Genomic DNA, 57,671 nt, shown 5'->3' with positions numbered 1-57,671 from the left:
TTGGTTAGAGGGGTCGCACCGTCCGCCGATATTTTATTTGGCCGCGTTTGTCTTGCTGCACGGGGCTGTGTCGATGCCACAGAAGCCATGGCGCAACTAGCCCTCCGCGGTGCAAAGGTCGTCAATCTCTCGTTGGGCTACCTCAGTGAAAACAATGATGGCTTCGATGTTGGATCTTTGATGGCCGATCGATTGACTGAAGTTATGGGTACCCTTTACGTCCGATCAGCCGGCAACGAAGGTCCTGGTGTGAATACCATTGGCAACTCAGCAACATCCCGACGGGTACTAGCTGTGGGTGCAACTAGCTCCAATAAGATGGCAAACAGTCTCTACCGAGTTGAAGGTGCTATCGATCCAAAATTTGAAGATCCAAGCAACCCCCTTTGGGATTCCTTCGTTACTGATTTTAGCTCTCGTGGCCCCACTGCGGCTGGTGGATTTAAGCCGGATGTTGTTGGCCCAGGTATTCTGCTCAGTGCACAACCATTGAATCATCAACCTGGTTCGTTTGCCGGTGCCGATGTCCTCCAGGGAACATCCATGTCGTCACCTGCGGTAGCCGGTGCCATTGCCATGTTACTTGATGCGGCCCTTCTGTATAATGAGAAGAATCCCGATCGACCGCTTCCTCACGATCCCATCACCCTTAAAAAAGTACTTATGGCATCAGCACTGCCATTCAACGTCACAAGCTTTCACCCCGGTGGAGTTGAAGCTTCCACCAGCGGAAAGTATACTTGGGTAGACCAAGGACGAGGTATGGTCGATCTTCCCTCAGCTTGGGCAGCGCTTAAGCTTGAACGAGATCAACAGCCTATGGCGGCAGTAAGTTTGGATGGAAAACCTGTAAATCTCGACTACGAAGTACGAATCCTTAGAGAAAATCCCAACGGTCAAGACTTCTCCGGCGAAGTTGATGATGGCGATACTAAAGGCAAACGCTATGGACGCGGAATCTGGTTTAAGTATGACGAACCACTTCGTCGGGTAGATGTTCAGGTTACCCGCCGGTTACCACAAACCCTAAGCGATCACGACAAGTATGGTGAATTGCTCGCTGAGCTTCGTCAATCTGCTGACCGTTTCAAGTTGACAACGGAAATACATGGATCTCACGTCAACTGGTTACGGGTGGGAACTAACGGAACGATCACCTGCTTAGATTCAGAAGTTTCAGACCAATTGCTCCTCGTAGGCGAAGGTGCTATCGAGCTCCCTAATGGTGATTCTATCGCGCCGACTCATAGCGAACTGTATGTTTGCATCGATTCCAGCAAACTCGCCACACTATCCCCAGGTGATCATGGTGCCATCATCTCTGCCTACCGAGTTGATCGCAACGATCAGGTTGAAGCTAACCCATCATTTGAGATTCCTGTTTATCTCACAGTGCCTCATAAGACTCTTTCTGGCTCAACCGCTTATGCGATCAATGATGACGTTCGTGGTCTTGATGTCGATAAACACTATATTGAGATTCCAGAAGGTACTTCATCTGTAACAATCACTCTGGAAGTTCCAGAAATTACCACAGATTCTGTGACAGCTGATCAGTGTGCCATCGTTCTAGCTACCGTCTATGAGGGAACTCCAGTAGCAACAACTCCAAGGGCTGACTGGGATCGCTCAGCACCTTTTGCTCTCAACTGCTCGTTGGATGGAACTCTTAGAAAAATCAATCAGGCGAATGGCAAAACTTCATTCACTCGCCTCAACCCTAAACCTGGTATTTGGAATGTGATCATCGCTGGCTACCAATCAATCGTTAATAGCAAATACAAGCTAACTGTTGATTTTGCTCAAGGCAAGCTTGACAGTGACGTGATTGAACTCACAAGCACGGCTTTGTCCAAGGATTTATCTTTACGTCTAAGTGGGTCTGACCCAATGATTGATACGGATAAGTCTTCTTTCTATCTGAAGAACTTTACCAAACGTCTTGAGCAAGCCGCTGAGGCAAAGGAAGTCACTGTGCCTCTTCTTGGTGAAGAGTTTGTCACCTTCGATGCCTCGATTCAAATGCTAGAAATCAGCACGGCCCTTTCCGATGATGCTGATCCTAAAACTGACTTAGATATTCTACTTTTAGAGTGTATAAGCCAAGATTCTGCGACCTGCCGGGCTGTTGCATCGAGTGCTGGTGCAGATTCTAACGAACAGTTTGTTGCTGATGTAGAGGTAGGTAAATATTATCAACTTAAAGTCGACGGCTATACCGTTCCTAAAGTTGGCGATCTTTACACCATCGACATGAAATTATACGGCAAACCTGAGCCACAGGCTCTTAATGTAGGCGACTTTGTAGACTCGACCTACAACTTAGGCATCACAGTCGATCCAAGCTCTCCTTATCTCGCAAGCCCCTATTTCCTAGATCTAGGACTTGATGTTGAAGGGCAGATCGATCTTGTCAATAGTAAGGGGCAAATGCTTATGTCCATTTACCCTGTAAAAGTCCTAGCGACACCTAGTAGTAACTAGATCTTAATCATTCTTGCTCAAGGGAGGCTTATTGATAGCCTCCCTTTTTGTGTGCCCGGCAGCGCACACACTTAGGAAGTGAAAGTTTTCTGTGGGCCGTAACGACCGGAATCATACACCTAAGCCAGGGTGTTCATCTTGAGGTAAGATCGGAAGGCGCTGATGGTGAATCATTGATGGATGATCTGAAGTCTGAGCGAGCCACGGATTGATGCTCTTGGATGAGTCTCCGGAATGGGAAGTGTCCACGGTGAGGGAAATAGCCAGCGCTTAAGGCTAAGCTGGCACTCATTCTAAACTACAATGATGATAGAAGGGATATTTGGAAGTCCTTCAAGGAACTTAACTTGACATCACAAAAATCTAGCCGAGTGCTATTCAAGTTGTGTGATTTTGGAACAGAGCTTGTCGCCAAAGAGGCTCGGAATCAATGAGGAGACTGTCGGGCTTTCTATACTGCTTAACAAAGTAGGATTTACCTTGCGCAGTTTCTATTGAAAGAAAATTGTCACCAAATTCTGATTCTGTTGAAATCCTCTGAGACTTGCTCTACTAAGAGTCTATTCATGCAGTAATATTGCAGAGGGAGTATCACCCAAGGCACTTCTTTGCAGACTTTGCTATCGACCACAGAAAAGCTGCTCCTCTGATTCAAGTTCGGTTCAAAACTTTCTGAAAGGAAAAAGCATCGATGAAACCGAACCAAACTTAGGTTTATGGTTTTTACAACGATTGCCTGCCTTAAATACCTTCGGTATCTGTTTGAACCAAGATTGATTTCCTAAAGAGGGAACCTTAAATTTTAATTGACTAAAGCCTTCCAGGCAAAGTCCGAAGTCAAGCGCGAGAATGATCTCAGACATCTGGAGGTGTTATGTCAAATCCTGGTAAAGAACTGTCAAGTATCGATTTTTCATCGATGATAGGTGGGCCCTTAACTGCCGTTGTTAGCGCACAAACTCAAGCTGCGAAGGCAACGGTTGATTTTATCAAAGAAATAGGGTTCTCGACAGACGAAAATGGTAAGCAATCCTTAAACAACGTAAAGTTTTCCTACACTAAGGCGTCCCAAGATGAGAACATGCGGGACAACGTTGAGCTAATCGTTCCTTTATTGACGATCGTTCCTATTCCTTACATTAGGGTGGAAGATACAACCATCGAGTTTAAGGCAAAGATCAATAGTGTTGCCACTCAGGAAAACTCCTCAAGCTTTGGCATCGATGGCTCACTCGCTGTGAAACATGGTTGGGGCGTTGGTAGTGTCAAGTTAAAGGTAAACACAAGTTATCAAAAGGCTAGTAAATCAGGTAGTAAAGAAACCAAAACGTATTCATTAGATGTTCGCGTTCATGCTGTGCAGGATGAGATTCCAGCGGGAATGGAGAAGGTTTTGAATATTCTTGAAGAATCTATCTTTGATAATACTTCTGGTCAGACTGAAGAATCCAAGGTGGTCGATGAGGCTGCATAATTAGAAACTTGAGGCAAAAAGACCGCAAGGTTTTTTTTGCCTCTCTCCAATCGATCCAGAGCAATTTATAATAGGGACAATGACCATCTTAGAATGTGATAAAGGATATATCTCATGCCTCAAGCTCCAGAAAGCGACGATGAATTCAACGAGTCCCTTGGCGATTATCTCGGTCATTTACTGTCTTCGGTAACGAAGGCAAGAATGCAAGCTGATCTTGAAACCATTCGGATTGCGGAACAGTATCAGAGCCACCCCCTGCTAAAGCATTTTCCAGTGCCGAGGGTTAGACTACCAAAGGTAGAGCTGAATGTTCCTGTCATCATGGTGGGCACACTCACTCCTGATGGTCTTGAAAGCCGCGATGATGACGATACTGATGATAATCTTAGCCCTCAGCAGCAACTCGCGACCCAAGTATTAGATGTCTTCAGTGAGCTATTGGAGGAATTGGGAGGCCATGGCCTTAGTCCTGCGATCAAGGCCAAGATTCAACCTGAGCTCCAAGCTATTGTCGAAAAGGTATATGGTGATCCAGGGTCTGCTAAAGCAACTTTGAGAAGGACCCGCGCAGATAAAGATATCTCGGACAGACTCACAAAGATACCAAGAATAAAAAACTCTCTTTCAACATTTACAGATAAAACCACAACGGTCGCAAAGTATCTTGTTAATCATTTCTACCGAATTCGGTTTGTACGGACTCAGATCAATCAGCAGAAGCTTGATAGCAAAGTGCAGGCCTCCCTAAGACAGTCTTTTTTAAGCGAGGTCAATCAGCTTCTACTCAATCAAAAGCATAAGGCAGCCTCTAAAATCGTGATTCAGGCTCAGACATCAAAGGTGAGAGAGTCTAGCCACGAGCATCTTGCTATGTTTAAACTAACGGTCACTGAGGATTCGGTTGAATGGACGGTGAACGAACCTGAATCAGAACAAGATCCGGACGAGATTCTAGTCCCTGAATAAGGCTGTGTTATGAAGCTTAAAACTCTTGAAGACCTCAAAGGTATGATGATCCAACTCCCGATTCTCGTCGACTCCTTCGATCATCAATCTTCATTTTTTAGTCGTGACCTAAAGGAGTGGTTGAGTCAAATTGAGAAGATTTTTGCCAGCCATCGTCGGGCTGAGGTGGGTAAGATTGCTGGACTCCGATCGGACCTTATCAGTGCTGAAATGGGAGTCTGGCGCAAGGATTGCTACCATGTAGATCCTAGCCTCGCGGAAAAAACTCGAGGGGCTCGAAAAAAAATTGTGCGGGCCATCGGCGGTCAAATCTTGAATCAAGCCCAGGCGGTGGTTTGTAAAGTACTTGATCCACTTGAAGGGCAGGTGGATGAAGCCAAAGATATCACCAAGCAACTAATGCTTGTAGCAATTCAAAATGGAGTTCTTAGCAACGAAGAACTAAAAATAGAGAATAGCAAAGGAATTTGGCAAAAGCTCAATAACCAACAAGAATTGAGGCCGGGAACTCAAAAGATATTGAGTTTGGTAAGCATCCCAGAAGCGCTATTTTTGGTTTCGGATGTTATCGAGGCCTGGCAGCGTGAGTCTGGGCAAGAGCCTCACACCCCCAAACAGCCGACGAACCTAACCGTTATACCAGGTCGCAAAACAACCCCGCAGAAGAGGTCTTGACAGCTTCTGCGCGAACCGTTCCGTATGGCACTCCTCTCAAACCCCGGGATACCTACCTAACGTTAAAAGGCTAACCACTACCTAGAGGTATATGGAGGACAGCTTGTAACTCACCGAAACGGATGAAAAGGGAGGTAAGTCTTGGATCATAGGCTGGTCGTCGATCTTCTAACCATGATCGCCGATGGTGAAATCAAGAAAGCAAAGAAATATTGCAGGCTTAAGTCTCTACCTAACGAGATCTCGAAGGCCATAGACTATATTTCCTCATCGACTCACCCAAAGTCAGAGCTACAAGCTAAGATTGCTCGCCATGTTCTGGGTCAGATGTCTACCTCTTCTGCGGGTCAGGCCTTTGTTAACATCCTATGTGAAACTCTCGATGTCCCCATCGCCTGTGTTTTTGTAGCAGATCACGCATACGGTAACGAAAGTGCGCATCTTATCCCTGTGGCTTGCGTTGGTGTAGCATCCAGCCAAGAGCTAAAGCCCATAGCCTTAGGCCAGGCGGGGCTAGGGCAAGCTTGCCAGACTCAGACGACGATCTGCATAAAAACTCCAGGTCAGGTGTTTGCTATCGATACAGGTTTCTCAAAAATTTACCCGGAGTTTCTGCTTGCGGTCCCTATGATTGTTGATGGTCGCCTGGTGGGAGGCTTGCAGCTCGTATCACTGAAGCCATTCTCTAAAGCTGAGATCGATATGATTGAAAACTCAGCGATTATCCTCTCTCACGGTATCAGAAATATCTCCAGTCGTCTCAGGGAAGAACGATTGATTGAGCAACTTCATGTGTCTCATACTCAGCTGGAGCGCCAGAAACAAGCACTGGATGCTGCGGCGATCGTTGCAGAGACTGATGTTGGTGGACGCATCACTTATGTAAACGATAGGTTTCTAGAAATCTCTGGTTACAGTCGAGATGAGCTGTTGGGGGAAGACCATCGGATCATCAATTCCGGCTACCATCCCCGCACTTTCTTTAGAAAACTGTGGCAAACCTTAGCCCAGGGTAAGATTTGGAAGGGTGAGATTTGCAATCGTAGTAAGAGCGGAGACGAATATTGGGTCGATACCACAATCTTTCCATTTCGGGATGAGCACGACAAGGTGCAACGCTTTGTAGCTATTCGATTTGATATTACAGCTCGGAAGGTTGCAGAAAATGAGGTGATTAAAGCTTCAAGAGAAACTCAAGAGCTTGTAAAGGCAAAAGCAGAACTACTGGCTAATGTAAGTCATGAAATTAGAACACCACTCCATGGCATCTTGGGTTATACCCAACTTCTACTGGAAGCAAATACCCTAGACGAACTGCAATCCAAGCGAATTCGAATCGTTCACAATTGTAGTGAGCAACTCAGAAGCCTTATTGACGATTTCCTTGACCTATCAAAAATCCAAGAAGGGCAGATGGATGTCAACGTTTGTAGCTTCGACCTTAAAAACTGCTTGGACGAGACAATCGCAATTCATCAGATAACGGCTGATCATAAAGGCCTGAAAATTATCAATCATATTGGTGAAGGTACGATTCAAATCTCAAGTGATCCCATCCGAGTGCGACAAATTGTTAGCAATCTCATAGGAAATGCGATTAAGTACACTGAGCAAGGTGCTATCGATGTATTGCTCAAGCATGTGAGTGAGGAAGGTAATAGATATTTTGACATCGCTATCAAAGATTCAGGCCGAGGCATCCCTGAGGAAGAACAAGAAATCATTTTCCAGCGTTTTAAGCAGGGACGGCAGCAAAGCAATCACACAGCTTCAGGGAGTGGACTTGGTCTTTTCATCTCTAAGTCCCTCGCTGAAAAATTAGGTGGGAACATAACTCTCCATAGTATTGAGGGTCAAGGCTCGACCTTCACAGTCAGGCTTCATGATAATGTCAGTTCTAACACAAGTCAGACTCAGCCATTAGCCATGCCTGATCGAGCCCTGTTAGATCAGTTTAGCGTGCTGGTCGTGGATGATATTGAAGTGAATCGTGATCTCGCGAACTCGCTAGTCAGCCGTTTAGGGCCTACAGTTCACGTAGCATCAAGTGGTATGGAAGCCCTGCAATTAATCAAGTCCCACAGTTACCATCTAATTCTCCTGGATCTCAGAATGCCAGAGATGGACGGTTTCGAGACTGCTGAAGGGATGCAAGAGTACTATAAATCCTCTCCTTCGCGTCCCTATATCGTAGCTCTTTCAGCTAATACTTCAGAAAGTGATCGCACCCATGCGGCACAAAGCGGTATGGACAACTTTATTGCAAAGCCCCTCACCAAGAGAGATCTTGCCATCGTTTTTACTGATCTTCTGGAAAGAGTTGGTAAGAAGCTAGCTTCTTGAAAACCTTGTTTCATGGGAAGCAGAACACAATAAGTACAATACTCTAGTGCTTAGTCACATTGAATCCTCAGCGTTGTTGTCTTCGTCTCTCAATCGTCGCTGTACGGGAGTACTATCTCCTCAATCATTCCTCGACGCCTAGCTGAGAATCCAATGTGACTAAGCACTAGTGAGCGCGGATGTCCGGGCTCGTGATGAAAATTCGAATGGTTTCGCTAGTCATATTTGCTACACGATCCTTGGCGAAGACCTTGAATTCGTAGAGTCCCGGCTCAGTCAAAGGGATCATAGCTTCTTTTAGGACGATAGCGGCTTTGTTGTTTAGACTGTAGGTTATGCTATCAATACCTGAATGATCGTCGGATGCACCCAGAAATAGAGACGTATTTGTAGGGTATACATCTAGACTCTTGCCTTGGTGTTCTCGATCTCCAATCGGAGAAGACGAAAAACGATGGAAGATCTTGGGCTTTTTATCATCCAGAAATAGATCGATTTTACGATTGGGGCTCATATTATTTACAAAGTCAAGTCCCTTAAATTCCACAGTAAATGAGCCATCATCATCAAACCTAAGGGGTGACTTGTATTCTACGTAGTCTTCGTTATTAATGGTATATTCTATTTTCTTTAGGCCGGATTCCTTATCTTCTCCGTTGAGTACTAATTTTGACTGGGGAGCAACATAGTAAAGGCTCCCATTTTGATAAACAGGACCTTGTATCAAGAAAGAAACAGTGGGACGCCCGCGATCCACAAATAGTGATTTAAACGTTTTACTAGCCTGGTTGCCTACCTTGTCTTCGCCTAGGACATCAATAGAGAAAAAGCCGTTCTTTGGCGGTGGAGAAAAGGGATTTTGGTAAGGCTGGCGAGCACTGCCATCCAGAGCATACTCTACCCGGTCTACACCAGAGACGTTGTCAGATGACTTAAGAGCGATTTTGGTTCTTTGGGAAATATAGTCAGTACGACCTTTCTGGGTATGATCTTGGTTGAATACTAAATCGTGTAAAGGAGCAAGAGTGTCCACAAAGAAGTTTGTTGTCACCTTGTCTTCCCGGTTTTGAACCTGGTCAATGGAATAGTAACTTAAGGTATAAGCACCCATTTTAAGGGTTTTCAAGTTTAACGGGGTTCGAAAAACCCCCTGTTGCACAGGTTTTTTCTTTTGGTCAGTAATCTGAAAATCGATGCGACTCACAAGAGACTCTTCATCAGTAGAGCCGATATTGATCTTCGAAAGCTGCGACAGTACCATCTGTTTATCGCTTTTCACTGCATTGACGAACTTATGAACTGATTTCGGTGGTGTGGTGTCGACCTCGAAGATTTTTACCCCTAAATCGGATGTGTTGCCGACCCTATCTCTTGCGAAATACTGAAGGCGATACTTGCCTTGCTTTTCAACTGCGATCGGTTTTTCGTATTCCTGAACAGCCTCCTGATTGAGTCGGTAGTATATCTTATGGAGGCCAGATTCACGATCCGAGGCTGAAAGAGATATTGATAAACCTTTGCCGAAGATTTTCCGGTTTTCGTGAGTCATAGAGTTCGCTTTACTGAAAGATATATCTATCGAAGGCGCTTTTTTATCCACATAAAAGGGAAAAGTAAAGATCCGTTTGCCATCTCGGAGTGTGAACTTATGGGGACCATGTTCACTCAAAAAAATCGGTTCTTTATTCTTGGGGTCTTTCTGATGGCCAAGAGTGTGAGCTTGCTTTTCCTGAGTGCCTGCTTGGATGAGAAAATTTAAAGGCATTGAAGCATGTATAAAAAACTGCCCAGAAGAATCTACGTAGGTACCAGGCGTGTCTCGTAAAAATTGTTCTTTCTTATCACTACCTTCTGCAACAATCGGAGTCAGGAGGCAAAGATTCGCAATCAAAAGCTTCATAAAGTTTCCAGCTGTTGTTTCGCCTTTGTTCGTGATCGACCCCGGTCTCAGCAACTTTAGAAAGATATCCTTGTTTATTCGTAACGTTGTCATAGAAGGAATTTTCTGCTGATTTCACCTAACATCGTTTTTAAGTAGGATATAAGTCAATTCATGAATTTCTGTAGCTGTTTCATTGCTCAATTCTAAATTGTTCACAGCTAAGATCATCTTACTATTGGTATTAGTTCATTCTCCTTCGGTTGGCCGAGGAACAGCCGAATAGAGGTGTGAGGTAACGATGTCTAAATTAGAGGAGTAAGTGCTATGACAAAACTTGGTAGATTGTTTGAGACAATTCAAACAACCGGTCACGATATAATCGACAGCAAGCAAGAACCAAGGTTATTTGAGTATAATCAGGATCTTCATTCTTGGGTACGAGTCGAATCAGAAGTCGACGGACTCGGGGAGCCGCGAGATGAGTTCATGGTTATCGATAAGGATCAGGATGGGTATTGGTTCGCCTGGTAAGCCTTTACAATTAATATAATTGTTTCCGTGCAATAGAAAAGGCATCTCCTTGGGGTGCCTTTCTTACTATTCGGGAACGTATAAACTATCCTACTAACTTTCCGATAGGCAAGGAGAACTGAGTGCCGTCTCTTGGAGTGAGTCATGAGTTTAGCGGAAGACTATCTACAATTTCAAAAAGAACTCATCGATACCTTTTTGGCTGAATCCTCCGAGCATCTTGAGGCCGTTGAGCAGCAATTGAATCAATGGAAAATCAATCAATCGGATGATGCAATTAGTGACATATTCAGGCGAGTCCATTCTATGAAGGGTGGTTCAGCCACGTGTGGCTTTATGAGCTTCTCAGAGTCCATTCACCTGTTTGAAGATGTGTTAAAAGGTATTGCAGAAGGGAATATTGCCTACACCGAGAACCTAGTCGACGATGTTTTCCAGTGTTTTGACCATCTAACCGATGCTGTGCAGGAGCTTCTTGACAATGGTGAAAGCCAGAGTGATCTTAACATTCCACCAATAATATCAAAGTATGCCCCCGTCAAGTCAGGTGAAGCTCCCAAGCAAGAGGAGTCACCACCACTAGCAGTGGAACAAGACGAGTCAGAAGGGGGGCTGCGGGATCAACTTGAAACATTCGATCGCCCGCCTTGCGTTCTTCTTTGTGAAGATGACGATGGGTTCAGTTCCATGATCGAACGAATTCTGAAGAAAGAAGGCTTGAAAACGGTTCTTGCGCCCTCTGGGGAGGCTGGTTTAGACATGTTTAAGCAGGGAGGTATAGACTTTGTCATCACCGACTATCATCTTGGTGGTATCACCGGTATCGACTTGCTAGAGAACATTCGTAATTTAAACCCGACAGTCCCTGTTATGGTTATTTCGGGACAAGCGGGCATCAACGACCTAGCGCGGGAAATGCTTCGCCACGATGCCTGTTACTTCATTAGTAAGCCTGTCAGTGTAAACGTTCTCCGTTTAGGGGTGAGGCAGGCGATTAAATTTTACTACACCCAAAAAACCTTAGAAGATGTGTGCGCAGAAAATTTCCGCACCTTTATTGGCTGCCGAAAGCTCGCCTTCGGCAATCTAGAACAAGAAAAGAAGCGTCAGGTGGAAACCGATGTGGAAGCCTCTATGAATCGCTTCGTGCGATTGATAGAGCGGGTTAGAAAAGTGCTATCATGGTCACGCTGAACGCGGATGCAGCTTAATCGCTGCAACTGGATTCATCGAACGCTTGCCAATGAAAATCCCACACACTTGCATCTACAGGGTGTTGACGCTGATACGAATCAATATAAGCAATCCTCTCCTGATGACTTGGATGGGTTGAGATAAATTTCAAAACTTTATCATACCAAGCTTCCTCGCCTCCCATCTCATCTTCCAAACTTCTAAAAAACTGAGCCATGGGACGATGATCAAAACCAGATTCATCCAACAAGCTAAGTGCGACATGATCCGCCTCGGCTTCTGCTTCGCGAGAGAACTTATTCTGAACAAGATTGCTAATCATCGTAGGGTCGATTACTAGCCCTCCAGTGTAGTCCCCAATAAGGATACTGAGAGTTCCTGAAAGCGCTGTACCCCGAATATATTCTCCAAGTACATGCCTCTTTTTAAGGTGGCCAATTTCATGAGCCATGACCCCTGCAACTTGCTCCTTCGGGCTATCCAATAAACCCTTTGTAACTACTATCCTGCCACCAGGAAGAGCAAAAGCATTGACCATGTCCCAGTTTACAATGGAGACTTTTATCTGCTGCTGCCAAGTTCGGTCACTTCCAGCTAGTAAAAGCCGATTTTTAAGGGTCTCAAGGCTTTTTAAGGCTTCAGGGTCTTCGCAATAGCTATCTTCTATAGCTCGCATCACAAAATCATCAAAGATCTGCTGTTCGATTTCAAATGGAACCTGGGTCGCTGTCCAATAAGACAGGGGCGTCAAGGCCTGATAAAAAAGTAGCAAGGCGATCAAACTCGCTGAACTAAGGCCCAAGAACATGAGCCACGCTCTTTTGCCCTTTGCCTTATAGGTTCCTAAATAACCCAGCTCTTGAAGCTGTTTGACTAGTATTGAATGCCGTACGATTAAGAACTGACCATCTTGATTTAAGAGATCGATTCGCACGGTATCCTCACCGAGATCTTCGATTGCTAAGTCCGACTTATAGTAGCGGTGGCCTGATTCTTGATGCAGCATGTGCAGGCTTTCAGGCTCAAAACGAAGGCTCACCTGATGAGCCTTCGCCGTTTTGCCATCGAAAAATTCCCCTTGCAGTCTCGTTCTAAATAGATCTTGCAAGCTTAAAATACTCCCATATCAACATCAAAAACATCCGAGCCTGCATCACCAGAGGCATCGCCTCCAGATGATTTGACCATCATGGTCTCGTCGTAATTAATATTTCCGACTAAAGAGATATGTTTCAGGAAGTAGGCATTGATAAAAGTTTTGATCCATGGTGCAGCAACTCCAAGGGTTAGAATAGTACCTAGTAGAGAAAGCAGCATGACACCAAGGAGGCCCAAGCCCGTTATTGAAGTTTCTAATCGTGCATCATCAATGCGAACATGTCGTAATCGATATCTTAGCTTTCTAACTATCGCCCATGGCGTGTAGAGATACGCGGTGAATATCATACCTAGGATATTAGTGATGGAGATTATCCATTCGTCTTTGGCCTTACCATCTTGATGGAAAGGTTTGTCCCCATAACGTGTCGCTCGGATTAAGCCCTGTGCGAGTTGGAATTGCAACACAGGGATGTAGAGCCCCAGGCTCAAGACGCTAAAGAGGAAGTTCTTATAAAACAATCGGATAATACTTTTCTGTTGTGAAGCATCCACCCGGAAGGACACTCCCCGCAGCTTGGTACGACTCATAACATAGCGATGAGAGCCAAACGCTAGGTAAGGCAAGGCCCAAAGAAATAATAGAAAGAAACCAAAACCGATGATGCCATTGAGCATGGTGTGAGACCGTGTCGCGACGTTCAGGATCACGAACGAGACGTAAACCCCAAGAACCTTCAGGTAACCAATAAAGATTTCCTTTCCCGTACCGGTGAATTGAAATCTGTGACCATCAAGGGATGTATGAGACCATAGGTATTTACGAAGCGCTGTTTTGCCCCAAGGATAATACAAGCCGATGGTGATTAGGGTTAGAAATACGTTCTTTAAAATCAGAAGACCAAGTTCTGATCCTGTGCCATGATACTTAAAATTCGACTGTTGCATGGATGGTGGTGTTGTGTCTTCTCTAACAACTGCATTAGCATGAGTCTCGTGCATTACTGAAGCCCTCTGTTTGATGATTCAACTGCTTATTACGACCGGTATAAGACCAAAATATTGCGAAATAATTTTTCCTATCGGATCTTGGGCTGGTTTCGGAAGCTGAACTGAATTCCTGGCTTATCATGACTTGATAGGGGAGGGTATTTTTTAGGTAAGACTGGGAAGGGGAAGCCCCCCTAAAAAGTCCCAAGCTGGGGGCGATCCATCTTCCGCTGCAATGCGCTTTCATTCTTACCTACTATCCGCCACATCTCGTGGGATGCTTGATCCAACATAATTGCCGTGGGTAATGATTGAACATTAAAGTAGGCTTGTAATTCATTCTTGTCGTCAGCGATCACGGGATATCGGATCCCGAGCTTAGCCACAGTTGATTGCAGCTCTTCAGGAGTCATGTCGTCGAGGTTGATACTCAACAAATTCAGCTTAGGCCTGCTTTCCACATATTCATTCAGAGTCGGGATCTCATCCAGACACGGTTTGCACCAAGATGCCCAAAAAACAAGGAGTGTTTGCTGTCCCTTTCCTAATTCACGGCGCTTGCCATCAAGGTCGGTGAAGCTCAGGTTTTCATATTGGAGCCGTGAGGGTGGTGATTCTGGGGGAGCAATGACATCAGGGTTGTACTTGAAGAAACCTGGAACGAAACGGCGCATCATAACCATTTTTCGTCCCAGAGATGTCCAAGCTAAGTACAGCTCATCTTTAAAGCTAACAAGTTGGGGGATGCCTGATTTGTGGCTTAAGTTGATTGCTGCCAGCTCGAATAGCGGCCCTTCTTGCCCTGCTACTGATATGGGCTTAGACCAAATCCGCCCTTTGCCCATCTCATTGGGACCGACCCACGTGAGGAGGCCGAACTCATCGTTCAAGGGTGCTAGGCCCAGACGCCCTCTTTGGGAATCAAGGGTTTCAATAGGTCCGTAGGTTTCAAACGGTCCTCCATCCTTTTTCCAAGCAAGCAAGATCGAGGGAGACCCATTCACTTCTGTATACCAAGCTAGGCCCAGGTGTTTACCAACCCGGCTTAACGCGGGGCCATTCATCGGGCAAGATTCGGTAATCCATTTCGGTTGCTCTATTGGAAACCTTTCTAACTCATAGTTACTTCCTAAAGCGGCCACTGTTATGGTTCGATTTTCATCTTTGCCACGATCCCGATAGGCAATGATGAGATTACCGTCATTTTCGGTGTAAATCCCAAGAGGGCAGCAATCACAGACCCGTCGGTCCAAGACAATTTTCTTTTGATCCTTTAAGTTGCTGGCTACAAGTTGAGTCTGATTCTCGCCACCCTCCAGCCAGAGTACTATCAGTTCACCCTTGTGGGAGGCTAGCTTAGCAAAGCCCAATTCACCGTGGGTGCTGTGGTTCGTTTTCCAGCCTAGCTCGTGCCACTCTTGGCCGTCCCTCGAAGTTACGAACTGAAACCGACGCTGCTTGGCCTTACCGCTTAGAAAAACTCCATAGTAGCTACCAGCAAAATAAGTGAAATGAGGCTGATCAAGCCAGTTGATTTGTAGCCCAGAGCTGCTTGGTATAGCTACCGGTTGTTGCCAGATGCCATCATCCAGGCGACTGAACTTCAAAGTACTATTTTCTATCCACCAAATGAAAAGTTTATCTTGGCTGTGATGAACCTGAATATGTTTAGATTCTAGCTGTGCCGGTAGGTTTACCAGGCTTGGTAGTTCACTAGTTTTCGGAATGTTCAGATATTTGGGTAGCTCTAAAGCCAAATAGATGAGGGGAATGGATAAGATCGCTACAAACACGCTTTTCATGATTCATAGATCCAATATGTAAATATGGTATGTCGCTGCCATCTTCAATCTATCACAGAATTTTCTTGTGGTTAAGGCTGGCCATTCGATGCGCCCGCGACTGAATTCGATTGAAGTTCTGCCGCGGGCCATTAAGCACACATTGTGAGGAAAAATCAATATATCTGATTCCTAAGCGGGGGCAAAGCCCCTTAGCCTTTAGCATTATTGAACTGCCACAGAGCAACCATAAGTGGAGGTTTTCGGAACCGCTCTAAACTGGAGACTGAGGATTTTCAATCACTTCAGAACTTTCCACGGGCATATTTTCTATCTTTGGTAGTAGGTCCTTCTTCATCACCTTGAGCTTTTTCCAGCTGGTTTTGATCTTAGAGTAGGCTTCCCTCGGCTCCAGTTTACCTCCCGATTCAAGGGCACATAAGATCTCAACTTCTTTAGCAAAAAGCTGAAGCTTCTTCTCGAAGAGATTCATTTTGTCGCGGTTTGACAGTAAATCGTACATCTTGCCTCCCTAGGTGGTTGTGGAGGAATCTCCATTTGTTTCCGGTCACGAAAACACACTTCAAAAATGACAGGTGTGTGACCGTCTTCCTTGGCGCTAGGCCAACGAGACCAGCATATCACAGAATTTTAAGAAATGGCTATATCTTAAAAATAATGCATCAGTTCAATCAGGTCCATGACTTATTCAGCTGGATCTAGGGAAGCGGTAGCTAGAGCAAAGCGTTAAGAACAGTTTTAATTCCTTGAGTTCGCAGCTAGGACTCTTTTTAATCCCTTGAAAATACCTTAGAATAAAGGGGATGGCCCTGGCAGATGGTGGATCTCATGGAACTGGAAATCAGTCGTCGGAACGTTCTTGCGATCAGCAACGACAATCAGAACAAAAATTTCATACGCAAAGCGCTTGCCATGGCAAACTACAAGGTGAGTTTTATTTCCAGTATGATGGAGGTGGGCGACGCTATTTTTCAGTTTAAACCTGCTGGTTTGGTTCACGATTGGGCTGCCGTAGATGAGGGGCAAGCCAGGCATTTTCATCTCAAATTTACTCAGAAAGAAATTGGGCGTGGTGTGGTCAGAATCATTCTCGTCCCTGAAGTAACCACTGAGATGATCGTTTTTAGCTACGATGCTATGGTGGAAAAGGTGATGAGCTATTCTAATGCTGCTTTGAACCTTGGCTCTGAGCTCGATCAACTTTACTATAAGCAAGACTCCACCGATATTCCTAACCTTCTCACTAGAATTCGCTTCTCGGGTCAATATTCTCAGCAAGACATTGATAATGAAATCATGGATGCCATAAAAAAGTATCCTAACGAAACCAACGTTCAGTTAGAATTCGGAGCCCTGTGCCTTCGCGAGGAGGAGTATGATAAGTCAGCCCATTACTCCCGCGATGTGCTTCATAAGGAGCCACACAACGTTAGAGCAATGAATCTGTTGTCCCGTAGTCTTATGAAACAGGGCAACTTAGAGCATGCCACTCAAATTTTAGAGAAGGCTAATATACTCAGTCCAAAGAACCCAGATCGCTTGTTACTATTGGGCGATGCGTTCTATGGTAAGGGTGATGTGACCAAGGCGCTTTCCTATTACCAGCAAGCTAAGTCTTCCGATTCGGACGTTGCTCTTGAAGCCGATCGACGATCCGGTCAGGTGATGCTCGAAGATGGGCAGTTGGAGTCAGCACTGTCTCTGTTTAAATCGAGTTTATCAGAAGAAGAATCAGCTAGCATTTTTAACAATGTAGCCGTTTCCAAAGTGCAAGAGGGCGAGATGGAAACCGCCTTGGAGCTATACAAAACGGCATTAAAAGCTCTAAAAACTGATCGCTACAAGGTTCAGGTCTTTTTTAATATTTCCCTTTGCTACTATAAAATGCGCGATCACGAGAGCGCTCAAAAGTTCATTCGAAAATGTCTACGTATCGACCCTAAATTTGAGAAAGCTAATTCTCTCGCTAAAAAACTCAAGGTTGTTGCTTAGGGGTATTCCTGCTTCTTTATTCGCAAACGATTCCATATTATTTTTTAATCCCAATGAAGTTTTAGCTAGCTAACTTTCATGAAACGGTATGCTATTCTGTTTATACATAGGATCTTGACATAGACGTATGTCTCAGGAACGCGAAATTGAATATTGGAAAAGATCAAAATTTAGTGAAAACCATTGTTGATGCGATGCCAGCAGCGATCATTATCGTCGATTCTTCAGGCAGCATCAGATTTGTCAACGACACCACTCTTAACCTTTTCGGCTACCAAGAAGGGGAGTTAGATGGCAGGAAAGTTGAAATACTCGTTCCTATTGCTCCTCGAAAGCATCAGCAATATGTAAAGAACTACTTGGCGGCGCCTCGAAAACGCCGGATGGGTGGTAACCGGGATCTTGTAGGAAAGACTAAAGAAGGCCAAGATATTGCTATTGAGGTTGGTCTGACGCCTCTAGAGTATGAAAATGAGCTGTATGTGATTGCCTGCGCTGTTGATATATCAGAGCGTGTAGCCCAAATGAATCTTAAGGAAAAATACCTACAGTCGATTGAAGAAATGAATGTTGAGCTACACAGAAGCAATCAGGATCTGAGTGAGTTTGCCTATATAGCATCCCATGATTTGCAGTCTCCCTTAAGATCTATCGAGCATCTTGTGACTTGGATAAAGGAAGACTTAGAAAACCCAAATGAAGATGTACAAAAAAACCTAGCTACCCTGGAGTCCAGAGTTCAGCGCATGAAAGCTTTGCTCAGTGACCTACTCCAGTACTCTAGGGTAAGTCGGATGGACGATTCAATCGTGGAAGTACCCTGCCAAAGCCTTGTCGAGGAGATTATTGAAAGCTTAGACAAGCCCTCTGAATACAAGATAAAAATTGATGGCTCACTGCCAAGTTTTCAAACAGCTCGGGCACCCCTGGATCTTGTGCTGCGAAATCTTATTGGCAACGCCATCAGGCACCGGGATAAGGACGATGGGCAGCTGTGTGTTTCATGTAGAAAAGAGGGCTCTTTCTACTACTTCACCGTCAGTGACAATGGTAAAGGAATCGCAAGCCAGTTCCACGAAAAAGTATTTCAACTATTTCAAACCCTACAGTCTCGTGATGAGATAGAGGGCACTGGCATTGGGCTCGCCATCGTGCAAAAGGCTGTCAATCGGTTTGGTGGAGAGGTCACGCTAGTTTCCGAAGAAGGCAAAGGGGCAAGCTTCACATTTTCATGGCCCACCTCTATAAAAGGTTTGAAAAAGGAGGCCGGCTAGGTGGCTAAACCAAAGACAATACTTGTAGTTGATGATGACAAGGTCGACCGGGAATTTGTCCTGCGGTCTCTGCGTAAGAGAAATGTGCTTACTCCAACAGTCGAGGCTAGTGACGGACTTGAGGCACTAGAAATTCTTCGGGCAAAGCATCATTCCAAAAGTGTGGGTATGCCAGTTCTGGTACTCTTAGATATTAGAATGCCAAAAATGAGTGGCTTAGAGTTCCTGCAAGAGGTTCGCGCTGACAGAAAGCTTGAAAACACAATTATATTTATTCTTACAACCTCTGAACGAGAAGAAGAAATTACCCAAGCCTATGACCTTAAAGTAAATGGCTATATTACCAAAGACAATGCGGGATCTATGTTTGATGACTTGGTCACGCTGATTGATTCGTACCTGAAAATCGTAGAATTTCCTCTGCTCAAGAGATAGATGGGTTTCATTTTTAGAGTCGAAAAGCTGTAATTTCCGTGGCAATTCACCTTAAAGATGGGCTTTCCAGCGGCCATTATAAAACGGTTGATCTTCACCCATAATGCATCGATAAGGCCTTCTTTGTCGAGACAGCCCGCTAACGCGGAACCACCACACAGATAAATATCTATTTTGCTATCCATATGTTCATAAGCTCTTTGTCCTGCTTACGAAGTGCTCGCAAAGAGCCGTAGAAAATCTACCTGATTCGACTTCTATAGGTAAATAAAGTAATAATTACATCGACATAAAAGGTATAACTCGCTACTCTGTTCCAACCAGTGAGTTTGAAAGAGCCACCGCGCACATATCTTAGCTGCTGATATCTTTAATAAATAAGTTGGCCCATGATTTGAATTAGTCTAGCTGAGAAGCTGTTGATACACTGCAGGAGCGATAAATGAGCTACGGAATTAGTTTACTTCTAATGTTAAGTTTTTCCCTATTAGCATCATGCTATAAACCCACCTCAATTCCTAAATACGGAGTCAGATCTAGCGATAGTAAGGAACCTCGTGGTGAGGCTCAGGGCCAAGAGCGTGACTTCCAAGATAGCTCCGACAAAGAACGAGGTGAAGATCGCTCTGACAATGACTTTGATCAAGATCGAGATATCGACAACGACGAGACCGATGATCCAGGCAATGACAGTGATTCCCAAAATGGTGAGACGTCGCTTAACGAATTGGTAAATCCCATTCCTTCAAATTGCGGTAGCTCCCCAAGTGTAGCTAATGACGATTTAGTGGCTTTTTCAGGGGAGAGCTTCACAGAAGTTTCCAGAGAAGAATTACAATTTCCTAGTGGTTGGCGTCTGGATGATGTTTGGAGTAGTGGTGAAGTGGAAAAAGTTGAGATGGATGGCATCAACTATATTGCATATGTCAATGGCGGTATTTTTCAAGGTTTTAGGTTAACCTTCCCCACAGATGAAGACTCAGCCGGCACATTCAAGGACTCTATATATAATGCTCCGGTTCCAAAACCATTTATTCGTAACTTTACGGCCAGTGGAGTCACCATTGTTGCTAAACAAGAAAAGCCCAATCAAGGCTCACCTGCAGACTGGGGTTTAAGATGGGTTAAGCCTGGAGAGTTTCCCGGCGCTGGTGGTGCCCCGACGACAACTTGGTTGAAAGAAGGCGGCACCGATCAGCTTAAGCTTGAGTCAGATTGTAAAGTCTTCGATCTTAAATTGCCTGAGAGCGCGGATACATCAACGGTTTTTAACTGGATCACGTGGGAGATGAAGGGTTCCTGGGGAGGAGCAGACAAAGCTCTGATTAGCCACATTATTTTCAGAGACTTCTCTTGGGAGTAATGCCCAAGAGAAACCGCTAGCAGATCGAGAAATTAATTAGAAGGCAAGGGTATATTTGCCCGTGCCGCCAACAAGACCAAACTCTTCCTAAAATAGTCATTCATCCTCATGCTCAGACCATGCCCATGTCCATTATCGCGAGCAATGATAGTATTTCAGTCTTAAGCTATCGATAAGTATGAAGTTTCATTTACTTCTAGGTTGTCTTGTCTTTCTAATCGCAGACGTAATCACATAAAATTCTTATCATTTTCTTGCCTGGTTGATGGAATTAATATTGCAAAAAACCTTACAGCTTAAATGCGAGGAGATAAACATCAAACATTGTGAGTTGGAGGAGATATGAAGCTGATCGATCGAAGCTACAAAGACGTCTTGGCCTTTGTGCTGCTTATAGTTCTCTCGGGTGGAATTGTGGCATGTGATGAGTTTTCAAAAAAACTATCCAGAAAAGGTTCTGACAACGCAGATGATTCTACACACGGTAGTGTCATAAGTCATTCCCATTCAAAAACATCAGAAAAGCCTCATCGAAAGGTCATTTCCTACTATATTGAAAACAGTGCTGAGCCTGAGTCCAAGAATTTCAAAATTAACCGGGATAAGCGTGACTACCCTATTTCTGCTGTACCCGGTAAGAAGATCACCCACTTAAATTATTCTTTTCTTATACCAGGAAAGGTCGGTGATAATTACGAGTGCGTATCTCTTGATGAGCAGCCCTTGTTGACCGAAGATCTAAAGGTTAAAACCGACTTGGAAGCTAGCCAGATCACCCTAAAGAACTTAAAGTACATCTCCAAACGAAAGGACGATCCTGATCATCCGTTATGGGATGTAAAGGTATCGATTGCCATTGGCGGCTGGGATGGGTCGAAGTACTTTGGAGTAGCAGCGACGGAAAAATATCGCGACCACTTCGTCAAGTCTTGTGTCTCGATTGTGAAGCACTACGGACTGGACGGTCTTGATATCGACTGGGAATATCCAGTAGCCGGAGGTCGGGATGACAATTATCGTATGGAAAATGATCAGCTAGTCTATACGGAAAGGTTAGAAGGAGTCCCTCAGGAGAAAGAGCTTTTCGTTGATCTGATCAAACTATTTAGAACTGAGCTAGATAAATTAGAAAAGCCCCAATTACTAACCATTGCAACACCGATTTATACTGGCCCCGAACAAGCCTATGATCGCGAGTTTAATAAACTAGAAAACTACGATTTTCCGGCGATTATTGAAGTGCTCGATTGGATCAATATCATGACTTATGATGCTATGGGCGCCTGGGATTATTTTCGCTTCCAGAAAGTTCCCGATGGGAGTTTTTGGAGTACCCAAGACTATCATGATGGTAGATCAATAGACTCCATTCTTGGTGCGAAAGATGGCAAACGCCTCAACCGGTGGGCCGCCCATATTGGTCATCAGTCGCCGCTTTACCCAATGAAAAAAGAGCCCAGCGAGTTTTGGGATAGCTCAGTTAATTACCTCAATGTTGACGAGACCGTGAAGCGTTACTTGAGCATCATAGGAGAACTGAACAGCCAAAAGCTAGTGGTCGGCATCCCTTTCTACGGCAGAGGGTGGGCGGAAGTTCCCAATAACAGCAAAGTGTTCTCAAAGGATAATGAATTCTTCAAGAATGGTGAGGGTGAATTCTCGTTTGAATTCAACTGCGATTTTGATATTACTGCTGACGCACAGGATACTGGTAAATGGTTGACCGCCGATTTTTCTTTTCTTCAGGCTTACCCAGTCAATGGTCAGCCCCTTTTAGAAACATGTATTAGTGCTGGAGTTCCCAGAACGTTGGACTATAGCGTTTATCAGGGAAACCCCGAATCTTATGGTGGTTATATGAATTCACCAGGAACATACGAAGCGGGTGCTTATGACAGCGCTCATGTTCGCTATCTCATTGCTCAAGGACAGTTATCGGAGTATTTTGATACGAAAGCTATGGTACCGTTCGCCTATGGGGAGACTGTTGTGGATCAATATGGTGACAAGCAGTCTGAAACTAAAGGTTTGTTTATTTCATACGAAAACGAACGATCCGTGGCGGCCAAGGCTGACTTTGTTCTAAAAAATAAGTTAGGAGGAGTCATGTTCTGGGTTCTCGATGCAGACTATGACTATGAGAAGAAAGACTACCCTCTGTTAAATGCTATCAATGGAGTCTTTGCCAAAGAGAATTAGATTTCTACCAGGGGGTGCAAACCCCCAAATCATCCACCCCTAAAGAATTCGAACTGTCCTCCGATTAATGTCTTGAAAGACCCAGGATAAAGGGTCAGAATCAAGGAAAAGTTACTATCAACCAAGCTAAATTAGCACCCCAAACGCTAACCCTAGCCGACATACACTCCAACAGTTGAAGGCAAGATCGCTGCATATTTATGCATAAATATGTCAATTTGATTGATGCGTAACGCAATGATCTTGCCAGCCCACTTGATAGCATCTATTGTTGCCCATCCGAGTTTAGACCCGAAAAATGGGGCTGCTTGGCAATAGATTAGGGTAGCAAGGAACAACTATAAACAGCTGTGGAAGGTAAAGATGACCAACACCAGTAAAGAGCATTCTCCAGAAGGGGCGAAGGCGTTCATCGAACTAATCGCTAAGAAAATTCCAGATCCCATTATTATATTTATCTGGTTTCTCGTCTTAGCCTTTCTGCTAACCGCTTTTATTGGGGGCCTTAGTTTCGAAACTGTGAGCGCTGATGGCACTGCTATAAAACACACTATTAAAGACATGACAGAAGCCGAACACGTTCGGTGGTTTTTCGACAATGCTCTACTCAAAAACTGGTTAGGATTCGGAAACGGCGTGATGGGTGTCATTTTGATAGTCATGCTAGGGGTTGGCGTATCAGAAAGTTCGGGTCTACTCACAGCGTTGATAAAAAAGCTCGGCACCAAAATTCACGATCGTTTTCTGGCTCCAGCGCTTATTTTCCTCGGAATTATGAGTTCTATCGCGACGGATGCTGGCTACCTTGTTCTTATTCCCCTTGCCGGGATGCTCTATGCGGGCCTTGGAAAAAACCCTTTGATTGGTATGGCCGCAGCATTTGCGGGAGTGTCCGCTGGGTTTAGTGCAAACTTAATTCCGGCAACGCCAGTCGATGTTATTTTGGGGGTCAATGCGAAGATTTTTGCAGACGCTCAGTCAGTTCCATTCACAAATGCCGCCGGTGAAGCGCTTTCTCCACCTACAATGCACTACTACTTCATCGTTGCATCAACCTTCTTGCTGGTAGCGTTAGGTGCTTGGGTAACGAAAAAATTTGTCGAACCAAAGCTATCTCATAGTTCTTTCATTCTGCCCGAGCAAATCGACTTTTCTGACTTCAAAGTGAGTGACGCTGAAAAAAAAGGCCTTAAGGCTTCGCTCGTTGGCTTGCTTGTGGCTTTAGCCATTGTATTAGCCCTGGCGCTAGGGCCACTTGCACCATATGTTGATAGTTCCGGGCGCACCGTGACGCCATACTTAAACAACGTTATCTTACTTATTGCTTTGGTATTTACGATCGTAGGTGCTTTTTTTGGATTCGCTACCAAAAAATTTAAGAACTTGATGGATGTCGTCTTAGCCATGGTCAATCAGATGAACACCATGGGCTACATCTTAGTTCTGACATTTTTCTGTTACAACTTTTTAGGTATCCTAGGTTACTCTGGATTAGGAACTTATATAACCTATCTTGGTGCGAGCTTCCTTGGGGCCTTAGGCTTGCAAGAGTTCCCGGTCTTGTTGGTGATTGGCTTCGTACTTATCACATCGGTCATCAACATTTTTGTTGGTGGATTGACTTCAAAGTGGATGCTCCTTGGGCCTATTTTTATTCCCATGCTTTATCAAGTAAACTCGCAGATGACTCCAGACTTAGTCACTGCTGCCTATCGTGTCGCTGACTCATCTACCAACATCATTACACCGATGATGTCCTATGCAGGGGTTATTCTGGCGTTTATGCGAAAGTATAAGCCTGAACTCACATTAGGCGATATGATGGTTATGATGGTGCCTTACTCGATTAGCTTCCTAGTTGCTTGGACAGCACTCCTAGTGGCCTTCTTCAGCTTTGGCATTCCATTTGGTTTTTAGTGGTGGAGTCGTCGTCGAAAAAGGAGTGACTGGTGGTCACTCCTATAAAGGAACTTGGTATGAGAACTTGAATCAAGGTTTGTGCCTTGTAAAGTATTTATTCAATGGGCGAAGTACACACATCCATCAAAAGAGGGTCAGCTGTGATACAGTCAGGAGTCGCGAGGTGATCTCCTAATACTGGTGGTGTATAGCTAACACCATTTTTGAAAACATCCAAAGCCCGACCAGCAAGGGCATTGAATTCCTGCCGCGTAATCGATCCTGAATTTTGCAGGATACTCACCCATGCAGACTTGAATGGCTCGGTATTGAGTATGGTGAGCATAGTATTCTCATCAACTCCTAGCTCCGCCATGACCGTGCTTCGGAACAGATTGTTATTGTAGTAGCGGAATGATGCATTGATCGGATCAGCTTCAGCTGGTTGAATTCCAAGTGTTTGTAAGGCTCTAAAGTATGCCTGGTTATCACGGTCCATTTCAGATCGTAACTCGTCTTCGGTAGCATAGAGGTTGAATACTTTTTCCTTTTCAATATCTGTGAAATCCTGAGATATGGCAACAAAGTCACGAATGTCATCCTTTTTAAACAGTAGTCCGTTTCCGTGGCAACTCATGCAAGACAAGCCGTTGGTAATCGATTGGAAGAATTGCAATGGGCCGTCTGGTTGGCGAACAATATTGGTCGGGCCTTTATCGATACTCGCACCATTTGCAACGGATAGGTAGTAACCGAACAAGCCGTTTGGCAGCTGGAATATGATCTCTCCACCATCATGATCAAATGTTTTCTCTTCAAAGCCACTGCCTACAGGTCCCAGCGGGAAGTTGAAAATATTCTGTTCGCCTTCGTTATTGTCAGCGAAATCGTAGCTGATCCAGAAGGGGAGGTTGGTGTTTGCTGAAACGTGCCGTTCGATGATACGGTTTTGACTAGAAACCCCAGAATTTCTGAAACCAGAGCGAATCACCTGATCGTTATTGATGTTCTGAAGAAGGTTGACGCCAAGTTGAGCTTCCAGTTCTTGCTGGGTATTCGGTAGATTGAGAAGCTCTTTATACAGAATCGGCAGCGTTGAGGTTGCGTTAAACCAATCGAGGCGCACCACATAATTTGCACTTTCCATCTCATCACGAAGGAAGCGATCATCATCTTCTAGTCGCGCTAAATCAGGATCATTGCCTAACTGTTGGAAGGCCACTGAGAAGGGATAAAAGTTATTCATCACGTTTTCATAGCGACTTACATCCATAGCTAGGTCACGTAAATCAACCCGAAAGATCAAGCCGTCAGGATCTATGGGTTCAGGCTGAACTAGGATAGACGATCGCGATAGGGAGTTGATTGTCTTGGCTAAAGCAAGTTTCATCTCATTTTTTGCGTCACTATTCATACCAGAGTTGTTAGCCACTTGGAGTGAAAAATAACGGGTTGTCGGTCGATCAGATGTCGCTACGTTGACCTCTAAATCTCGCCGAATAAGCTTGAGGTGATCTGAGTCTGAGAGAGGCTCAACTTCATCCACATTGATTTGGTTGATCCAATCAATCAGCAACTGCCGATCGTCGGCTGCAATTTCTCCACTTGGAGGCATATTTCCCTGTGGAGCTAGCCGCGTCACAATCAAAGAGCCTTCACCGTTACCTGGAATGATGTAGCGACCGCTTGCGATCATCGCATCGACATCTAGGATGGTTCCAAAGCCACCATCGGCTCTCTCTAGGTTATGACAAGAAGCACAGTTATCCTCTAAAATTGCTAGTGCTTCGAATCTTAGTCCGCTATTGGAGCCGCCGCTACCGCCGCCACCAACGCCGTTGCTGTTTTGAGAGCTAATTACATTGCTGCCACTCCTTGTTGGTACTGGTGCTGGCTTGGTACATGAGAAATTCAAGACCAAACTCATGAGGATCAACATTTGAATCCCCATCTTGATGACAATCACATTAAGTGTAGTTTTCATTACCGTCCCCTCGGCTTTTAACATGGCATTCGCTGATGAAGTATCGAGCCGTGTTTGTTTTCGATAAGAGCCTATTCGACAGACTTAAAACTGCACTTTAGAAATATTTTTATCTAACTGATTATACAGTGCAAAAATACCATTCAAATTGCTTAGATGCCCATAAACTGCACTTCTACTATAAGTGCATATATAGAAGTCAAAAATTACTTATAGACCAGAAATATCTAATTAAAACAAATTATTAAATAATTAACTCAAGTGCAGATTCAAATGTGTCGATGAGTACTTGAAACCGGGAGAACATAGGCCAGTTTAGGGGACCAATTATGAAACGATTTCAGTATATTATAATGTTTATAGGCATCGGGCTGTTGGGCTGCGAACAAGCACAGCAGCCCGATGATCGACGATCAACAGAGGTGGCTAGCAACGACACAGGAAGCAGTGGCAACGGTGGAGGAGGGCAAAACACCAGCGATGATGTTGTTGCTGGCAGCCTTAAGGATCAATCGCTCGCGATTCTTGAGGCGAGTTGTTCATCCTGTCACAACCCAGAAACAGCGGAAGGTGGATTCGGCGGCGTTCTCAACGTAGAGGCCATGATAGAAAGCGGCCGAATCATTCCAGGCAATGGCGAAGCCTCGCCACTTATTCGAAAACTAGCGCCGATTGGCAACATGCCTCCTTCAGGTGCCCTGGATTTAAGTGACCGAGACATTCTTGTCGCGTGGATCGACCAGATCGCAGTGAGTGGCTTTAAGTTTCTCAGTGACGCTGATCACATTCGTGAAATTCGAAGTGATATGCAGCTGGTTCCCACAGCCCAAAGACCAACGACCCGCTACTTCTCCATGCAGGTGCCTAACAATACCGGAATGGACGAACAGGTTCGATCTGTTATGGGCCAAGCTCTAGCCAAAACAATCAACTCATTATCGCGAGCTGCTGCGTTGGTGATTCCAGTGCCAGTGGGTGCCGATGGACTCATTTATCGGGTCAATCTACAGGATCTAGCTATTGACCCCAACACCTTCGATGACGTGATTCGAGACTTCTACCCCTTTGCAAGAGCATATCTGCCTTTTGGCAACGATCCTATCTTACAAAGACTCAGTGATGATCATCAATTTCTAGTGAATGAGGCGGAAACAGAAAACTACGTGATTCGTGCAGACTGGTTTGTCGCGACGGCCACACTTCCCATCCTGTATCAGCAATTGCTTAATCTGCCTAACACATTGCAAGGTTTAGAAACGCAGTTGGGGGTCAGTCGCCAACAAAATATCTTAAACGACCAAATACTCCGCGCCGGTTTTAAAAATTCTGGAGTGACGATTCAAAATCGCGTGATTGAGCGTCACGCATCGGGTTTAACCAATCTTCCTTACTGGATCAGCTACGATTTTGCATCCAACGATGTTGCCAATCAAAATGTGTTCAACTTCCCGATTGGTCCTGTGGGCAGTGGCTTTAATAACAAAGCCTTCGATCATGACGCTGGTGAAGTGATCTTCCAGTTACCAAACGGTCTTTTGGGGTTCTATCTTGCTCAAGCTAATGGAGCAAATATCGACAAATCGTCGGTGAGTATTGCTCAGCAGGCCAACGGCCCAGCACAGTTTATCCAAAGCGTTGTCAATGGAGTGGCCTGTATGTCTTGCCATCATCAAGGGTTGATATTTAAGAGTGATGAGATTCGTGGATTTGCTGGTATCTCACAAGACTTCTCTGATGCTGAGAAAGAAAAGATCTTTAATATCTACGCTAGTGATCAGCAACTGCAAAGCCAGATCGACGCTGATAATTTGAAGTACCAAACAGCGCTGACCACACTCGGTATGAACCCTAGTGACCCCGACCCTGTGACCACTTTTTACCAGTTCTATAATCGTAAGCTCAAACGCAGCGAAGTGATTGCTGAGTTGGGAGTTGATGAAATCACTTTCAATACAGTGCTCGCTTCAGAGCCGTTCAAATCTGCTTGGGTCAGTCTGTATCAACCTGCCGGTGAAATCTCTAGGGAAGAGTTTAACTTCCTCGCAACCAGTGCTACCAATGTATTTAGAAGCGCCGTGAGCGCAGCGCCACCGATTTTAGGTGATCACTTGGTGACTGCCGAGTGTATGGTAGCCAATGCCACACAGATGGATATTTGTACAAGTGATGTTGTTCCCTAAAGTTAGGGAACATTGGTTTCGCATGTCGTGTCTCACACCGGAGTAACCTTGCTTTCCAAGGTTACTCCCACTTAACTAGCTAATCGACGGAGAAGTATTGCCATGAAGGCTGTTGTTTCGGGACTCCTTTTGACCATGCTCTTACCCGCTTGCTACCGGGACCCCTTGCCGCAGAAACCGCGGAGCCAGGTGAGCCTAGATGCGAGCGAGAGTGATAGCCCAAACATCGCCCAGCCAGGATCTGGATTGGCCCTTTACCAATCTCAGTGTCAAAGCTGCCATGAAGCGCTGGAGGAATCAGAACTCACCGGCAAGCAGCTGGATGATATCGCTAACGCTGGAGCGCTAGTTTTCCACATAGGTGTGAAACCCTGGCCACAAGGCTCAGAAGCTGAACGCTTGGTCGCGGTTCTAAATCTATCAGAGGCAGTTGATGAAAGCCGTGGTTCTGCCACCGATGGAGTTGCTTACTACAGCACCCATTGCCAAACTTGCCACCAACCTATCGAAAATTCCACCTTAAGATCTCCTGATCCTTTGCGTATCGCGGGTGTCATTGAATATGAAATTCACCAACGTGTTGGTACTTGGCCTAACGTTGAAGAGATTTACAATATCGTTGCTGCCCTTAAGACTTACCAAAACCCCGATTAGTAGATCACTGTTCATTCATCAAGTATTCCACTTCAAAATCGACTTCCATCCTGCGTAGCGCTATCGCTTCGGTAGCGCTCGTCTCCTATGTCGTAAAGATAAAAAAGAGGAAGGGCAGCTGGTACCAGCTGCCCTCAGGAAAGGGGTCTAAAACAATGAGGGTCGTTCGATGAGACATTTAAACATAAAATCTTCAAAGTCGGGGTTTGACCAAGAAGACAAGGGGTCAAAGAAACTGGTAGGGGCTGTCGCGGAATGCAAGGGGCTCTTATCCCAAGGAACACTCACAAGAGCCCCTTGACTTGCGCTCGAACCATCCACCAGGGATAGATAACTGATCTCTAGTTAGGGTGCTGTTGGTTTCTTTAGCACCATCGCCTTTGATAATATACTATTCGGCTCATATGTTTCTGCACTTTAGATAGATATGTATACCATTGATATTACGTTAATATATGTCATATTAATTAAATTATATAAGCTATAAGTGCACTCATGTATTTTTGTATGTACCGGTATTTATAAGGGATCTTAAGCGAGATGCACTTTGCTGGGATGCCAACTCCCATTAGGAGTGCAAGCAAGTTAAAATGATATTGAAAGGAAAGGTTTCAATTGGCTGTTATCAATGAACAAAGGGGTGACTCCTTGAGTTCAGATATAATTTTGCCGATATGTATTTACGAGTTCAGACTTTAGAGTGAGTGACTTAACATGGCAAATCAGTATCGACGAAATATGCAGGCGGTGGTCGACAGGGTCTCAGTTCTTAACTTTCTATCCTATCGAGAGTACCTCAATTTATTGTTTAAATCCCTGAAGAAGGATGTACCAGGAGTCACCCATAAGGACTTTTCTGAACTCCTTGGCTTCTCGAAAACCAATAATACTATACGCTTAGTTATAACCGGTCACAGAATCCTAACGAAAGTTGCCGCTTCTACGATATGTAAGGCCATAGGGATCAAAGGACTGGAGAGACGCTACTTGCTACTGCTAGTAGACTTCAATAATGAACGCGTCCCCAAAAAGCGGGAAGAAACATTCAATCACCTGATTAAACTCAAGAAAGAAAGCGATCCACAAGCTCTGAATGAAAAGCAGATTCAGTACTTTGGAGAGTGGTATCACCCGATCATTCGCGAAATGATGGATCTGGAAGATCTCGATACAAGTCCTGAGGGAATTCAGCAAGCCTTGCGCTTTCCTTTGCGTCTGGATGAGATCAAGAAAAGCTTGCAGCTCCTTGAAGACCTTGGAGTTATCAAGTTCGATGCTGAACTTGAGCGCTATATAAGAGCAGGAGACGTTATTGAAACTGGAGATGTGGTGGACTCTTTGGCCATCACCCAGTATCACCAAAAAATGATCGAAATGGGTAAGGACTCGATCACAAGAATTCACGAATCTGTACGCACCATTAATGCTGTTACTGTAAGTATACCAGTTGAAGCCGTTCCCCTCATCAATCAGAAAATGAGTCAATTCTTGGACGAAGTCCTGAATATTGAATCGGAGATGAATGAACATACCGATGTTTTTCAAATCAATGTTCAAGTTTTTCCATTCACCAAGGCTGAAAAGGACTGAGTATGAGCTTGCTTAAAAGTTTAACCTGGGGGCTCGGGGGGCTGATCCTCTGCGCATCTTGGGGCTGCGGAACCCGAGTAGGGAACCCCATGCAGTCAGGATCACAAGGCGGCACAGGCGGCGGTGGTGGTGAAACTCCAGCAAAGCCTCTCGTACCAACACCACCGACACTATCCTTGTCGTTTGGTAACTTATTGGATGGCTTTCTTGAAGACGTTCTCGCTTTACAGCGTAACGGTGGTAAAAGGAATAAGGATCGTGGTGATCGCGACAAAGAAAATGATAAGAATGTTAACGATAAGAATCGTATCGAGTCACAGATCCGGGATATTCAAGAGATTGCCCAAAGTATTGACCAACTACTTGAGACTTATCAGATCACTGACTTTGGTACCTTTCAAGGGCAAGGTGTTGATAAGAAGCAGAAACTTAAAGTGAGTGATTTGGGAGAAGGTAAGTACGAAGCCGTTGTTTGCGAAGGCGATAAATTCATAACCCGAATAGCCTGGAACGAAAAGGCAGATGATATTATGATTTCAGCATCCAATATCACCTTGTATGATCAAATTTTTGAAGTTGTAGATATTAAGTATACCGTTCAGTTTGAACTGGAGTCCCTTGATTTTGTCCTCGCGGATACAGTTGCAGAGCAGTTTCAAAATGCAGATGGGGAGCTTGAAGAAACAGATCAGCACATTGAGGCTGTCGTTGTCCGCGAGCTTTCAAGTACGCAAACCCTTCTTCAATCAGTGGAAGGCTTCACGACGGACTCTCCGATCGAGGGTATTGAATATGTAACCGGGGTGTTAGTTCCAGGTGATCGCAGCCAAAGTGTTTATGTGTCTTACGATGAAAATTGCAACGGTTCATTTAATGAGGCAAATCCGGCTGGTAGTTGGTGCTACTCTGGTAATATTTTCGATGAAGAGAAGGCTATTAACAATGCTGAAGCTCAGGCACAATGGGAAGTCATCAAGGGTCTTGGAATCCTTAGCAAAGACAAGCTAGTGATTCCTGAAGCTTTCACTAAATCAGATCAATGTAGTTTCTAGTATGGAGAGCTTAGTCCCGCCTTTCAGCGGGATTAAGCTTAAACAGAAACCATTACAAGGTATGCTGTGTAAGCAACAAAGCACGACAAAAATAGAGTCCCTTCAATCCTATTGATTCTGCCTTGCCCTCGAAAACCGAATGCAAAAACAAAAAGAGCGAGGCTTAACCCAACCATGACTGACACATCTCGATAGAGTACGACGGTACTAATATCGATCTCGGCAATACTTGCGGATATTCCAACAACGGCCAGGGTATTAAATAAGTTTGAACCAAGGACATTCCCAAGAGCTAAATCAGGTTCCCCTTTTAACGCAGCGGTCACAGACGATGCTAACTCTGGAAGGGACGTTCCAATCGCCACAACTGTTAGCCCGATAACCAGCTCATCAAGCCCCCAGATTTGGGCAATTCCAACAGCGCCATAGACCATCATCCGGGAGCTTATCAGAAGAAAGATAAGCCCGCCCAAGAGAAACAGAAGCGCTTTACCGAGGGGGAGGGGAGAATCGCCCAAGTCTTGATTCACCTCCTGCCCAAGCTCATCCTGGGGGCTAGACTTACTTGTTTTGACCGTCCAAATCATCAACACGATGAAAGCTGCCAGAAGAATAATGCCGTCTACTCGGCTTAATTTAAAATCTATTATCAATGCGATGGATAAGGCTGTGATGCCAAGGAGTATCGGAATCTCTTTTCGAACAATCGAGGAGTGAACCGCAATGGGAGATATCAAGGCAGTGACTCCCAATATCAAAGCTATATTGGCAATATTAGAGCCATAGGCATTGCCCAATGCTAAGGCCGGCTTACCATCGAGGGCAGACATAAAAGAGATGAGGATTTCCGGGGCCGAGGTGCCGAAGCCAATGATGAGCATCCCAATGAGCAGTGGCGACATTTTATAATGTCTCGCTACATTTGCTGCTCCTAAAACAAATTTATCGGCGCTGAAAATTAATACGACCAGACCAAGCAGAAGAGCGATAACAAGAGTAAGCATAGGTGCTCCGAGATTCTACGAAGTGATAAGCATTGATAATCTAAGCCTCTGTTGCTTCATACACAATTATACTTTCGCAGATCAGAATAAAAAAAATCTTTTTTTGACTTGCTATTTGATTTTTACTTGAGATAGCATTGGCGATGTCAACAAAGGAGCCGAAAGTGGTGCAGTTAGCCAATTTTAAAACTTATATCCAGAGCACTCTAAGTGCATTTGGCTCCTTTTATTTTGTAGGCTTTTTCTATTTTAGCTACTTCAGATAGCTAGGGAAGAGTCGTTTTTTCGATAAAATCAAAGCCCTAGCAGATCGCTAGGGCTTTTTTGTTGGATTGAGCCTAGCGAATAGGGCGAGAAAGGAAAGTCATGTCCAGCTCGCATCAGATTTCAGCTATTCGCCAGCAGCTCGATCACATTGATCATGATCTCACGAAGCAATTGATTGCCCGTTTCCAGTCGATTCAGTCCATTCTTCATGCCAAGCAAGGCCTAGACTGGCCAGCGAGGGACCATGGGCGGGAAGCCCAGATTCTCCAAGGCATACAAGCCCTGGCTGAGCAAGAAAATGTGGATCCATCACCCATTGTTCGCCTTTTCAAAACCATCATGCAAGAGTCAGTGAAGCTGCAAAAAAAGGCCAGAGGCCACGCCCCATCTCCCCAGACCCTCCCTCCAAGTCTCTCAGAAGCATTAGAAAAAAAGTCGTATAAGCTAGCTAGTCGTCTAAACCACATTGAAGATAGCCTTGTTAGTGTTAACGAGGTGGTCATTGGCGGCGATCATAGAACTGTTATTGCTGGTCCTTGCGCGGTTGAGTCTGAGGGGCAAATCATGGAATGTGCTGCCCAGGCTAAGCAACAGGGCGCCCACATTCTAAGAGGAGGCTGCTTTAAACCCCGAAGTTCTCCCTATAGTTTCCAGGGGATGGGGGTCGAAGGCCTAAAATTGCTAGAGAATGCAGGCAAGGAATACGGCCTGCCAGTGGTTACCGAGGTTATGGCCATCGATCAGGTTGAAGTCGTCGCCAAGCACAGCGACTTGCTTCAGGTTGGTGCTAGGAACATGCAGAATTTCGATCTCCTACGAGCTTTGGGTAAGGCGGGCAAGCCGGTGGTGCTAAAACGAGGTTTGATGGCAACCATTGACGAATGGCTTTCATCTGCTGAATACGTGATGGCCCACGGTAATCGGGATGTTATTCTTTGCGAGCGAGGCATTCGAAGTTTCGATCAAAGTACGCGCAATACCCTTGATATTTCAGCAGTGCCCGTTGTCAAGGAGCGATCTCACCTGCCAGTTATTGTGGATCCCTCACATGCTGCTGGCAAATGGCAATATATCTTGGACCTATCAAGAGCATCGTTTGCGGTAGGTGCACATGGGATCATGATCGAAATTCATCCGAAGCCCGAAGAAGCCTTGAGCGATGGCCCTCAATCACTTAAGTTTGATCGTTTTGAAGCGCTCATGCTAGCGGTAAGTCCGTGGCTTTAGGGTAGTCATTCTTCCACAAGAACGAGGAGAGTAGGCCAAAGCCTCTCCTCGTTCTGGAGTCCTAATCTAGGTAGCAGCCACCGTCATTGACTGAAGCAGCCACCTCTCCTGTAAGATGATTGAATATTTTTCCATACTCATTGTCACCTGGATAATGATAGAGATATTCGTAAATATTGCCATTTTTGGTATTTACAAATTTGATGGTGTTTAAAACTCCATCCCAACTGATCAAACGTGAGAAGTTTTCTTCAAAGCTTAAGCTATCGTCGAATTCGTTGTAGGTGTTTAGCGTTGTTTTGATTCTGGCTTTGCGGTCATCAGATAGGCCAGCCAAGGTTGTAACTGAAGCGTCGTCGCGCAACCAACCCCACTTGATTAGTTCTGCAGCTTTATCTGCATCCTTTACGATCATAACTTCAGGCAGGGCTGAAACGTATTTATACCAAGACTTGTTGGCCATAAAATCCCAGCTATCCTCAAACAGCTCAGAACAAACGTCGTCATTTTTTATTGGAGTTTCTTTAGTCTGTTTGCAAAGAAGTGGTGCAGTTGTTCCAAAGTGATCATCAACACCTGACATGATAAGATAAGCTTTGAACTCTTGACCTAGATCAGAAGCATCGCTGAAATGAGGAACGATGAAGTCGAAGTCACCCCAAGATCGACCGCTGGAGCCAAGCTTATCATCAAGGTTAAACTTCATGTGATCTATGTATTTCCGTGGCTTATAGGAACTGTAGTTTTGAACCGCCGTCTCAGCTCCATCAAACCTAGCCCAAGACTCGGATGATGTATCTCCCACCATTTTTAGATCGACAAGGGTTTCGTAGCTGAGTGTGTAGTTATTTTTTGCGTTAAGTTTAATTGTTCCCTCAATGTTGACATCAACATGCATATAGCCAGGTGTGAAGCTCTCCGGCGTTCGGCAACTAAACTCTAGTTCGCTAGCGTTGGCATGATTGGCAACAGCGCCAAGCACGAGTAGGCTAAAAACCTTGTTTACCATTCGATCTCCTTATGTCCCAAAATTTGTGCAAACCCTCCTTATAAAAACAGAGTGATTACCTATCAATCAAAAACACGCGACCACTTCCAAAGAGGTGATCACAACGACTAACTAAATGTGTTCATGGTGATTATTTCGATATTTAAGTATCTATATATATTGATATTTTAAACTAATCTCAACTACAGGCCCCGGACATTATCAGGAATCCAACCATCTTCGTAGAACCGGACCCCATCCTCGGAGATAGTAAAATTGTTCCAAAAGACTACGTTTGTGTAGTTCCCCGCTCCGTCCAGGCACTGCTGATCACTAGAAACATAGTTGCTGCCCCTAGTAATCCCGATTAACTTCCAGCCCTCTAGAGTATTGATTAACATAGGTCCACCTGAATCACCGCGGCAAGCAGTGTTTAGAATCTCTACCGACGGATCGGCAGACACTGGGCTTTGATAAAAAATCTTTCCTTGTTGAAGCAAGTTTTCCATACTTTCAATACGATCGATCCTAGTGAAAGCTTGGCGAAGTTGACCATCGCTATTGCTGACAATAGTCTTGTCCTCGGGAGACCAAGTATCTCCAAAGCCAGCTATCAGAATGTTAGAAGGACCTTTTTGTGGGCAACGATATGCTAGCTGTGACTCTTCACGAACGCTACAGTTCTGAAGAGCCTCCTCTAGATCTTCATGATCGGCAATATCAATGGGCTCCGCCTGGGGATGGTTTCCATCAATCTCGATATAGGCGATATCAAAGTCAAGGGGTTCAACGTAGGGTGCATTGAACGCTTCATGCCTGGTAAACCTACCTTCCCAAAAAACAGGTTCGTCGAGCAAGCCTTTACCAAAACTGAGGGTGACCTGAGTTCCCGGCGAGTAGCTTTCCTCCTCAACGCAGTGGGCCGCGGTAAGAGCAATCTCGGGTGCAATAAGCACGGCTGAACAATAAGGGATGGCATTAATCTCGGCACGCTCAACCATGGCAAGACTTGCCCGCGAGACAGGAGTCCAAGTGCGCACGACATGTTCAGGGGACGACACAATCTGGAGTTCGCTTTCATGGGGTAGTTGAGAGCACGATAGCGTCAGCCAGAACGTAAGAAAGGTAGGGTATTTCACTTGAATATTTCTCCTTATAGGTTGATCCATGCCTATAGCAGTGCAACGGAAGACTTTCAAGGCTCCGCAGTTGTGAAGCTTAGCTATAGATTCTTTCAACAAGGCAAGGTTTCGGTGTACTTCATTATTTTTGAAGGCTCAAAAACCTGTGAAAGAGCCCATAGATGCCGAACCACAATTGGAATCAATTGGTATAACTCACAGAAATTATACATATTTTTTGTAGCAGTCAAAATGTAGCAAAGAACACCTTAATGTCAACACCTAAGCCTCCGAACTGACTAGTGCTCCTAGATCATTTATGCGAGAAACACATGGCCCTCAATTTGCTTAACTCACTTTTTAAATTCTTCAATGTCGATGACGAGAGCATAAAAGACGATCATCGTCGCCTCCAATCCCAAATCATTCTAGGCTTTCTTATTGTTTATAGCATGTGCTGGATCAGCTACATAGGCATCTACGGATTTTTAGATAACCCTATGTCAGCGTTTGTATGTGGAGTTTTGGGATTACCTTGCTGTTTGATTGGCCTCACCATGATGAAGGCCAAACGTTCATCGTTTTGGGCCGCATTCATGGGTAATTTCGGGGGCGCAGCCGTATTGGGAGCGAACCTACTTTTCACTGGTGGGTCGTACTCACCACTCTATGCCTGGTTCTTTTTTGTAACAATCACCACTTTCCTCCTGAATGGTCGTCGTGGGGGGTGGGCGATTGCGTTGTTTACATCTGCAATCTCACTGGCGGTCACGTCAGCAGAGATTCTCTGGGGCGATCTTCCTTACCAGTTCAAATTTTCCTTCCAAGGAGATGAGTTTAAGCTGTTTGTCGGGGTTACCTATGCCTTTGCTATTTTTGCCCTCGCATCCGTGACCACGATTTACGAAATCCTTCAAAGAATGGCATTTAAGAAGATCAAAGAAGCCGAAGGCAAGATTCAGGATCAATACCAAACAATCGCCAACCTGTTGGATAATATGAAGCAATCGGTTTTTGTAATCGATGAAGAACTGAAGATTCGTCCACCGGTTTCCAAATACTCCAAAAAGATTTTTGGCTGCGATATTGAAGATAAGACCATATTCGAAATTCTCTTTAAAGATATCGATAGAAACTCAGAGATGTACGCTCGCCTCGAAACTGTATTTACGTCGGTTTTTGGGAGCGATGATATCCAATGGATGGCTAGTGAGGACTACCTCCCAAAAGATGTAGAATATCAAGATCTTAAACTTAAGATCAATTGCAATCCTATCTACGACAACACAGACGAACTGCAGCGGATCATGTTCGTTGTGGAAGATATCACCGAACTTGTCGCTGCCGAAGAACGCCTAAGGGCCGAGCAAAAAGCGAACTTTCAAACGACAACCGCCCTGGAGGCTATTGTCCAGGTTGGTCTTGAGAAAACCTTTAGCTATCTGACGTCCTGTAGCGAGAAACTCAATACCATGGAGCAGGCCGTCCTTCACGCTCCGTTGAAAGAGGAGACCTGGTCTTTGCTGCTTCGGGAACTCCATACGATCAAAGGTAACTCCCGGCAGCTTGGGTTTCGCAGTATCTCCAAGATGGTCCACCTCATTGAGCAAGACTTAATCGACCTTAAAAACCATGCCTCCCACTACTCAGAAGAGGTAGTATTGGATAAGCTCTTTGATGTTTGGATGGAAGGCATCGATGGTTTGATGGTTTACAGCAATATCATTTCTTCCTACTTCGGTCGCTCCAATGTGATCGCAGCCTTTCTATTCACTTCGGTCGAGCGACAGATCATGGATTGCGAGCAAGGCAAGGATAAGATCGCCGCGACACAATTTACTAAAAACATTATGCACTTAAGGCATTATCTAAGCCTCTTGTACCGTTACGACGATCACCCCAGCGATCTGGAAGTTGATGATCTCCAGAGGGCGGATATTGGGTCAGAGCGCTGGCAAGACATTAAAACTTGGGTCTATGGGCAACGTCACCACCACCTACAGGATCGTATGGGAGACCACATGGAGTCTTACCACCAGATCTATGGCAAAAGCCTCGAACGATTGCGGGAGGCTGTCGATGAAGGAGCCGATCATCAGGTACTTGGCCAGCTCCTCGATCGCCTACACGAAGTTCCTTTAGGAGAGCAGTTGCACGAATTTCGAGCGACCGTTGAAGAACTTGCTCAACGCTGCAACAAGAAAATCGACTATGAAGTCGATGTCCATGATAGTACCATCCCTCGCTCTCTGATATCACCGCTCTCTGATATTTTGAACCACTTGATTCGAAACAGCATCGACCATGGAATCGAAGCTCCCGAATCAAGGCTCAGCTTGGGTAAAGAGGAGGTCGGTACCATAGCCATCACCTGCCACGACCATGACTCCATGCTTGAGTTAGTTCTTCAAGACGACGGCTCCGGAATCGATCCTGAAAAATTACGGAAAGCAGGCATTGCAAGGGGGTTAATCGACGCTGACAAGGATTATTCCGAAAGCGAAATATACTCACTTATTTTCAAGCCAAGCTTATCCACAGCTCAAGTCGTGACTGACATCTCGGGGCGAGGCTATGGGATGAGTGCAGTTCAAGTCGCCATCAAGGAAATCGGTGGTGAAATCCAGCTTAATACTAGCCTCGGCAGTGGTACCACTTTCCGCCTAAAGATACCAAAGACCTCAGCGCCCAAGGTAGACCGACGTGCTGGCTAGAAGGTTCGCTAGTGAAATGATTTTCGGGCATCATTGACTGCGTTGTTTATTGAGAATCTTGTTCAAAGAGCCGCTGCTAAGCAGTAAGACCTTGATTGAAGCAGGTGATGATCCTCTCACGGTCACGGTGTTTTTTTGAAACACCAATGCTCATCTCGTTTACCAATAGGCTATCCGACAGGATTTTTATCTTGCTACTATATTCAGTGTTGTGATCGATCAGAAAACTCAAAACTTCTTCGCTATCGATCACCAAATCAACCCGCCCTAGGATCATCATCTTCAAACCGTTTTCAGTGACAGGCACTTCGACTTTCTTGAAGTGAGACGCATGATCAAAGCTTTTGCCAAAAGAATAGCCCTGACCATAGGCAACCGACTCGCCTTGGATGGAACTAATTGATCTGATACGACGTTTGAAGTTTTTCAAGCTTGCAAGTTTTACATCACTCTTGAGATATGGCAGGCTATACTTCACCCATTTTGCAATATCTTCGACGTAATAGAGATTGGCAAGAACATCAAGCTCACCCAGTTGGATATTCCGCACGATCCTCTTCCAAGGCAGAAGATGAAAGTCAGTTTTTATACCAACTTTACTGAATGCAGCACGGATAATATCGACAGATACTCCCTTCAGCTTGGAACTAGAGGAATATGAAAAAGGTGGCCATGGATCCACCCCAATTTGCAATGTTTTGCTTTTTGAACAGGCTTGCGAGTAGACGACATTTGGAAATAAAAGCATGAACAAAGAGAGAATGAACATTTTCATTGAAAATCCTGAGTTTGGCAGCAAGGCTGTCGATCGTCGAATCGATTGCTTCAGTTCTATTTATAGCACGGCTGCTTTTCTGAGCGGCTAATAAACTCCATGGCTGAAACTCGTATTACCATAACCCGTTGCAAGGCTATGCAACATCTTTCTCCATAAGATCTGCCATACTTTCCATATATGCAATCACATCATCTCGACGATTCCGCTCTAGGTAGCGGAATCCACCGGCTAAGTTCTTTAATATTTTAGTGTCACTCAAGTTTTCTAGATGAATGATGGCCTGATGATCTAAGCCATGCTGCTCGATCTCATAGAACAAGTCGTCTACACAGGAACCAGTGTTTTGACAAAAGGTCCTCGCATGTTCGGTCCATTCGTTCATCTCATTGTCGACAGCCGCAACGATCTCTCGATCGGATAGGCCTGTCAGCGACTGAACCAGATGCCCAGCGTTACACTGGCCCATATGGCCCCATTGATACTTGGTATCCTCCGACCGGAGGCGAATCGCGGTTTGCCTGAGGGCCTGTATTAGAAATGTTCGATCTTTCATAGGGAATCCTCCTAAGCATCACTGAATGAAGTCACCGCTAGGATGAAGCATTTCTGCTTGTCATTCAAGCATCCTGGCCGTGGCACCAACCTTATCTATATCATCGGTAATATTACTCGTTTTCGTGAGTTCCTACCGTAGGTATGGCAGCGCTTGGTCCGTGGACTGGCTAGTCTAGCCGTAATTTCAATGACTTATAAGGATAGGAAAAGGCTATAGGAGTATTTTTTATATATATTATACTTATTAAAAGAATTCCCCGATGATTGTCTTAACGGCGGGCGGTTGGATGCCCGGTTTACAAAGACTCAATAAGGAGACTTACTTATGTCTAGCGTTATCAACAAAGAACTACCAGATTTTTCTGTACAAGCCTACCACAATGATGAGTTCAAGACTGTTACCCGTAAAGACTTAGAAGGTCAGTGGTCTGTATTCTTCTTTTACCCGGCTGACTTCACATTTGTTTGCCCGACTGAATTAGGTGACTTGGCAGACAAGTATGCTGAATTGAAAGACCTTGGTGTAGAAGTCTACTCTGTAAGTACGGACACTCATTTCACGCACAAAGCATGGCACGATGCTTCTGACACCATCAAGAAGATCAAGTTCCCGATGTTGGCTGACCCAACTGGCGCGCTAAGCCGCTTCTTCGGCGTGTATATCGAAGAAGAAGGCCTTGCATATCGCGGCAGCTTCGTTGTTGACCCTGAAGGCAAAGTCAAAATCTCAGAAATTCAAGACAATGCTGTTGGTCGTAACGCTGAAGAGCTTGTCCGTAAGGTTCAGGCAGCAATCTTCGTAGCTAACAACGACGGCGAAGTTTGTCCTGCAAACTGGAAGCCAGGTGCGGACACTCTAAAACCAGGTCTAGACCTAGTCGGTAAGATTTAATGAACGAGAGGCCTTGGCCTCTCTTTCCCCCCCAACTGGTGCTCGGTGAGATTAGGTTCTTCGCGATGGTTTATCCAGGCCAAGGATTTATTCTGACAAGGCAGAAGGGCCTTTAGTCTTAAAGGAGATTATTATGTTAGATAGCAATATACTCGAACAGTTGAAAACCCACTTCCAAGATCTTGGCGCTAGCATTTCCTTCGCCCTTTACAAAAGCGACCACGAAAAGCAAGGCGAGATCGAAACCATGCTGGACCAGATCAGTAGCGTCAGCAATGAGATTGAATTGAAGCGTCTGGACGATGCCGTGGAGGGTATTCAGTTCGATATTCTCCGCAACGACGAGCCCACGGGGATTCGCTTTCGCGGTGTTCCAGGAGGTCATGAGTTTACCTCGCTCATCCTAGCAATACTCAACGCTGCGGGCAAAGGCCGGCTTCCCGACCAGGGAGTCCAGAACCGCATCGCAGCCATCAATGGTCCAATTAAGGTCACCACTTATGTCTCACTATCTTGCGAGAACTGTCCCGATATCGTTCAAGCGCTTAATGTTATGAGTCTCTTCAACTCAGGAATCGAGCACGAGATGGTAGACGGGGGGCTCTACCCGGATGAAGTGAAAAAGTTAAACCTAGGTGGTGTGCCAGCAGTCATTATCGATGGAGAATTGATTCACTCTGGCAAGGGAACCTTAGGCCAGTTAGTTGAGAAGCTGGAGACTAAGTTCGGCTCTGATAAGGAAAGCGTTCCAGCCCAAGATTTAGGTCACTATGATGTTGCGGTGATCGGTGGTGGTCCAGCGGGTGCCTCTGCTGCAATCTATAGTGCTAGAAAAGGCCTAAAAACTGTAGTCATCGCAGATAAGATGGGCGGTCAGGTGCAGGAAACCAAGGGTATCGAAAACATGGTTTCTGTGGTTTACACCGAGGGGCCTCAACTGGCTGCTAGTTTAGAAAAACACATGCGCGAGTACCCAATTGAAATCCTAGAACATCGTCGTGTGGAGCAAATTGACATCGAAAATGGTCGAATGTTGCAGCTGTCGAGCCGCGAGACGCTTCGAGCTGATTCGATCATCGTTGCAACAGGCGCAAAGTGGCGAGAGCTTAATATTCCAGGAGAGAAAGACTACCTAGGCCGCGGGGTTGCTTACTGTCCTCACTGTGATGGGCCTTATTACAAAAACAAAAAGGTTGCCGTCATCGGTGGCGGCAATTCAGGAGTTGAGGCTGCAATAGACTTAGCAGGTATTTGCTCCGAGGTGGTTTTGTTCGAATTCATGGACCAACTCAAGGCAGACGATGTCTTAGTTAAAAAGCTCCACTCCCTATCTAATGTTACCGTGCATACCTCGGCTCGTACCGACCAAGTGCTAGGCGATGGTAAGAACGTAACAGGATTAAGTTACGAGGATCGCGAGTCAGGTGCAATGAAAGAAGAAAAGTTGGACGGTGTTTTTGTTCAAATCGGCTTGATCCCCAATAGCAAGATCGGCCTAGATCAAATGGAAACCAACCAATTCGGAGAGATCATTGTCGATGGCAAGGGACGGACGAATGTTCCAGGTGTCTATGCCGCTGGGGATGTGACGACGACTCCATACAAGCAAATTATCATTTCGATGGGAGAAGGTGCTAAAGCTGCGCTAAGCGCCTTCGAAGATCGAATGAAGGCATAAGTATGATCTGTGGCGCGAAATTTCATTAGCTGATGACTCGCGCCTCGGATCGAACAGGGCACTCCTTTATGCGAAAGGCCGTCAGGCCTTTCGCCTCGCCACCTTCTCACAAGACTGCTATAACCCTCACGGCCCAAATTCCGATAACTTACTACGGATACATAAAACAAATAGCTCGGGCGACAAGGGTTTCAGCAAGAATGCATCAATGCATCATTTCACTGGCATTATCTCTTTTCTTTATGGTTTGGACCAAGACATCCAACGGCCAGGATACCCTAGTTGAAGACGATTACATTTCCATCAAAAATCTCCATGAGTCGATTTCAGTCTTACAATTCGATAAGAGTCAGGGGGCGAAGCTCGCTCGCTTTCTGAAGACAAAACAAGATTTGAGTCCAACTCAGGTGTTTCAAGAGTTTCAGGCGGGTCGGATGAACTCCATCCCAGACCATAGCCGCCTGGGATATCTCGAAGAAACGGTCTGGCTGGCCGTACCGCTTCAAAATCTTGAAGCCGATCGTACCAGCTGGTTTTTCGATTTTAAAAAACGCCAGATGGATCGTGTTTCGGTATATACAGTTCGAGATGGTGTATTGGGCGTGGTTGAGCCGCTAGACTATCTGCCGATTCCCCTTTACCAATTAAATGTGTCCCAAAACCCTATCGTGCTATTGATCTCCATGCAGTCAACCACTGTCATCGACTTGGAATTCTACTTAAGAAGTGACTTACAAGCAGGAAAAAGTTTGTTTCATGACTTAGCCATGAAAGTCCTATTTTCCGGTTTGGTTCTAGCTCTATCGCTCTATTCCTTTCTCACATTTCTAAGTACCCGTGAAGACGTTTTCCTCTACTATCCAGCCTCACTCATTTGTACTCTTATTACCATTCTGATCTACAACGGCTGGCAGCACTTGTTCTCAAACATTGTGGATGCTCCCTGGGGCGTTGTGTTGCATACGACCAAGTGTATCGCGTTTATTATCATGCTTGAATTCTCTTCTAAATTCCTTGAATGGCACCGTATCAGCCACAAGCTTTTGAAGTTGAAGCAACTCCAAAGCACCTTATTCGCGGGCTGCTTCTTAGTGCTAGCCGTAGCTCCGCTTGCGTCGGTGATCTCATTCAGTGACTATTTGGGTGGGGCAACATGTTTGTTTATTTTTTCCACATCCGTTTTCATCTATTTCAAAGAGAAGAGACGATATGCGCTTTACTTTATACTCGCATGGAGTTTTCTTTTCTTTTCCTTGGTTTTTGAAGTCACCAAAATGAAGTTTGGTATGCAAGAAAATGTGCAGTTTAATTGGATGTTTTTAGCGGTTGCCATGGAGCCTATCCTATTTTCCATCGCAATTTATCAAAAGCAAAGGTCTCATGCTCGGGCACTGCTTGAAGCTGCGGCTCTGTCGCGAGAGAATCTGGAAAAGCTTGTGAAGATTCGAACCAAAGAGCTAGAAGGCGCGAATGCCAAGATTCTTGAGAAGCAGGCTGAAGTGGTTCAATCTACCAAGCTTGCTGCCCTTGGCAAGTTGTCTGGGGGAATTGCCCACGAAATTAACAACCCTTTGGCAATCATTTCTGCTTCTATTCGCCAGGTCAAACGCTTAACCATGAACGTAGACCCAGTGGTCGATGATCGAATCCTGAAGATCGAAGCCCAGTGCCAAAGAATTGCCAAGCTTACGGCTGGGTTGCAACAATTCTCGGGTATCAAGGAACTTCATCAAGAAATATTTGTTCTCAGTGACGTAGTTCGCGATAGCATCGTACTCATCGAGTCCAGGCTCCTGGATCAGGAAATCGAGTTGAGATTCATTGATCACACCACAGCGCAGGTAAAGGGCAAGCCATCTGAGTTGATGCAGGTGATTCACGGCCTTCTATTAAACGGGATTGAAGCATCGCTCCTGAGTCCAGCGCCTAGGCTAGAAGTCTTAGTCGGAGAGTCAGACTCTAGGGCCTGGGTAAAGGTTATTGACAGTGGTCCAGGAATACCGGAAGACATCAGAGAGAATATTTTCCAGCCATTTTTTACAACCAAAAAGATTGGTGAAGGCGTCGGCCTCGGCCTAAGTTCAGCCCTGGGCATTGTGGCCGCCATGAATGGACGCATTTTTTTAGAAGAACCGTCTCCCCAAACAACATTTGTTGTAGAATTGCCCATCGCAAGTTAGGTTAAGGCATTCGCCAAGCCGCCAATCTATGGCCAATACACTGAAGAAACTATGCAAGGGGATGACGGTGCTTACCAGTAAAACACGCGTGTGCAACCTATGTGAAGCGACCTGCGGGCTCGAACTTGAGCTATCGGGCCAAGACATCAAGTCTATCAAAGCCGACCCAGACGATGTTTTCAGCAAAGGGGCCTACTGCCCAAAATCCCAGGGGCTTAAGGATTTATACCAGGACCCTGATCGCCTGCGAAAGCCCCTAAAGAAGACTGCCCAAGGCTTTCAAGAGATTCCATGGGAACAAGCTCTCGACGAGGTAGCTGAGCGCATTGTTAAGCTCCAAAGCCAGCACGGTAAGGCTAGCATAGCGACCTACACAGGCAACCCCAACGTTCATAACTTAGGGGCGATGCTGGCTTTACCTATGCTACTCAGGGCTTTAAAATCCCCCCACCGTTATTCGGCCACTTCCGTGGACCAACTACCTCACATGCTGATAGCTCATTTAATGTTTGGTCACTCTCTCATGCTGCCCATAGCTGATGTGGATCGGGCCAACTACATGTTGATTATTGGAGCAAATCCAGTGGTGTCGAACGGAAGTTTACTTACCGCTGCTGGTCTGTCATCGAAACTCAAGCAAATTCAAAAGCGCGGTGGCAAAGTTACCGTGATCGACCCTCGCTACACGGAAACCGCATCGCAAGCTACAGAGCATCATTTTATAAAACCAGGCAAGGATATCTACCTGCTGGCAGCGATAGTCAAAGGCCTGCTAACATCAACAACTCATAAGCAAGCTCCCCATATCAAAGGGCTCGATATTCTGATGGACGCATTTGGCGACTATGAAGACCCTCACTTCGAGGCTCGTACCGGAATGTCTCCCGAGATTGTCGATCGCATTATCCATGACCTGCATTTCTACGAAGGTGCCATTTGCTATGGTCGGATGGGGGTCTCCACCCAAGAGCATGGTTCCCTCTGCCAATGGTTGATCAATGTGATCAACTTTCTCACTGGCAATCTTGATAGTGCCGGTGGGGTTATGTTTACTGATCCTGCCATTGATATTCTAAACTATATCTCTCGGGGTGCTCACCATAAGAAATTTGCTCGAAGAAAAACCAGGGTCCGTGGTTTACCTAGTTTTGAAGGAGAGTTTCCTGTGGCAGCCTTGGCAGAGGAAATCCTGACTTCTGGTGAGGGGCAGATTAAAGGGCTTATATCGATTGCAGGTAATCCCGCCTTATCAACACCAAACGGTGAGCAGATGCGATCAGCCCTGGACAAGCTCGATTTGTTCGTCGCTATTGACTACTACATCACCGAGAGTTCTGCTCACGCCGATTATATCCTTCCTCCCTGCTCGCCACTTGAAAGAAGTCACTACGATCTTGTATTTAACGCCTTAGCAATCCGCAACACTGCAAGGTTTTCCGAAGCCACCTTCAAAAAGCAGGGTAAAGAAGACTTCGATATCATTCTTGAACTGTGGAAACGCCTTGATCATGGCTCAAAGTTTCAGAATTTTAAGATTGGTGCGATAGCTCAAGGGATGATTTGGCTTGGACCCGAAAGGATTCTTGATGGGATGCTTCGTCGCGGTCCCCATAAACTAACTTTGAAACGGCTTCGCGAGAATCCACATGGCATTGACCTTGGTGCCCTGACGCCGCAGCTACCGGACAAACTCAGAACACCTGATAAGAAGCTGGATCTGGCGCCTGAAGTGCTAATCAAGCAGTTTAGTCAAGTGAAAGCCCAACTTCAGAAAGAGCCAAACCCTACTGCTGATGGTTTCCAACTGATTGGGCGACGGAACCTGCGCAGCAACAACTCTTGGATGCATAACTGCCAAAGCCTGCATCTTAAAAAGAGAGATTTCCACGTTTTAGTCAATGAAGATGATGGAGCTGCTTTGGGTCTTAGTAACGGCCAAACCGTTAGAGTCTCAGGGGCTGTGGGATCGATCGAAGCGCCTGTCCGCCTTACCGACAAAATCATGAAAGGGGTTGTCAGCATGCCTCATGGCTGGGGCCATCAGGAAGGTCGATCGAAGCTCAAACAGGCCATCGCCATGGGAGGCGCGAATATAAACCAGATCTTGAGCGATCAGGAAGTCGAACCTGTATCTGGTAACGCCATACTCAATGGCCAAAGGGTGCATGTGAGTGCTCTTGAACTGTCGCAACCATAGACAGCTAGCGGGCCTTAAGAGGCTCGCAATCCCTCAAAATGAAAGGCCCACGTAAGAAACCCGAAGTGGTATGCCCTTTGCTGATAAAGCTTAGGACCAAGCTTTGGAGATTATCATGAAAAAAGTAAAAAAAATAATTCCCTATCTCCCCTGGCTCATGATAGCTGTCCTACTATTTTCAAGCAGGTCTGCGTTTCATTCGAGTGCTGATTCACTAACTGATGTCAATCCAGACGAACTCGAAATAGAGGATGCAGACGGGAAAATTCAAAAGGCTGGTTACGAGCCCAACACCGATATCGATTCCCAATGGGAATCAATGGACACGACCAAACTACCATAACCCGTTGCAATCAGATTAACGATTCCACAAAATATCTTCCGATGATGACTGAGAGGCTTTCTGAGCCTTCTTCAACTTTTCTTTCTTGGCAGCAAAGATTTCACAACCAACGCAATCAGATTCACAGCAATGTTTCTGCTTCTTCATATCCCTCTTTCCGAATTCAATAGGCCGTTTCATGCAAGTTCTGCAAGGGCTAGCATATATTATCATGGATTCCGTGTCCTTCCTTTCGGCTACTTCATGCATTTACTTAAAAACACTCAATATATTCTTCTCAAACAGCTCTAAGACTCCAGATCAATAGAGGAATACCAAGCCACTAAGGCTTCTAGTTAAAAAGCTTAGTCCTTATCAGCCTAACTCAAAGAAATCATATAGATAATCACTAGTGCCAGTGGCGATATGGCAGATATTTGGACAGCTTCTTCAAAAAAATGAGACTTCAACTGCCTTAATATATCGCTGTTATTATTGAGTAAAGGTGCAAAAGATCAACATTTTTGAGGTATTGGAACCAAACTTGCTTCGTCTCCAGGCATACAAGGACACAGAGGGTCTTACTAGGGGTCTGCAAGGCTCTCGCGACGCAACTCAGGGGATTGAAATGAAAGTAGTACTCATCGGACTGACAACTCTAGCATTAGCAGCTTGCCAAGGAAATTTACCAAACCAGCCGCAGCGCACCACGAGCGACAGCGCATCAGCTGAAGCAGATGTCGAGCTTAGCCCCGTGCGTGCCCAAGAGCCCGAGGCTGATTACTTTACAGAAGAGCAAATCAATTCACAAATCACCTCAGCACCGATTGCTGTGCCTATGGCAGAAACTGAGACGGTTGAAATGTCTCAAACTGTTTCACAAATGTTTTTCGAATCCCAAGGAATCACTGGGAACTCAATGAGCGCAGCGCAAGCGGAAGAAGGTGAAAAGCTTGTGATGGACCTGATTGATGCATCAGAATCTGGCAATGTGTTTCGCGTTATGGGGGCTGCGAATCGCTTGGCTAAGTTCTCTGATGACTTGAAGCCTGATGCTGCTGGACTCGTGGATGTTGCAGGGATCATGGATGCGATTCAAGACATCATCGATGCAGCGATGGACGCCGATGTTGCGGGTATTATCGCAGCTGTTCAAGACCTGATCGACGCTATCCTCAACTAACAAAAATTCTTCGTGATCAAATAGGAGTGTGGCACAAGCCCACTCCTTTTTCTTTTCGCTTCATCGCCATCATGTTATTTTCTCGAAAAAGGAGGATCACATGACACAGATGAATATCTATCGCAAAGTTCTACAGGAATGCAGTTGCGAGCCAAAAACAGGCTGGTTCCGTGATGGCAGTTGCGCCACAGATGACAATGACAAAGGTCGCCACGTGGTGTGCTGCGAGATGACGGAAGACTTTCTTGCCTTCTCTAAATACGTAGGCAACGATTTATCGACTCCGATGCCTGATTTTGGGTTTCCAGGACTCAAGCCGGGTGATCATTGGTGTGTCTGCCTTGAGCGTTGGAAACAAGCCTATGAGGCGGGTTGCGCTCCCCTGGTAAATATGGAGGCAACTCATCTATCAGCTTTAGAGCTGGTCTCGATCGAAGATCTAGAAAGCTGCAAGATCCAGCCATCAACTGCTAGAGGCTAACCATAACCTGTTGCAATAGATTAATAGAGTTATTGACAAAAACGATTTGCTAAGAAGCTCGCTCTGTTGCTCTCGACGAATGTTCACGTGGGATTGAAAATTCGAAACTGGAAGCGGACATGTCCATTCTCGTCTTCGATGAAGTCATCTCCTTGGGGCTGAATTGTTATATCTTCCCCAAGGCTTTGAAAGTAGGTCTTTACAGCACTCCCTAGCAAAGAGACTAAATAGAAACCTGAATGTTTCCCATACCAAACAAAATTAATGAGCCTGGGCTTATCCCATGAAAGGCGCCGATGGAAGCTATCTATCGATAAATACAGTGCTAACTAGGAATCATGGAATCAGCGCTTCGAAATTATCGGAGAATCCATCAGAAATGGGACAGGGAATACTTGACCAGCCGGCCAATGTATGTCAATTATACACAATCTAGCTGATTCAGCTAGTCCTTTAGTTGGTGTTTGAAGCAGTGCGTATCTTGGTATGGAAATGTGAAAGGATGGAGTTGATGCGATTTAACTATTTAATAGCACTTATTTTTATTAACATTGCGATGCAGGCCTGCACCGGTGGGCAAAGCAAGCTGTCGGTTTCAGAGGACCAGGCTCAGTTGCCTGGTGACGGACCATTCAAGCTCATAAATCGTTTGAGTGGTCTAACTTTGACCAACGATGATCGCCAGGAAACGAGCTTATTAACGCAGGAGAAAGAAAGCCATTCCGCAGGGCAGGTATTCAACCTGAAACGCCTCGGCGATGCCTACCTCATCCTGGATTCTACGGCGCGTCAGGCGCTCACTGTCTCACCAGATGCCGCAGAGCTTGAGGGAATTCTAAGTTGGGGAGAGATCTCCTCAGGTGTCGAGCAAATGTGGCAAATCGAATCTGAAGCTCCTTACTTTAAGATACGGTCTGTGGTGACAAACGAACTTTTAGAAGTTTACAGAAAAGAACGTGGAGAGGGTTCTTTGGTCTCTACCTGGCCAGAGGTCGGTTCTGGCAATCAGCATTGGAGGCTAGAGCCTCAGGAGCAAAATCCCAGGGATGAACCTATAGGTTTTGCTGCAATGGGCAGTGGCACTCAAGGAGGCGACGGCGGACCAACGGTAACGGTGCAAACAGGTGAGCAGCTCCAGGATGAGCTTGATGCTGCCAAGAAGCTTGGGGCTCCCATTACCATTTTGATCGATGGCACAATCACCCCAGAGAATAGCCGGGGAGACAAGATTTCTATCAAAGATATGAACTCTGTCACTGTCCTTGGTGTTGATGATCGAGGTGTGTTCGATGGCATCGGCATCACGATTGTTCGCTCTCACAATATCATCATTCGAAATCTCAAAATTGGATTGGTCGATACTGGAGACAAGGATGCCATTAGCATTGCTGGTAGCAATGATGGGAGAACTCACCACATTTGGATCGACCACAACGAGCTATTTGGATCCTTAGAGGTTGACAAGGATTACTATGATGGCCTTCTCGACACGAAGCGTGATGCCCAGTATATCACAATCTCTCACAACTACTTCCATGATAGCTGGAAGGCTTCGCTTCACGGTTATTCAGACAGCGATGATCAACCACGACGGATCACGTTTCATCACAACCGCTTCGAATCTCTGAACTCGCGAGCCCCATTGTTTCGCTTTGGCATTGGCCATATTTTTAATAATTACTATCACGATATTCAAGGCTCTGCCATCAACTCACGAATGGGAGCCCAGTTGCTTATTGAAGGGAATCACTTCGAGGCGGTTTCCAATCCCATTGTCTCGTTCTATAGCAAAGACATTGGGTTTTGGGACTTGGAAGGCAACAGATTTGAGGATATTTCATGGTCTAAGCCATCAGGGGGAGACATGGTCGCAGGCCCTGATGGAGAATCGACTACGGAACTCGTTGTTCCTTACGACTACAAACTCGATCCTGTTGAGCTTGTTAAGGCAAAGGTATTGGCTTGTGCTGGTGTCAACAAATGGCACGAGGAAAGCTGCCAATGACTAAGGGAGGAGGCCTACACGAGGCCTCCGTTGGTCGTGACATCTAGAGAATGAAGGCCAAGCTTTGCCCTTGGCCCACGAGGTGAGTGCTGTGGAATCTTAGCTATTGGTCCAATCGTCGCATCAAACCTCCTTCTTGGTTTCTTGTGAGCCATTGGGTTGCCAGGCCGAAAACTTTCGAATGCCGGCAATGCCATCAGGTTTTGGCTGATAACACGCAAGATTCTTGCGTAACTCTTCGAGCCAGTTCATGTCTGCCTTGTGTAGCATAACATCTCCTCCTTTTCGAATAAGTCAAACAAAAATAGAAGCTTATAGAAACCACCATCAATATAATTCCTCCTTAAAACTTTTCAAGGACGAGGGTCTTCTTTTTTCGTTTTTTCATAAATTGAGTGGAACGACCGAAAGGATTAAAGGAATCCGATTATCTATCTTGGTCATTAAAAAGAGTTCATTGGCTTATGAAGTCCAGCGACATCATCAGGAGCATCAATCGCCATGCAGCAGAGCATCAGGAAGATTATTACGGCGAGGTAAATAGCGCCTTCGAAGCCGCTTTCGGTCACTGGAAGCTTCCAACGTGCCTGATCTGTATCATGACCCTCATTTCAGTTTTAATCGTCAATAAAACTGGGCAGACGTTGATGATCTTTGCCCATGTTCCCTCATGTGCGATCCTAGCTTTCTATACCCGGCTTGTAAGATCAGGCATCCCAGCAGTCACCGTTTTCGAAGCAGCGATGACTGCAGGTGTTCTAGAGTTTGTAGGAATTTGTGTCTACTACGGGATCTACAACGCGAATCTCCTTCAGTCCACTTCTATAGGTGGTGTCTTCACCATACTTTGGGCGACTGCATTTGATCACCGTCACTTTACTGCCACCATTCGTTGTATCGGCCTGTCACTGATTTTGGCTTACGTCCCCATCTACTTTGACGGCTCGCTCTTTCAACAGGTGTCTATGTCTGCCCTGACATCCATCTCACTAGGCTTTTTCGTCAATCAGATACTAATCCTTGCCTTTAAAGGAAAATTTTATCTGGTATCGATGTCTGATAGTTCTCGCAACCATGCCTATGAGCAGATGAAAAAGCTGGTCTATCCCCATCAGCTTTACCTCATGCAAAAGAAGGAAAGTCTCGAAGCGACCATGCCTCGGGGGAGTGCTGAAAGTTGCATCATTAGCTTCGACATTCAAGGATCGACCGCCATTGGGCACATCAAGAATCACGAGTTCTTTGAGTCCGTAATTCATGACTGCCATACAATTATGATGGAAAACTACGATCCTGATACGCTTTCTGCAAACGCATATATGATCAAGGAAATGGGAGACGGTTTTTTGTGTGCGGTTGGTTTTCCATTTCACTGCGAAGGTAAAAAAGAGCAGGTGGCTTATGAGCTTGCGCTTCGCTTTGTGGAGGTCGTCAATCGTTGTTCGGTTGAGTTTCTTGATGATCAGGAGGCTTACTGCTCGATTGGAATTGGTATTGGTAGCGTCGTTGGAGATTTTCCAACCTCTGGATTGAAAACCTACGATCTATACGGAGCTGGGATTATTAAAGCAACTCGATATGAGTCCACTAGGAAACCACTGCTAAAGCACCTCAGTGTGTCGAACACTCATGTTATCATTATAGAAACTACGGTATGGGAATGCCTGGAAGAAGAGGTGCAGCAGAATTTAAAGGAGTATGCCCTAGAAAAATTTAAGGTACGTGACCATCAAGATGTTAAGTGCCTTTACTACCAGCTGCTAGACTCTCTGCCTCAAAACCTGAGAATTATATCGTAAGCTGGCAATATCAAGATTCTCATACATGACTGACACTCTCAGCGTTTTTTTGGCACAGAATGATCTAGACTAGCTTTCGAGCCTTCAGAATGACTAAGCGAACCTTTTTTCAAGCCAAGTACATGCTGAAAGTACTGGAGAGAATACTTCATATTCGCTTTCCCCCAAGACTTTGTGAAACTTTCATCAAGCCAATTCCAGTTTTCTAAGCCCTTCTGCTCGTTGTTTAGATAGTTGAAAAAGCCGAAGTGTAGATGAACATATAGTGACAGGGTTCTGTGATACACATAGTATTTGGGGTTTTTGAAATGCTCTGAAAGGCTAGGCTGCAAAAGCTTTTGAATGATTAATGGGTAATAGCTATAGCGAGTGATGAACGCCATATTCCAAACCTGATAGAGGTCATTCCAAGCTAGCTGCCCAGGATAAGAGATTTCTACTCGTTTACGATCTTCCGACCAGCTTGCAACCTCGCTTCCAAAACCTAAAAGGCTTTTTCCAGGCCTAAAAATAGCTAGAATCAACCCAGCAAAAGCATTGTGAGGTTTTCCTTGAACCAAGTCAGTGAAGGATGCTTCATAGATGTTTAAAGGAAGCATAACTCTCAAAAAACTTGGTCTTACTTTTCCGGTTCTATGAAAATTGATGATTCTTTTAATTGGCCCTTCAACGCTCACCAGCTTAATCTTGAAAAACAGCCTTATCCCCTTTGGAAGTGAGTTTACTTTGCTTCGTTCAATCACCCAATGACTGTGAAGGAGACTCAGCAAATCGGGCTTATCAACTAAAACTTGGGTCATATGTTCCAGGATCCAGCTATAGACCAGCGCCTCAAAGAGTACCTGCGGCCCCTCAACTGCTAACTTTCTATCAATAGTTCCAAAGTTCTTGCCTTCGATCTCTTTAAGGAAGCCCATGAGGAAAGGATTTTTTCGATTCGCTTTTAAGATCTGTTCTACGTATTTTTTGAGTCTATAAGTATCACTTTCATCACGAAGAAGACAGTGGTCCAGAAACGCCAGATCATCCTTGAACCACTTCCCATCGTTTTTCCTAAGCTTCATCAACTTGAAAGTGGACTCAATCTGCCTTCTAAAATCGCCGATGTCATAGGCTTGAAACATCGTTTGAAGGGTCGAGTTCAACAACTGTAGAGTACTCTGCGACAATTTTTCACTCCCTCAATTACGATCGTAGGCGTTTTAAAATTGGCATAATAGCTTTATAGACCCAAAGATGAAGCCTGTTGGAAAAACTGATCTCAGATCTATGGTTTCGATCTAGGTATTTTGCTAGAGGCTTCCATAAGAAAGGCCAGTAGTGAGCTTTCACCTTTTTACCAGAGAGAACACTTTCCCGAATATTTCCGATCATAGAGTAGTGTTTGATACCTTTGTATCGCTCCATATAAAATTCAATTCCAGTCTTTCGGTAGCCAATTCCTTCGTAGACCTTGGCCATTCTTTCATCTGCGCTACCGAAAGTAATATCTCGGCCTTCTGCCAGACAAGTTCTGGCTACCTCTCTAAACATTCCGTGAAGTAGGTCACTTCCTCTGTAATCTGGTAACGCCGAAAGCCTTGTAAATTCACAAATCTTAGTTCTATCTGGAATGAAATCATCAAGACTACGATTCATGTCCTCTTCGATCTCAAGCTGATCTCCCGGTCCAGGAAATATCAGAAGACATGACGACACAACCTTGCCCTGGTGCTTAGCTATAATGATCCGGTCCCACTTATCATATTTGCATCTCATTGAGTTTGGATCACCTACATCAACTTTGTTAGCCGACTTATAGGCTTGCCATCGCACATTTAGGACCTCTTGATAATCGCCCTCACTCTTTACAGTGGTGTAGTTTACCGCTTCAGCAATTGACTTTGGTATCAACTTTTCTTCCTTCAATGCCTTTAATGTTGCATCAGATGAAAATTGGACAAGATACTGAGCAATTGACCTTTCGAGACGCTTGCTGCTATTTAGGATTTTTACTCCAACATTTAGCTGATCTCGATTATCAATCTGAATCGATCGGGTGTGAATAACCTCAATAATCAAATTAAAATTGGAGACAGTGGGAATGTTGAGGTGAAGCTCTAGCCTCATTCCAGGTTGCAAGGCCTCTTCGTTTCGCAGGCTAGTAAGCAATGTTAACCCACTTTTGGAAACTTCATGAACTCTAAAATATACTTTGTCTTCGACTTTATTGGGTAGCTTGCTAGCACCTGTTGGAAGGAAATTAGCATCACACTCCCAACGACTATGCTTTCTGTTTTGAACTACTACGCCTACTGGACGAGCACGACCCATTTTCACAACCTCCGTCTACAAAAAATACCTTTTGGTCATGGACTTGTCGGAGGGATCACGAGCCTCTATCACTTACAATGTTCCAGGCTAAAATCAAAAAGGATTTTGAGGCAGAATCATCACACCTTTGTGATTTTTGAACATCCGAATAATCTGATGGGACTAAATATACTGAATGGTTTTATGGTAATGCAAGAATCTGAGGATTCTTGCATTAAGTCAGGATTTTAAGCTAGATACCCCAAAACCATCATCAGCGATCATCGCTGTAATGTTTCTGTCACGATTACCCTCCTAAGCAGCCACAGGGCGATCTGGTTCCTCCTCAAAAGGCTTGCGACGCTTGGGGTTAATCAGACGAAAGACACAGGGAACCACAAAAAGCGTAAAAACTGTAGATAAGCTCGTCCCCCCAATAACAGTCAGAGCCATAGGAATTCTGGTTTCATTGCCAGGACCAAAGGCCATCGCTGCTGGCAAGGCCGCAGCTAAGGTGGCCGTGGTTGTCATAAGTATGGGCCGTAGCCGAATGGGACAGGCTTTAACAAGCGCTTCTTCCAGGTCAGCGCCTTCATCTCTAAGTTGATTGGTGAATTCAACCAGAAGAATCGAGTTTTTCATCACAATTCCCATGGTCAAAAGCATACCAATAACGCTGTAAATATTCAGGGTCTGACCACCTAGAAACAGCGCCGCGATCGAGCCGATCAAGCCAAATGGAACCGCAAGATAGACGATAAATGGATCGGTAAACGAATTGAACTGACTGGCAAGTACCATATAGGCAATAATCAATCCGAGACCCATGATGATAGCGATACTGAATAGCTTGTCATCGGGTGTATCCGAAAAGCGGATGTAGTAGTCTTCAGGGAGGATTTTTTCTGCGATGGCTCGCACCTCTTTGATTGCATTTCCTTGGGTAGCCCCTTTCGCCAAAGAACTATCGACACGAATGCCCCGTACGCGATCTTCCCTAAAAATACTTTCGGGGCCGTTGACATTTTTAACGTCGACTACAGATGATAAGGGGATCAATTCCCCCCGGTTGTTGCGCACTAGAAGTGGTTTCAGATCCTCGATTCCCTGGCGATCAGATTCCTTGAGCTGGAGGAAAATATCGAAGCGTCGCGAGCCCTCGGTATACTGGGCGACTGTTGTCCCACCAAGAGTGGCATTGACAATCCTCGAAATTTCAGAGATTTCAACACCGCGTTCAAGTGCCTTTTCTCTATTGGGGACAATTCTCACTTCAGGGAGCTCACGAACATCATTGGAGCGGATACCCACCATCAAGCCCGAGGCTTCCATCTCATCTTGCATCTTAAAATAGAGTTCCTTTTGGGTGGCTGGATTGGGACCATTGATCGTAAACTCAATGGGGCTACCCCGCCTACCACCTAAGGCGCTTCCAAAGCGATCCCTTAGGATGACATTCATACCTTTGATCTCTTGCTCTGCGGATTTGCGAAGCTCGTCACTAACCTCAGAAATGCTCTTTTTTCGATCTTTGCTAGGCTTTAAGATGATAACGCCATTCCCACGGTTGCCTTGGCCACCTTGACCGAAGCCACCAATCGCAACGAAGGTTCGATCGACATCCGGGTGGGCCAAGGCTATTTTCTCGAATTGAGCAACTTTCTCGCTCGTGTATTCCATAGATCGACCATCGGGTGCAAGAAAGATGGTAAAAATCACACTCCGATCTTGGGCAGGTGCAAACTCAGTTGGTAAGGATCGAACGGAAAGAAACGCGCCACTAACAATTGCTATGGAACCGACTAAGACGAGCCATCGAAACCTCAGTGCGGTTTTTAATGTTTTCTCGTAGAGCGCGGTTAAGCTGTCGAGAAATGATTCAAACATACGACCAAGGAGCATCCGCTTGCCGCCAACCCTTAGA

The 57,671-nt window shown here is 45.3% G+C and carries 44 protein-coding genes (2 of these 44 cut by a window edge); 28 read left to right on the top strand and 16 right to left on the bottom strand.

Annotated features, from left to right (window positions below; translation table 11 throughout):
- From B9N89_RS09835 to B9N89_RS09815, 5 genes are all read left to right on the top strand, one after another.
- Positions 1–2,484 carry the 3' portion of a S8 family serine peptidase gene (locus B9N89_RS09835; RefSeq protein ID WP_132317943.1) on the top strand. It extends 1,332 nt beyond the left edge of the window, so 2,484 of the gene's 3,816 nt are visible here — the last part of the coding sequence; its start codon lies beyond the left edge, outside the window; it ends in the stop codon at positions 2,482–2,484.
- An 874-nt stretch (positions 2,485–3,358) separates the two neighbouring features.
- Positions 3,359–3,958: a DUF2589 domain-containing protein gene (locus B9N89_RS09830; RefSeq protein WP_132317945.1), complete on the top strand. Its 600-nt coding sequence runs from the start codon at positions 3,359–3,361 to the stop codon at positions 3,956–3,958.
- A gap of 114 nt (positions 3,959–4,072) precedes the next feature.
- Positions 4,073–4,927: a hypothetical protein gene (locus tag B9N89_RS09825; RefSeq protein ID WP_132317947.1), complete on the top strand. Its 855-nt coding sequence runs from the start codon at positions 4,073–4,075 to the stop codon at positions 4,925–4,927.
- Between the two features lie 9 nt (positions 4,928–4,936).
- Positions 4,937–5,602 (top strand): hypothetical protein, encoded by a 666-nt coding sequence (locus B9N89_RS09820; RefSeq protein ID WP_132317949.1) that lies wholly within the window; start codon positions 4,937–4,939, stop codon positions 5,600–5,602.
- Positions 5,603–5,743: 141 nt separating this feature from the next.
- Positions 5,744–7,945, top strand: coding sequence for an ATP-binding protein (locus B9N89_RS09815; RefSeq protein WP_132317951.1), 2,202 nt, complete (start codon positions 5,744–5,746; stop codon positions 7,943–7,945).
- A gap of 166 nt (positions 7,946–8,111) precedes the next feature.
- Here B9N89_RS09815 and B9N89_RS09810 read toward each other — a convergent pair whose 3' ends face one another.
- Entirely contained in the window at positions 8,112–9,845 is a 1,734-nt protein-coding gene (locus B9N89_RS09810; RefSeq protein WP_132317953.1) for an OmpL47-type beta-barrel domain-containing protein, read from the bottom strand.
- A gap of 306 nt (positions 9,846–10,151) precedes the next feature.
- Between B9N89_RS09810 and B9N89_RS09805 the strand changes: the two genes are divergently transcribed.
- Positions 10,152–10,358, top strand: a complete 207-nt coding sequence (locus B9N89_RS09805; RefSeq protein WP_132317955.1) for a hypothetical protein — start codon at positions 10,152–10,154, stop codon at positions 10,356–10,358.
- 144 nt (positions 10,359–10,502) lie between these two features.
- Positions 10,503–11,552 carry a response regulator gene (locus B9N89_RS09800; RefSeq protein WP_132317957.1) on the top strand — a complete coding sequence of 350 codons (1,050 nt, stop codon included), beginning with the start codon at positions 10,503–10,505 and terminating at the stop codon, positions 11,550–11,552.
- Between the two features lie 13 nt (positions 11,553–11,565).
- Here the strand turns inward: B9N89_RS09800 and B9N89_RS09795 are convergent, their stop codons facing one another.
- The 4 genes from B9N89_RS09795 to B9N89_RS09780 all read right to left on the bottom strand — a co-directional run bounded on the left by B9N89_RS09795 (position 11,566) and on the right by B9N89_RS09780 (position 15,944).
- The gene (locus B9N89_RS09795) at positions 11,566–12,660 is read right to left on the bottom strand and encodes a M48 family metallopeptidase (RefSeq protein WP_132317959.1); all 1,095 of its coding nucleotides are present in this window, start codon (positions 12,658–12,660) and stop codon (positions 11,566–11,568) included.
- Between the two features lie 2 nt (positions 12,661–12,662).
- The gene (locus B9N89_RS09790) at positions 12,663–13,652 is read right to left on the bottom strand and encodes a YjgN family protein (protein ID WP_132317961.1); all 990 of its coding nucleotides are present in this window, start codon (positions 13,650–13,652) and stop codon (positions 12,663–12,665) included.
- Between the two features lie 182 nt (positions 13,653–13,834).
- A complete protein-coding gene (locus B9N89_RS09785) occupies positions 13,835–15,442 on the bottom strand; it encodes a TlpA family protein disulfide reductase (RefSeq protein ID WP_132317963.1) in 1,608 nt (535 codons plus the stop codon).
- Positions 15,443–15,695: 253 nt separating this feature from the next.
- Complete coding sequence (locus B9N89_RS09780; RefSeq protein WP_132317965.1) at positions 15,696–15,944, bottom strand: DUF7219 family protein; 249 nt, start codon at positions 15,942–15,944, stop codon at positions 15,696–15,698.
- A gap of 326 nt (positions 15,945–16,270) precedes the next feature.
- Here B9N89_RS09780 and B9N89_RS09775 point away from each other — a divergent pair, with 326 nt between their 5' ends.
- From B9N89_RS09775 to B9N89_RS09750, 6 genes are all read left to right on the top strand, one after another.
- Entirely contained in the window at positions 16,271–17,434 is a 1,164-nt protein-coding gene (locus B9N89_RS09775) for a tetratricopeptide repeat protein (RefSeq protein WP_159455275.1), read from the top strand.
- A 146-nt stretch (positions 17,435–17,580) separates the two neighbouring features.
- Positions 17,581–18,708 carry a sensor histidine kinase gene (locus tag B9N89_RS09770; RefSeq protein ID WP_132317969.1) on the top strand — a complete coding sequence of 376 codons (1,128 nt, stop codon included), beginning with the start codon at positions 17,581–17,583 and terminating at the stop codon, positions 18,706–18,708.
- Entirely contained in the window at positions 18,709–19,143 is a 435-nt protein-coding gene (locus B9N89_RS09765) for a response regulator (RefSeq protein ID WP_132317971.1), read from the top strand.
- 442 nt (positions 19,144–19,585) lie between these two features.
- Positions 19,586–20,506, top strand: a complete 921-nt coding sequence (locus B9N89_RS09760; RefSeq protein WP_132317973.1) for a hypothetical protein — start codon at positions 19,586–19,588, stop codon at positions 20,504–20,506.
- A 342-nt stretch (positions 20,507–20,848) separates the two neighbouring features.
- Positions 20,849–22,705 (top strand): glycoside hydrolase family 18 protein, encoded by a 1,857-nt coding sequence (locus B9N89_RS09755; RefSeq protein WP_132317975.1) that lies wholly within the window; start codon positions 20,849–20,851, stop codon positions 22,703–22,705.
- A 363-nt stretch (positions 22,706–23,068) separates the two neighbouring features.
- Complete coding sequence (locus B9N89_RS09750; protein WP_132317977.1) at positions 23,069–24,622, top strand: AbgT family transporter; 1,554 nt, start codon at positions 23,069–23,071, stop codon at positions 24,620–24,622.
- 97 nt (positions 24,623–24,719) lie between these two features.
- Here the strand turns inward: B9N89_RS09750 and B9N89_RS09745 are convergent, their stop codons facing one another.
- Entirely contained in the window at positions 24,720–26,588 is a 1,869-nt protein-coding gene (locus tag B9N89_RS09745; protein WP_132317979.1) for a hypothetical protein, read from the bottom strand.
- 329 nt (positions 26,589–26,917) lie between these two features.
- On the opposite strand from B9N89_RS09745, the gene B9N89_RS09740 reads away from it, so the two are divergent.
- The 4 genes from B9N89_RS09740 (at position 26,918) to B9N89_RS09725 (ending at position 32,064) form a co-directional block, all read left to right on the top strand.
- Complete coding sequence (locus tag B9N89_RS09740; RefSeq protein WP_132317981.1) at positions 26,918–28,768, top strand: hypothetical protein; 1,851 nt, start codon at positions 26,918–26,920, stop codon at positions 28,766–28,768.
- Between the two features lie 102 nt (positions 28,769–28,870).
- Positions 28,871–29,422 (top strand): cytochrome c, encoded by a 552-nt coding sequence (locus B9N89_RS09735; RefSeq protein WP_132317983.1) that lies wholly within the window; start codon positions 28,871–28,873, stop codon positions 29,420–29,422.
- A gap of 714 nt (positions 29,423–30,136) precedes the next feature.
- Complete coding sequence (locus B9N89_RS09730) at positions 30,137–31,012, top strand: TIGR02147 family protein (protein WP_132317984.1); 876 nt, start codon at positions 30,137–30,139, stop codon at positions 31,010–31,012.
- Positions 31,013–31,014: 2 nt separating this feature from the next.
- Positions 31,015–32,064 carry a hypothetical protein gene (locus tag B9N89_RS09725; protein ID WP_132317986.1) on the top strand — a complete coding sequence of 350 codons (1,050 nt, stop codon included), beginning with the start codon at positions 31,015–31,017 and terminating at the stop codon, positions 32,062–32,064.
- Positions 32,065–32,102: 38 nt separating this feature from the next.
- Here B9N89_RS09725 and B9N89_RS09720 read toward each other — a convergent pair whose 3' ends face one another.
- Positions 32,103–33,068 (bottom strand): calcium/sodium antiporter, encoded by a 966-nt coding sequence (locus B9N89_RS09720; protein WP_132317988.1) that lies wholly within the window; start codon positions 33,066–33,068, stop codon positions 32,103–32,105.
- Between the two features lie 366 nt (positions 33,069–33,434).
- Here B9N89_RS09720 and B9N89_RS09715 point away from each other — a divergent pair, with 366 nt between their 5' ends.
- A complete protein-coding gene (locus B9N89_RS09715; RefSeq protein ID WP_132317990.1) occupies positions 33,435–34,562 on the top strand; it encodes a bifunctional 3-deoxy-7-phosphoheptulonate synthase/chorismate mutase in 1,128 nt (375 codons plus the stop codon).
- A gap of 61 nt (positions 34,563–34,623) precedes the next feature.
- On the opposite strand, the gene B9N89_RS09710 is transcribed toward B9N89_RS09715, so the two are convergent.
- Positions 34,624–35,571, bottom strand: coding sequence for a hypothetical protein (locus tag B9N89_RS09710; RefSeq protein WP_132317992.1), 948 nt, complete (start codon positions 35,569–35,571; stop codon positions 34,624–34,626).
- A gap of 182 nt (positions 35,572–35,753) precedes the next feature.
- Positions 35,754–36,689, bottom strand: a complete 936-nt coding sequence (locus B9N89_RS09705) for a trypsin-like serine protease (protein ID WP_159455274.1) — start codon at positions 36,687–36,689, stop codon at positions 35,754–35,756.
- A gap of 314 nt (positions 36,690–37,003) precedes the next feature.
- On the opposite strand from B9N89_RS09705, the gene B9N89_RS09700 reads away from it, so the two are divergent.
- The gene (locus B9N89_RS09700; protein ID WP_132317996.1) at positions 37,004–39,385 is read left to right on the top strand and encodes an ATP-binding protein; all 2,382 of its coding nucleotides are present in this window, start codon (positions 37,004–37,006) and stop codon (positions 39,383–39,385) included.
- A 76-nt stretch (positions 39,386–39,461) separates the two neighbouring features.
- On the opposite strand, the gene B9N89_RS09695 is transcribed toward B9N89_RS09700, so the two are convergent.
- Together B9N89_RS09695 and B9N89_RS09690 are read right to left on the bottom strand one after the other, a co-directional pair.
- On the bottom strand, positions 39,462–40,133 hold the full coding sequence (locus B9N89_RS09695) for a substrate-binding periplasmic protein (protein WP_234996088.1): 672 nt from the start codon (positions 40,131–40,133) through the stop codon (positions 39,462–39,464).
- Between the two features lie 163 nt (positions 40,134–40,296).
- On the bottom strand, positions 40,297–40,716 hold the full coding sequence (locus B9N89_RS09690; protein ID WP_132318000.1) for a hypothetical protein: 420 nt from the start codon (positions 40,714–40,716) through the stop codon (positions 40,297–40,299).
- A gap of 327 nt (positions 40,717–41,043) precedes the next feature.
- Between B9N89_RS09690 and ahpC the strand changes: the two genes are divergently transcribed.
- The 5 genes from ahpC (at position 41,044) to B9N89_RS09665 (ending at position 48,008) form a co-directional block, all read left to right on the top strand.
- Positions 41,044–41,610 carry an alkyl hydroperoxide reductase subunit C gene (gene ahpC, locus B9N89_RS09685; protein ID WP_132318002.1) on the top strand — a complete coding sequence of 189 codons (567 nt, stop codon included), beginning with the start codon at positions 41,044–41,046 and terminating at the stop codon, positions 41,608–41,610.
- 133 nt (positions 41,611–41,743) lie between these two features.
- Positions 41,744–43,288, top strand: a complete 1,545-nt coding sequence (gene ahpF, locus B9N89_RS09680; protein ID WP_132318004.1) for an alkyl hydroperoxide reductase subunit F — start codon at positions 41,744–41,746, stop codon at positions 43,286–43,288.
- A gap of 200 nt (positions 43,289–43,488) precedes the next feature.
- Positions 43,489–45,468, top strand: coding sequence for a 7TM diverse intracellular signaling domain-containing protein (locus B9N89_RS09675; RefSeq protein ID WP_159455273.1), 1,980 nt, complete (start codon positions 43,489–43,491; stop codon positions 45,466–45,468).
- Positions 45,469–45,535: 67 nt separating this feature from the next.
- On the top strand, positions 45,536–47,665 hold the full coding sequence (locus B9N89_RS09670) for a molybdopterin-dependent oxidoreductase (protein WP_159455272.1): 2,130 nt from the start codon (positions 45,536–45,538) through the stop codon (positions 47,663–47,665).
- 115 nt (positions 47,666–47,780) lie between these two features.
- The gene (locus tag B9N89_RS09665) at positions 47,781–48,008 is read left to right on the top strand and encodes a hypothetical protein (protein WP_132318010.1); all 228 of its coding nucleotides are present in this window, start codon (positions 47,781–47,783) and stop codon (positions 48,006–48,008) included.
- Between the two features lie 15 nt (positions 48,009–48,023).
- On the opposite strand, the gene B9N89_RS32150 is transcribed toward B9N89_RS09665, so the two are convergent.
- Positions 48,024–48,155 (bottom strand): hypothetical protein, encoded by a 132-nt coding sequence (locus tag B9N89_RS32150; RefSeq protein WP_268808719.1) that lies wholly within the window; start codon positions 48,153–48,155, stop codon positions 48,024–48,026.
- A gap of 460 nt (positions 48,156–48,615) precedes the next feature.
- On the opposite strand from B9N89_RS32150, the gene B9N89_RS09660 reads away from it, so the two are divergent.
- The 3 genes from B9N89_RS09660 (at position 48,616) to B9N89_RS09650 (ending at position 51,656) form a co-directional block, all read left to right on the top strand.
- Positions 48,616–49,170 carry a hypothetical protein gene (locus B9N89_RS09660; RefSeq protein ID WP_132318012.1) on the top strand — a complete coding sequence of 185 codons (555 nt, stop codon included), beginning with the start codon at positions 48,616–48,618 and terminating at the stop codon, positions 49,168–49,170.
- Positions 49,171–49,270: 100 nt separating this feature from the next.
- Positions 49,271–49,651: a DUF2237 family protein gene (locus B9N89_RS09655; protein WP_132318014.1), complete on the top strand. Its 381-nt coding sequence runs from the start codon at positions 49,271–49,273 to the stop codon at positions 49,649–49,651.
- A gap of 511 nt (positions 49,652–50,162) precedes the next feature.
- Positions 50,163–51,656 (top strand): pectate lyase family protein, encoded by a 1,494-nt coding sequence (locus B9N89_RS09650; protein ID WP_159455271.1) that lies wholly within the window; start codon positions 50,163–50,165, stop codon positions 51,654–51,656.
- Positions 51,657–51,779: 123 nt separating this feature from the next.
- On the opposite strand, the gene B9N89_RS31310 is transcribed toward B9N89_RS09650, so the two are convergent.
- Positions 51,780–51,926, bottom strand: a complete 147-nt coding sequence (locus B9N89_RS31310) for a hypothetical protein (protein WP_159455270.1) — start codon at positions 51,924–51,926, stop codon at positions 51,780–51,782.
- Between the two features lie 194 nt (positions 51,927–52,120).
- On the opposite strand from B9N89_RS31310, the gene B9N89_RS09645 reads away from it, so the two are divergent.
- Positions 52,121–53,455 (top strand): adenylate/guanylate cyclase domain-containing protein, encoded by a 1,335-nt coding sequence (locus tag B9N89_RS09645; RefSeq protein ID WP_132318018.1) that lies wholly within the window; start codon positions 52,121–52,123, stop codon positions 53,453–53,455.
- 38 nt (positions 53,456–53,493) lie between these two features.
- Here B9N89_RS09645 and B9N89_RS09640 read toward each other — a convergent pair whose 3' ends face one another.
- The 3 genes from B9N89_RS09640 to B9N89_RS09630 form a co-directional block, all read right to left on the bottom strand.
- Entirely contained in the window at positions 53,494–54,624 is a 1,131-nt protein-coding gene (locus B9N89_RS09640; protein WP_132318020.1) for a hypothetical protein, read from the bottom strand.
- Positions 54,625–54,640: 16 nt separating this feature from the next.
- The gene (locus tag B9N89_RS09635; RefSeq protein WP_132318022.1) at positions 54,641–55,768 is read right to left on the bottom strand and encodes a PilZ domain-containing protein; all 1,128 of its coding nucleotides are present in this window, start codon (positions 55,766–55,768) and stop codon (positions 54,641–54,643) included.
- Positions 55,769–56,062: 294 nt separating this feature from the next.
- Positions 56,063–57,671, bottom strand: the 3' portion of a protein-coding gene (locus tag B9N89_RS09630) for an efflux RND transporter permease subunit (protein ID WP_132318024.1). 1,475 nt of this gene lie beyond the right edge of the window; 1,609 of the gene's 3,084 nt are visible here — the last part of the coding sequence; the start codon falls outside the window, past its right edge — the gene reads right to left on this strand; the stop codon is at positions 56,063–56,065.

Source organism: Pseudobacteriovorax antillogorgiicola (assembly GCF_900177345.1).
GTDB classification, from domain to species: domain Bacteria; phylum Bdellovibrionota_B; class Oligoflexia; order Oligoflexales; family Oligoflexaceae; genus Pseudobacteriovorax; species Pseudobacteriovorax antillogorgiicola.
Note: the sequence above shows the minus strand (reverse complement) of the source record. Positions and strands in the feature narration are given on the sequence as shown.

Bases quoted from the DNA above. Each gene is read 5' to 3' on its own strand.
- B9N89_RS09830 (WP_132317945.1), top strand. From the start codon at position 3,359: ATGTCAAATCCTGGTAAAGAACTGTCAAGTATCGATTTTTCATCGATG.
- B9N89_RS09825 (WP_132317947.1), top strand. From the start codon at position 4,073: ATGCCTCAAGCTCCAGAAAGCGACGATGAATTCAACGAGTCCCTTGGC.
- B9N89_RS09820 (WP_132317949.1), top strand. From the start codon at position 4,937: ATGAAGCTTAAAACTCTTGAAGACCTCAAAGGTATGATGATCCAACTC.
- B9N89_RS09810 (WP_132317953.1), bottom strand. From the start codon at position 9,845: ATGAAGCTTTTGATTGCGAATCTTTGCCTCCTGACTCCGATTGTTGCA.
- B9N89_RS09805 (WP_132317955.1), top strand. From the start codon at position 10,152: ATGACAAAACTTGGTAGATTGTTTGAGACAATTCAAACAACCGGTCAC.
- B9N89_RS09800 (WP_132317957.1), top strand. From the start codon at position 10,503: ATGAGTTTAGCGGAAGACTATCTACAATTTCAAAAAGAACTCATCGAT.
- B9N89_RS09790 (WP_132317961.1), bottom strand. From the start codon at position 13,652: ATGCACGAGACTCATGCTAATGCAGTTGTTAGAGAAGACACAACACCA.
- B9N89_RS09785 (WP_132317963.1), bottom strand. From the start codon at position 15,442: ATGAAAAGCGTGTTTGTAGCGATCTTATCCATTCCCCTCATCTATTTG.
- B9N89_RS09780 (WP_132317965.1), bottom strand. From the start codon at position 15,944: ATGTACGATTTACTGTCAAACCGCGACAAAATGAATCTCTTCGAGAAG.
- B9N89_RS09775 (WP_159455275.1), top strand. From the start codon at position 16,271: ATGGAACTGGAAATCAGTCGTCGGAACGTTCTTGCGATCAGCAACGAC.
- B9N89_RS09760 (WP_132317973.1), top strand. From the start codon at position 19,586: ATGAGCTACGGAATTAGTTTACTTCTAATGTTAAGTTTTTCCCTATTA.
- B9N89_RS09755 (WP_132317975.1), top strand. From the start codon at position 20,849: ATGAAGCTGATCGATCGAAGCTACAAAGACGTCTTGGCCTTTGTGCTG.
- B9N89_RS09750 (WP_132317977.1), top strand. From the start codon at position 23,069: ATGACCAACACCAGTAAAGAGCATTCTCCAGAAGGGGCGAAGGCGTTC.
- B9N89_RS09745 (WP_132317979.1), bottom strand. From the start codon at position 26,588: ATGAAAACTACACTTAATGTGATTGTCATCAAGATGGGGATTCAAATG.
- B9N89_RS09740 (WP_132317981.1), top strand. From the start codon at position 26,918: ATGAAACGATTTCAGTATATTATAATGTTTATAGGCATCGGGCTGTTG.
- B9N89_RS09735 (WP_132317983.1), top strand. From the start codon at position 28,871: ATGAAGGCTGTTGTTTCGGGACTCCTTTTGACCATGCTCTTACCCGCT.
- B9N89_RS09730 (WP_132317984.1), top strand. From the start codon at position 30,137: ATGGCAAATCAGTATCGACGAAATATGCAGGCGGTGGTCGACAGGGTC.
- B9N89_RS09725 (WP_132317986.1), top strand. From the start codon at position 31,015: ATGAGCTTGCTTAAAAGTTTAACCTGGGGGCTCGGGGGGCTGATCCTC.
- B9N89_RS09720 (WP_132317988.1), bottom strand. From the start codon at position 33,068: ATGCTTACTCTTGTTATCGCTCTTCTGCTTGGTCTGGTCGTATTAATT.
- B9N89_RS09715 (WP_132317990.1), top strand. From the start codon at position 33,435: ATGTCCAGCTCGCATCAGATTTCAGCTATTCGCCAGCAGCTCGATCAC.
- B9N89_RS09710 (WP_132317992.1), bottom strand. From the start codon at position 35,571: ATGGTAAACAAGGTTTTTAGCCTACTCGTGCTTGGCGCTGTTGCCAAT.
- B9N89_RS09700 (WP_132317996.1), top strand. From the start codon at position 37,004: ATGGCCCTCAATTTGCTTAACTCACTTTTTAAATTCTTCAATGTCGAT.
- B9N89_RS09695 (WP_234996088.1), bottom strand. From the start codon at position 40,133: ATGCTTTTATTTCCAAATGTCGTCTACTCGCAAGCCTGTTCAAAAAGC.
- B9N89_RS09690 (WP_132318000.1), bottom strand. From the start codon at position 40,716: ATGAAAGATCGAACATTTCTAATACAGGCCCTCAGGCAAACCGCGATT.
- ahpC (WP_132318002.1), top strand. From the start codon at position 41,044: ATGTCTAGCGTTATCAACAAAGAACTACCAGATTTTTCTGTACAAGCC.
- ahpF (WP_132318004.1), top strand. From the start codon at position 41,744: ATGTTAGATAGCAATATACTCGAACAGTTGAAAACCCACTTCCAAGAT.
- B9N89_RS09675 (WP_159455273.1), top strand. From the start codon at position 43,489: ATGCATCAATGCATCATTTCACTGGCATTATCTCTTTTCTTTATGGTT.
- B9N89_RS09665 (WP_132318010.1), top strand. From the start codon at position 47,781: ATGAAAAAAGTAAAAAAAATAATTCCCTATCTCCCCTGGCTCATGATA.
- B9N89_RS32150 (WP_268808719.1), bottom strand. From the start codon at position 48,155: ATGAAGAAGCAGAAACATTGCTGTGAATCTGATTGCGTTGGTTGTGAA.
- B9N89_RS09660 (WP_132318012.1), top strand. From the start codon at position 48,616: ATGAAAGTAGTACTCATCGGACTGACAACTCTAGCATTAGCAGCTTGC.
- B9N89_RS09655 (WP_132318014.1), top strand. From the start codon at position 49,271: ATGACACAGATGAATATCTATCGCAAAGTTCTACAGGAATGCAGTTGC.
- B9N89_RS09650 (WP_159455271.1), top strand. From the start codon at position 50,163: ATGCGATTTAACTATTTAATAGCACTTATTTTTATTAACATTGCGATG.
- B9N89_RS31310 (WP_159455270.1), bottom strand. From the start codon at position 51,926: ATGCTACACAAGGCAGACATGAACTGGCTCGAAGAGTTACGCAAGAAT.
- B9N89_RS09645 (WP_132318018.1), top strand. From the start codon at position 52,121: ATGAAGTCCAGCGACATCATCAGGAGCATCAATCGCCATGCAGCAGAG.
- B9N89_RS09635 (WP_132318022.1), bottom strand. From the start codon at position 55,768: ATGGGTCGTGCTCGTCCAGTAGGCGTAGTAGTTCAAAACAGAAAGCAT.